This window comes from Enterococcus sp. DIV1094, assembly GCF_017316305.2.
Lineage (GTDB): Bacteria > Bacillota > Bacilli > Lactobacillales > Enterococcaceae > Enterococcus_B > Enterococcus_B mangumiae.
This window is the reverse complement of sequence record NZ_CP147250.1, coordinates 115,344-173,014: the sequence shown is the minus strand read 5'-3', so window position 1 is coordinate 173,014 and position 57,671 is coordinate 115,344. Positions and strand designations below refer to the sequence as shown.

Below are 57,671 nucleotides of genomic sequence, written 5' to 3'. Positions count from 1 at the left end.
TGCGAAAATGCAAACCCAGTCAGACAAAGGAACCTTGTCTTTACTATCATTTAGGTCAGTGTTTATGTCCTTATTATTTTGATGTAGATCCAGCGGAATATACCAGCATCGTGAATGAAGTCAAACGCTTTTTGAATGGCGGTTATGAAACAATCGAAGCTGAGATCCATGAGAAAATGAATAAAGCGGCAGAAAATATGGAATTTGAAAAAGCAGCAGAATACCGAGATCAAATCAGAGCGATCGAAACGATCATGACAAGACAAAAAATGACGAATACCGATTTGATTGATCGCGATGTCTTTGGCTATGCGATTGACAAAGGGTGGATGTGTGTCCAAGTATTCTTTGTACGTCAAGGAAAGTTGATTGAACGAGATGTATCGATCATTCCTTTTTATAATGAAGCTGAAGAAGATTTCTTAACGTACATCGGTCAATTTTATCAAGAAAATGAACACTTCATTCCAAAAGAAGTCGTGATTCCTGATACGATCGATCAGCCAAGTGTGGAAGCATTGTTAGCGACTAAGGTCATCCAACCAAAACGTGGTGAAAAGAAAAAATTAGTGGAGCTAGCCAATAAAAATGCAAGAGTCGCATTGAACGAACGCTTTGATTTAATTGCTAGAAAACAAGAACGAACGATTGGTGCCATCGAACGTCTAGGTAATGCTATGAACATTCCAGCACCTATCCGCATCGAATCGTTTGATAACTCCAATATTATGGGGACTGATCCAGTTGCCGCCATGGTCGTATTTATCGACGGAAAACCAGCAAAAAAAGAGTATCGAAAATATAAAATAAAAACGGTTGTCGGACCAGACGACTATGCCTCCATGCGAGAAGTGATCTACCGTCGTTACGCTCGGGTGATACGAGAAGAACTTCCTTTACCTGATCTTATTTTGATCGATGGTGGGAAAGGTCAAGTGGATGTAGCAAAAGATGTTCTCGAAAATCAATTAGGAATCGACATTCCAGTAGCTGGGATGGCTAAAAACGACAAACATAAAACAAATGAATTATTGTTTGGAAATGAATTGGAAGTCGTACCCCTTGAAAGAAATTCGCCGGAGTTCTTTTTATTGCAACGTATCCAAGATGAAGTCCATCGGTTTGCAATCACATTTCACCGCCAACTGCGTAGTAAGAATAGTTTTGCTTCGCGCTTGGATGAAATTGAAGGATTAGGTCCAAAACGGAAAAAAATGTTGTTAAAAGAGTTCAAATCGTTAAAAAACATCACCGCAGCATCGATCGAAGAATTACAAGAGATTGGTCTACCGAAAAACGTGGCACAAAATGTATTCAATAAACTGCATGAAAGTTGAAAAAAATTTGAATTGAGGGCGCTTTACAAAAACTGTAAAGTGTCCTATCATTTTCATATGTACAATAAAAAACAATAACAATAGTTTTTGTTTCGCAATTATTTTTTTGTTGTCACGTAATGGATATAGAAGTTTAGGATAAAGGAGTGGAAAAATGTTAGAAGTAAAGGATTTAGTAAAGACGTTTGGCAGTTATACAGCTGTTGATCACGTTTCTTTTCAAATACCTGACGGGAAAATCATGGGATTGATTGGGCAAAATGGTGCAGGGAAGACAACGACTTTTCGGTTGATTTTAGATTTTTTGACGCAAGATCAAGGAGAAGTGTTATGGAATGGTCATCACTTGAGTGAAAAAGATTACGATATCATTGGGTATTTACCTGAAGAAAGAGGGCTTTATCCCAAAGTCTCAATTCAAGAACAGTTGATCTATTTTGCTGAATTGCGTGGGAAAACCAAAAAAGAGATTGAACCGAAGATCGACTTTTGGATGGAGAAATTCCAAGTAAAAGGAAAGAAAACAGATAAAGTAAAGTCCTTATCAAAAGGGAATCAGCAAAAAGTCCAACTGATTGCAACACTGATCCACGAACCTAAGCTGATCATTTTAGATGAACCCTTCAGTGGCTTAGACCCAGTCAATGCAGAGTTACTGAAAGATGGGATCATTGAGTTGAAGAAGAATGGCTCATGTGTCATTTTCTCCAGTCATAACATGGACAATGTTGAGAAGATTTGTGACCATTTGATCATGTTGCGTAATGGCGAGATGGTGTTAGATGGAAAAGTCCACGAGATTCGTGAAGCGTTTGGACGGACAAAGCTGTTTTTGGAATCTGGCTTGTCGCAACAAGAAATTGAAGAAATCGAAGGCGTTCAAAAAGTGGTTCTTCGTGAAGATCAATCGTTGGAGATCACGCTAGATCATCCAGATGTCGGAAAAGAGATCTTTACTCGGGCAACACAGTTTGGTTATATCCCGATGTTCAACCAACAACCACCTACTTTAGAGGAAATCTTCAAGATGAAAGCAGGTGAGCTACATGCGTAAGTTTTGGATCATCACCAAAGATGTGTATTTGAAAAATGTGAAATCGATTTCGTTTATTATTATGATCCTTGTACCATTTGTCTTGATGGGTGTTATCTATTTGGCAGGGAATTTTGCGCAACAAAATAGCGAAACCGATAAAATCGGTGTGATTGCTGAAGATCAACAAATCACTGATTATTTGAGTCAATCAGACATGGGGGATTTCCACTTTGAAGCTTTCTCATCAGAAGATGAAGCAAAAAGTGAGTTATCTGATGAAAAAATCGATGCTTATATGGTCGTCACAACAGATAATGGCGAAGTAACTGGAGAATTATTCAGTGAAAACTCATTAGGCCAAGCTACGCAGCTGTTGATCCAACAGCAGTTGACGGGCTTACAATCGATGATGCGGGCAAGTAGTTTAGGGATCTCTCCAGAAGAAGTGGCGGCTTTAAGTCAACCGGCGTCATTCTCAAGACAAAAAGTCAGCTTCGATGCAAATGGCGAAATGACAATTGGAGAAGATAACTCAGCGGTTCAATATGCAATTAGTTATGTGGCTACGATCATTTTATTTATTATCATTTTGACGTATGCACAAATCATCGCACAAGAGATTGCTTCAGAAAAAGGCACAAGAATCATGGAAGTGATTTTATCTAGTACCACGGCTCAAAAACATTTTTATGGTAAACTGACCGGTGTACTATTAGTAGCCGTCACTCAAATGGCTTTATACGGCATCATCTTTGCTGTAGGGTTCAACCAGTTCAAAGATATGGAGATCGTCAAAAATGTACTAGATGGGATTTCTCTCGATAGTATTTTCGGTCCATTCTTATGGTATTCTCTACTATTCATGTTCTTTGGAATCTTGATCTATGCTGTCTTAGCGGCATTATGTGGCTCATTAGTCAACAAAGCCGAAGATACAGCAAAAGCGATCCTACCAGTGACTTATCTTTCTTTAGGTGGATATATGCTCGGCTTGATCCTTGGCGCATCTGATCCTAATAACATCGTGATTCGCATCACGTCATATATTCCATTTTTATCTTCTTATATCATGCCGATCCGTTTAGCAAATGAAACGGTTGAAATAAGTGGCGCATTGATTTCTCTAGTCGTGTTAGTGATCATCACGTTTGTATTGATGTTCCTATCTGCAAATATGTATAAGTCAAACGTTCTTGTATACAGTGAAGGTGGTATTTGGACTTCATTGAAACAATCGATTTCGATCATGAAGAATGAACGGAAAAAGAAATAAAGCGTAAAGCTGTGACAAGTAGTGTTCAGCTAAAATAAGACGAGGCATCTGAAAATTTTAATAATTTTCGGATGCCTCTTTTTTTATGAAGAAGTTAACTTTGCCATACCGATCATCTAAAGTTAAGGAGAATGCTGGGGCTAGTATCTCGGACGCTTCTTTTAAGTATCTTTGACGGTATCTCATATACCTATTTATGGTTTTGTTTACTGTATTTGTTGAAATAAGTTGATATGTATCCTATAATTTTAGGTATACCAATTTTGGAGGCGTTTGGATGGATCAATATTTAGAGTTATTGTCAGAAAAATTCCCAACAAAAGAAGAAGTCATTACGGAGATCATCAATTTAGAAGCGATCTTGCAACTACCCAAAGGAACTGAATTATTTTTAAGTGATATTCATGGTGAGTTTCCCGCGTTTGATCACATTTTAAGAAATGGTTCAGGGAATCTGCGCGAGAAAATCAAAGATTTGTTTCAAGATTGTTTGAGTGAAGAGGAAATGAAACGATTAACGATTTTTGTTGCTTATCCAGAGTACGCACTAGCGACTGACTGGTATGAAAATGAAGACAAAGCGACATTGATCCATCAGTTGATCGAGTTATTGCGATTCACTTCTATCAAGTATACAAGGTCAAAAGTAAGAAAAGGATTGCCTAAAGAATATAGTTATATTATTGAAGAATTACTGTACATCGATGATCGTGTGCAAGGAAAAAAATCTTATGTGCGTAAAATCGTTGATCAGCTGATCGAGATGAATGAAGAAGAACGCTTTTTAAAAAAATTAGCCCGTACGATTCAGCGAATGGTGATCGATCATGTCCATGTAGTCGGAGATATCTTTGATCGGGGGACACAAGCTGCTAAAGTGATGGATCGCCTGATGGAACTTCCTTCGACTGATATCCAATGGGGAAATCATGATATTTTGTGGTTGGGTGCTTATTGTGGCTCTGAAACTTGTTTATTGACCTTGTTGCGTATCGCTGCGCGGTATAATTATTTGTTTGAATTAGAAAAAGAATATGCGCTAAATCTTCGTCCTTTATGTTCGTTTGCGACAGACACGTACCAGACGAATCCGTTGTTTACGCCTAAAAATATGCAAGACTCGACGGAACGTGAAAGAGAAGAAATGGAGAAGATCCATCAAGCGCTTGCGATCATGCAATTCAAGTTAGAATCGCAACTGTTAGAACGACGTCCAGAATTTGAGATGGCCGATCGAGATTTACTCATGAGCATCGATTACGAAAAGAATCATTTACGATTAGATGATAAAGAATACACGATCCATCATCCTTGTTTCCAGACGATCGCTGTGGAGCAGCCAAATCGCTTGACGGAAGAAGAGCGACAAGTGATTGATACCCTGATGTATTCTTTTCAGCATTCGCTTCGTATGCAAAAGCATATGGCTTTCCTTTTAGAAAAGGGAAGAATGTACCTAGTCACGAATCAGAGTGTGCTATTCCATGGATGTATGCCAGTAGATGAGAATGGGGAGTTTCTAACTTTTAAATTAGGAAAGGAGACTTATCAGGGGAAACGTTTGATGGCTTTCTTCGAGGAACAGATTCGTGAAAGTGCCCGATCACCGAGAGAAAAAGAAGATTTGGCGACTGATTTGATCTGGTATGCTTGGAGCGGTCCGTATTCTCCGCTGTTTGGTAAAAGCAAGATGGCGACGTTTGAGCGTTATTATTTAGCAGAAAAAGAAACACATGTAGAAGTCAGTAATCCCTATTATCGGTTACGAGATACTGAGTGGTTGAGTCAAAAAGTCCGGCGTGAATTTGGCGTTTCTCTTGTTGGTTCAGTGATCATCAATGGACACACCCCTGTCAAAGTAAAAAAAGGAGAGTCGCCGATCAAAGCCGATGGGACGGTCTTCGTGATCGATGGCGGATTATCCAAAGCATATCAACAAACGACAGGAATTGCTGGCTACTCATTGCTATGTAACTCTTATGGGTTTCAAATCGTGACGCATTATCCTTTTTTAGGGATCGAAGAACAATTTGAAACGGCGAATGGTTTAGCAGAAGTCAAAAAAGTCATTGATCAACAACTGCCACGAAAATTAAATCGAGACACCACAAAAGGAAATGACTTACAACGTCAGATCCAACAACTAAAAAAATTACTTGAATATCGCAAGAGTTAATGAATGATTGAGATTTGTTGCAGGAATTAAATGAAACGCCCAACTAGTCGAAACAACATGTTTCTTCTAGTTGGGCGTTTTATCTATTTTGTGTCGATCACAACGATTGAACAAAATAATCGAATAATTTTTGATCCAATGGATTTTTTTGGTGAATCAGTTCAGGGTGCCATTGTACACCAAGTATTCGTTGCTCTGCTTCATTGCTTTCAACAGCCTCGACTAATCCATCAGGCGAATACGCCGTTGCTTTCAGTGTGGGCGCGAGATCTCTTATTGCTTGGTGATGATAAGAATTCACAAAGTAAGAAGTAGGAAGTAACTCATGAAGCAAACTATCTGGTTCCACTGTGATCTCATGGGTCGCAAATTGTGGAGGAGTGGGTTGCTGTTCATGTTTTACTGACCAATTCGGATACAACGTCAAATCTTGATAAAGATTGCCGCCTAAAGCGACATTCAATAATTGCATCCCGCGACATACGGCTAAGATTGGTTTGTTCTGCTTCAAGGCTTCGTTGATCAACGCCTGCTCGAACAAATCCCGATCCAGATTCGTTTCTGTCAGTTTAGGGTGAGGCGCTTCATTATAAAGTGAAGGACTAACATCCTGTCCACCGGCAAGAAGTATTTTGTCGACCATCTGGATATAATCGCTAGCAGTCTCTGGGGAAGAAATAGGTATAAGTACCGGTAAGCCCCCTGCTTGCTTCACTGCATTAACAAAGCCTTGGGGAGTGTAAGTGACTTGATTCCCTTGGAAAGTTTCTGTTGCTCGTAATAACTGATTAGCCACGATACCGATTTTTTGTTGCATACATTTTCCTCCATTCATTCACTAGTATTATTTTAGCAATACTTTAGAAAAAATAAAAACATTTGTTTTATAAAACGTACGTGATTATATAATAGGAAAGAAGATTATCTAAACTTGCACATTTACTATCGGTAATAGCCTTTTTGAGGAAGAAACCTTATCAGATAGTTGAAATTTCCCCTCGTTTTGTTATAATTGTAGGTAAGAAATAAATAAAAAAGGTTGGGCGCAAGCTTCAAGGATCTGGTTCTTCAAGGGGTGAGAAGAACATGTTTTTGAAAGTGCCTAGCTTATCTAAAGTTATCTTTTAGAGGTACATACTTTCAATGAAAAAAGAAAGAATGTACCTCTTTTTTTTAGAGGAAGGATGTGGGAAATGTGCTAGAAGCCTTAGAAAAAATCAAACAAGCTGAAAAAGCAAATGAACAAACCATGCAAAAGCTTCAGCAAGAGCTAAAAGATTACCAACAAATCAAAGAAGCAGAATTGAATCAACTTCGTGCGGATCAAAAACAACGATTAGAACAGTTGCTTGAAGAAAAAAAACAAGCAGAACAGCAACAAGCGGCTGCTGAAAAAAATAAATTGAACGAAGATGCCAGACGGTTGCAATCCATTGTGCAAGAACAATATGAGAAGCAACGAAAGCAAGCGGTTGATGCGATCATTGAAAGGGTGAAAGAAACTTATGGCCGTCACTAAGATGGAAAAAGTCACTCTTATTTCCGATAAACGTAACCAAGAGGCATTGCTGAAAACGATCCAAGGGATCCAAAACGTCGAGATCCGCGATCTTTTTCAAGAAAAGACAAATAATGAATGGGTCGATACTTATTTTCCTAAGGCCACGATTTTTGAAAAAGAACCGGTCCTCAATGCACTCTCTAGCCGTATCATGCAAACCAGAGAAGCTGTTCAATTCATTGATCACCATGGAGACAAGCAACAAAAAAAGCAACATCTCAAACGAAGAGAATTGTCTTTGGAAGAGCTAGAAGCGGATTATTCGGAAGAAGATTTTACGAAGAGATTAACTGAAGTACTGGATTTGAAAAAACAATGGGAAACACTGTCAGAAAAACGAGAACAACTGTCAGAGCAAGAAGAATGGTTGACGCACTGGTCAAACTTAGACTTCACACCTCAAAATTTTAGTAGTCGGCAAACAACCGTCGTGATGGGAACGATCAGCGTTGCGAATGCAACAGAGTTTAGAGAAGAATTAGCAAAAGTCCCAGAAGTCTATGTGGAAGAAATCAGCGAAACCGATCATTTCGTCTACTTGACGTATGTTGTACTAAAAACAGTAGCAGTTGCTGTGGAAGAGATCGCTACTCGTTATGGCTTTGTGAAAGAAACTTATCCTTATGAACGCTCGCCTAAAGAACAATTACAGCAAGTCAAACAAGAGTTGCAAGCGTGCGATGAAGCACAAAAAAAATTAGCGATCAAAATCGGTCGTTGCAGTAGCTACATCCAAGAGTTGGAATGGGCGGAGGAGATTTTACTAGCAATGGTAGAACGCGAAGCGGTGAAAGATCGATTTGTCATGGCGCCTTACTTGATCGTCGTCCAAGGCTGGGTCGGAGAAGAAGAAAAACAAGAACTGATCCAATTGGTAGAAGCGACATTATCAGCGGATGAAGTCTATCTTAGCTTTGAAGAGCCGACAGAAGAAGAGATCGATCAAGAAGTCCCAACGAAATTAAAAAATCATCCAATCGTGGCACCATTTGAGCTGCTGACGGAAATGTACAGTTTGCCCAAATACCATGAAATCGATCCTACCCCATGGATGACGCCTTTTTACCTCGTCTTTTTTGGGATGATGGTGGCTGACATCGGTTATGGACTACTTATGTTATTGGGTGCGATCATTGCTCAAAAATTACTGGTATTGCCACGAGGCATGCAACGGTTTGTTAAGTTTTTCGAGATCCTAGCGATTCCGTCGATCATTTGGGGATTTATTTACAGTTCGTTTTTCGGACAAGCACTACCAACCGAAATCGCTGGCATTCATTTGCCATTTCCACTGCTGTCGACGACTGAAGATGTGAATACGATCTTGATCTTATCTGTCATCTTTGGATTTATTCAAATCCTAGTCGGGTTGTTTCTGGCAGCAAAAGAACATATCAAGCGCAAAGATTATCTAGATGCGGTCAATGACGGGTTCGCATGGCAAGGAATCTTAGTCGGGCTTGTTCTAGTACTGATCGGCAGTATGCTTGTCAAAAATACCGCATTTGTGTATCTAGGTGCAGGACTGGCGATTTTTTCAGCGCTGTGTATTTTGTTTATTCCGATTTTTCAATCTTCTTCAAAAGTCAAAGGCGCCGCAAAAGGTGCGTACAATTTGTATGGGTTGACTGGTTATATCGGTGATCTAGTGAGTTATACACGTTTGATGGCACTCGGGATCTCTGGAGGGAGCATCGGCGCAGCTTTCAACATGTTGGTTGCTTTTATGCCGCCAGCAGCTCGTTTCAGTGTAGGGATCTTATTGATCATTGCCTTACATGCGTTGAATATGTTCTTAACCTTGCTGAGTGCTTACGTGCATGGGGCAAGATTGCAGTATGTCGAATTTTTCGGCAAGTTTTATACCGGAGGCGGACGAGCCTTCGATCCACTGAAAACAGCGGAAAAATATGTCAATATCAATCATAAGAAAAAATAGAAAAAAGTTGGAGGAAATTTAAAAAATGATGGATTACTTAATTGCTCAAAATGGTGGAATGGTATTTGCGGTATTAGCAATGGCAACAGCAACGATTTTTTCTGGTATCGGTTCAGCTAAAGGTGTAGGGATGACTGGTGAGGCTGCTGCAGCATTGACGACGAGTCAACCGGAAAAATTCGGTCAAGCGTTGATTTTACAATTACTACCTGGTACGCAAGGTCTTTATGGATTCGTTATCGCCTTCTTGATCTTCATCAATCTAAACGGAGATATGTCCGTTGTCCAAGGATTGAATTTCTTAGGCGCTTCACTACCGATCGCCTTTACTGGTTTGTTTTCTGGTATCGCCCAAGGGAAAGTGGCTGCTGCGGGTATCCAAATCTTAGCGAAGAAACCAGAACATGCAACAAAAGGGATCATCTATGCTGCGATGGTTGAAACATACGCAATCTTAGGATTCGTTATTTCTTTCTTATTAGTGTTGAATGCTTAAACGAGGAGGAAAATAAATGAACGCCATTGATAACATCATTCAGCAAATGAATGAAACAGCAGAAGCAGAACGAGCGGCGTTTGAAAAAGCAGAGCGTGAAAAAATCGATCAGCAAGTAACAAGCGAACGTGCGCGTTTAGAAGCAGAATACGAAAAATCAAAAGCGAGAGAACTTGAAGAAATCGAAAAAAATTATCGTCAATTAAGAAATCGCCAACAGGTCGAAGTACGTCAAGCGACACTTAATGAAAAACAAGAGTTTTTACATCGCTTGTTTACTGAAGCTCGGCAAGAATTAGAAAACTGGTCAGTAGAAGACCAACTTTCTTTCATGTTCGAGATGGTGCAGACATTATCTTTGTCTGGCGATGTTTCCTTATTTGCTGGAGAAAAGTCTGCTGCCATTCTAACAAATGAAGTGTTGGAAACGTGGAATCAAATCTTGCCCTTCACCTTGCACTTGGGTGAACGAACGATTGCAAAAGAAGCGGGATTTTTGATCGATGATCAAGGTGTCCAATACAATTTTATCTACAGTGATCTGGTTCAAGAAGTGCAAGAACAAATGCGCTTTGAGATTGCGAAACAACTATTCGAGTAAGGAGGGATCGTTGAATGGAATATCATGAATTAAATCCCTTGATTCGTGGAAGAGAGTTAGAACTCTTATCAAAAGAAGACTTCGAACGCATGATTCAAGCAAAGTCATTGGAAGCACTAGGGGAGATTTTAAAAACAACGATTTACCATCCTTACATCTATGAAGGCTTTGAACGCGATTTTGAGGCAAATCTGTTAGCAGAATCAGCTAAATTATTTACTTGGTTGAAAGAATCAGCACCAGAACCCGAAGTCGTATGGGTCTATACGATGCGCTATACGTTCCATAATTTAAAAGTCTTGACCAAAGCGGAGATGACTGGCAAAAATTTGGATCATCTCTATCGTAATGATGGGTTTTATTCTTGCGAAACATTGAAGCAGGCGATCCATACACAAACTTCTACAGAATTGCCACCGCAGTTGTTGGACAGTATTCGTGAAGTCCATGAATATTGTGAAGAATCATCGGTACTACAAGGGATCGATGTCATCTATGACCGCTATTTCTTGACGGAACAACGCCGTCTTGGAGAGAAACTCGGCTATCCGGAATTGCTGGAAGAAATCATCGCATTTATCGATTTGACCAATATCACAACGATGGCACGAGGCATCTTACAGCAACGTTCGAGCGGGTTTATGACGGCAGTACTATCAAGTTCAGGAAGCATTCCGAAAGAAGCGTTTTTAACTTTTGTCAAAAGTGATCTCGAGGCGTACCTATCCTTTTTACAAACAACGGATTATCGTGAATTGATTGAGCCAGCTGTCCGTGAAGGTGAATTAGATTTTGTGCAACTTGAACAAATCAAAGACAACTACTTGTCCTCACTTTATCAAGCAGCACAGACGCAAGCTTTTGGTCCGTTGCCTTTACTTGCTTTCTTGAATGCAAAAGAAATCGAGAGCAAAAATCTTCGGCTATTAGTGATCGGCAAAAAAAATCAGTTCGATAATGAAACGATCAGAGAAAGGGTGAGACAAGTCTATGACGCATAAAATCGGTGTCGTTGGCGACAAAGATTCTGTTTTACCATTTAAATTATTTGGATTTGATGTGCAATATGCGACAGAACCACAAGATGTGAGGAGCGCCATCGAACGAATGGCAAAAAACTCGTATGGTGTCATTTATGTGACCGAACAAGCGGCAACATTGACACCTGAAACGATTGAACGTTACAAAGAATCGATGACACCCGCAATCGTCCTTATCCCTAGCCATCAAGGAACAATGGGGATCGGTGTGGCAGAGATCCAAAAGAGTGTGGAAAAAGCAGTTGGACAAAATATCTTATAGAATGTAAAGGAGATAGTGCATTGCAAATTGGAAAAATCATAAAAGTCTCCGGCCCTCTCGTGATGGCAAAAAATATGTCAGATGCCAGTATCCAAGATATGTGCTTAGTGGGAGAGTTAGGAGTAATCGGTGAGATCATCGAGATGCGTGGAGATGTCGCATCAATACAAGTATACGAAGAAACTTCAGGGATCGGCCCTGGCGAACCAGTACGTTCAACAGGGGAAGCTTTATCAGTTGAACTAGCACCGGGGATCATTTCACAAATGTTTGACGGGATTCAACGTCCTTTAGATACATTTATGGAGTTGACACAAAGCAACTTTTTAAGCCGTGGGGTGCAATTACCTGCATTAGACCACGAAAAAAAATGGTGGTTCGAAGCAACTGCTGAAATTGGACAAGAAGTTCGCACAGGAGATGTCATTGGTGTTGTGGATGAAACGAAGATCATCAAACACAAAATCATGGTACCTCATGGTGTCAAAGGAAAAATCACTAAAATCGAAGCAGGCTCATTTACGATTGATGAAGTAGTCTGCGTGATCGAGACGGAAGACGGCTTACGTGAATTGACGATGCTACAAAAATGGCCGGTCAGACGTAGTCGCCCTATCAAAGAAAAACTGAATCCAGACGCACCGATGATCACTGGACAACGGGTCATCGATACCTTTTTCCCAGTGACAAAAGGCGGAGCTGCCGCTGTTCCTGGTCCTTTTGGTGCCGGTAAAACAGTCGTTCAGCACCAAATCGCCAAATGGGCGGATGTGGACATGGTCGTGTATGTCGGTTGCGGCGAACGTGGCAACGAAATGACGGATGTATTGAATGAGTTTCCAGAATTGATCGATCCTAATACAGGGGAATCATTGATGGAACGTACCGTATTGATCGCCAACACGTCGAATATGCCGGTAGCAGCTCGTGAGGCGTCGATCTATACAGGGATCACGATTGCGGAATATTTCCGTGATATGGGGTATGATGTGGCGATCATGGCAGACTCAACGTCTCGCTGGGCAGAGGCGTTACGAGAGATGAGTGGACGTTTAGAAGAAATGCCTGGCGATGAAGGGTATCCTGCTTATTTAGGTTCTCGCTTAGCAGAATATTATGAACGTTCAGGACGTGTCATTGCTTTAGGTTCTGAAGAACGTGAAGGAAGCATTACAGCAATCAGTGCAGTTTCGCCATCTGGTGGAGATGTCTCAGAACCAGTGACACAGAATACGTTACGTGTGGTGAAAGTATTCTGGGGACTAGATTCTAGTTTAGCGCAAAAGCGTCATTTCCCATCGATCAACTGGATTCAAAGCTATTCTCTTTACTCATCAGAAGTCGGACGTTATATGGATCAGATCCTACAAGAGAATTGGTCAGAGATGGTAGCAGAAGGAATGCGTATCTTACAACAAGAAGAACAGCTGAATGAAATCGTCCGCCTTGTCGGTGTCGATTCACTTTCTGACAACGATCGTTTGACTCTTGAAGTAGCCAAATCCATTCGTGAAGATTATTTACAGCAAAATGCCTTTGATGATGTGGATACATTTACTTCCAGAGAAAAACAATTCAAAATGTTGAAATTAGTTCTTTCCTTTGGCGAAGAAGCACGTCAGGCGATCTCATTAGGTGCTTATTTGAGTGAGATCATGAAAGGAACTGTCGCATTGAGAGAACGGATCGGCCGTAGCAAATTCGTGCCGGAAACAGAATTAGCCAAATTAGATGAGATCCAAGCAAGTATCAAACCAACGATCCAAGCAATCGTTTCAGAAGGAGGAATGACCGATGATTAAAGAATATCGAACGATTGGCGAAGTAGTCGGTCCTTTGATGGCGGTAGAAAAAGTCGCTGGTGTAAAATATGAAGAATTGATCGAAGTACGTATGCAAAATGGCGAGATTCGTCGTGGACAAGTACTCGAAGTACAAGAAGACAAAGCGATGGTCCAGATCTTTGAAGGAACGAGTGGAATCAACCTCAGAGATTCATCCGTCCGCTTTTTAGGACATCCATTGGAATTAGGGGTTTCTGAAGATATGATCGGTCGTGTATTTGACGGGTTAGGTCGACCAAAAGACAATGGGCCAGAAATCTTGCCAGAAAAATACTTGGACATCAATGGCGAAGTAATCAATCCAGTGGCGCGTGATTACCCCGATGAGTTTATCCAAACGGGAATCTCGGCGATCGATCATTTGAACACGTTGGTCAGAGGACAAAAATTACCAGTGTTTTCTGGCTCTGGATTGCCACACAAAGAATTAGCAGCCCAAATAGCAAGACAAGCAACAGTGCTGGATTCTTCCGATGATTTTGCCGTTGTTTTTGCAGCAATCGGGATCACCTTTGAAGAGGCAGAATTCTTCATGGAAGATTTCCGCCAAACAGGGGCGATCGATCGCTCTGTGATGTTCATGAACTTAGCAAATGATCCAGCCATCGAACGGATCGCAACACCTCGCATGGCTTTGACTGCGGCTGAATATTTAGCCTATGAAAAAGGAATGCATGTCTTAGTCATCATGACGGATATGACCAACTACGCCGAAGCGTTGCGAGAAATCTCAGCGGCACGTCGGGAAGTACCAGGTCGACGTGGATATCCAGGGTATCTTTATACCAACTTGGCAACTTTATATGAACGTGCTGGGCGCATTCGTGGCTTAAAAGGTTCTGTGACACAGATCCCAATTTTGACCATGCCAGAAGATGATAAGACACATCCCATCCCTGACTTGACTGGCTATATCACTGAAGGACAGATCATTTTGACGAGGGAATTGTATAAGAGTGGGATCCAACCGCCAATCGATGTGTTGCCTTCCCTTTCTCGGTTAAAAGATAAAGGGACAGGTGAAGGAAAGACGAGAAAAGATCATGCAGCAACCATGAACCAATTGTTTGCGGCATATGCTCAAGGAAAACAAGCGAAGGAACTAGCTGTTGTTTTAGGTGAATCTGCGTTGTCAGATGTGGACAAGATCTATGCAAAATTTGCGGAACGTTTTGAAAAAGAATATGTCAATCAAGGTTTTTATACGAATCGCTCGATCACTGAGACGTTAGACCTTGGCTGGGAGCTTTTAGCGATGCTTCCACGAACAGAATTAAAACGGATCAAAGACGATTTGCTTGACCAGTACCTGCCAGAAGGAGAGTGAGTGTCAGATGGTTCGATTAAATGTTAATCCGACACGGATGGAATTGACACGACTCAAAAAACAATTGACGACCGCGACGAGAGGGCACAAACTGTTAAAAGATAAGCAAGATGAATTGATGCGTCAATTCATCTTGCTGATTCGCAAAAACAATGAATTGCGCCAAACAGTAGAAAAAGAAATGACCGCAGCTATGAGCGATTTTGTCCTTGCGAAAGCTTCATTGCCTGAAGCATTCATTGATGAATTGTTTGTCTTGCCAGCAGAAAATGTCGAGTTATCTGTGATCGAAAAAAACATCATGAGCGTCAAAGTCCCAATCATGAATTTTGAATACGACGAACAGTTAGGCGAAGCACCTGTAGAATATGGCTATTTGAATTCAAATGCGGAATTAGATCGTTCGATCGATCGTTTCACCTCATTTCTTCCTAAGCTGCTTGAGTTGACGGAAATCGAGAAGACCTGTCAATTGATGGCTGGTGAAATCGAAAAAACACGTCGAAGAGTCAATGCATTAGAGTACATGACGATCCCGCAACTGGAAGAAACGATCTATTATATCAAAATGAAGTTAGAAGAAAATGAACGAGCGGAAGTGACTCGTTTGATCAAAGTAAAAAATATGGGGAACGATGATTAAATAGTCCCAATCATTTTATCGTTCGATCGTACGAAACTCCGAAGAATAAGTTGTAGACGCTAAAATATTTTTTCTGTTTTGACGTTTATGGCTTACTTCAATAGGAGTTTTTTCTTATTTTGTATTTTTGTTTTTCCCTCGTTGGTTGAAAATTACTGAAAGCAAACGAAGCGATAGAAGGGATGTAAAAGTCTCAAATTCTTTGCCAGAATAACAAAAACAGGGTAAGATAAAGAATAAAAATAGGGAGTTATCAATAGATTTCTTTTTATATCTGTGGGAATATAGCTGCTTTTCTATGTTCTTTACGAAGAGGGTTAGTACCCTTAGAGGAGTGATTCGAATTAAACAGAAGTTCACAAAACAACTGTCACCAGTCCAATTGATCGCTGTTGGCTTTTTTCTTTTGATTTTGGTTGGTGGCAGCTTACTTTCTTTGCCTTTTTTCAGTAAGAGCGGTGAAGCGACCAATTACATCGACGCATTGTTTACCGCAACTTCAGCTGTTTGTGTCACTGGGTTGACCACTTTGAACACGGCGGCACATTGGAACGAAGCAGGGCAGTTTTTGATCATGATCTTGATTGAGATCGGTGGTTTAGGCTTTATGATGATCCCTATTATTTTCTTTGCAGTAGCTAAGAAAAAAGTCAGTTTTAGTATGCGGATCTTATTAAAAGAAGCTCTGAACCTTGAAATCATGTCTGGCGTGATGAGTTTGATGCTTTATATCTTGAAATTTGCGCTGGTGATCCAAGCGCTGGGTGCTTTTGCCTTGAGTTTCACGTTTGTACCGTCCTACGGCTGGGCGAAGGGGATTTGGTTCAGTATCTTTCATGCGGTGTCGAGTTTTTGTAATGCAGGTTTTGACTTATTAGGTAATAGCTTGGCTGATGATCAGCCAAACGTCTATTTACTAATGGTGGTTTCTGCGTTGATCATTGCTGGCGGGTTAGGCTTTATTGTCTGGCGTGATTTACTCAGCTATCATAAGGTGAAAAAAATCACCTTGCACTCAAAAATCGCATTGATCGTGACTGGCGTGTTATTAGTGGGCGGTTTTGTTGTCTTTTTCTTTACAGAACGAAATGGCATCCATCTAGTTGAAGGTACTTATCTGGAACGTTTAGCGAATACGTTCTTCATGAGTGTCACACCAAGAACAGCCGGTTACTATTCGATCGACTATTTACAAATGAGTCATGCAGGATTGATGCTGACGATGATCTTGATGTATATCGGTGGAACATCAGGTTCAACAGCGGGCGGACTAAAAACCACCACGTTAGGTATCTTAGTGATTCAAATGCACGCGACGTTTAAAGGAAAAACAAGAGCAGAAGCTTTTGGACGAACGATTCGTCCAGCAGCAGTGCTTCGGGCATTAACGTTATTCTTCATCACATTATCTTTATGTATGTTAGCGATAATGGTTTTGTCTGTGACGGAGACGATCCCAGAGACTTCAGGCATCGAATACATCGCTTTTGAAGTGTTCTCAGCATTTGGAACAGTCGGTTTGACGATGGGACTGACACCCGACCTGACAGAAATCGGAAAACTGATCATCATGTCATTGATGTATATTGGACGTGTAGGCATTTTGACTGTCTTTTTCTCTTTACTTGTCAAAGGAAATCGAACAGAAGCAAAATATAAATATCCAGAAGAAAGTGTACTGATCGGGTAACTGTGACTGATCAAAAATAAAAGCAGAAGAAGCAAACACAACGTGTAAGCTTCCTCTGCTTTTTTGCAACGTTTTATTTTGTACGGATTACTTCGATCTTATAGCCATCAGGATCGACAACGAAGTAATAAGAAGGAGCAGTTCCAGGAAGTCCTTTCAAGTCAGTCACGTTAAAGCCTTCTGCTTGATGTTTTTCATGAAGTGCTTCCAAGTCATCCGCTGAAATAGCGATATGACCATAGCCGTTTCCTAAGTCGTATCCTTCATGGTCATAGTTGTAAGTCAACTCTAATTCGTAATCATCTCCTGGTAAAGTCAAGTAAACCAGTGTGAATTTGTTTTCTGGAAAATCACGACGGCGACTTTCTTCAAAACCAAATGCTTTTTGATAAAATTCTAAAGAAGCATCAAGATCTTTTACACGTACGCAAGTATGAGCCATTTTCATAAATAAATCTTCCTTTCTGTTTCTACCTTTTCCTATTTATCATATCAAAAAATACATGTACAATATGGGTTTGTGCTTGTTTATGAGAAAACTCTCATGTAGAATAGAAAGAAAAAGATGAGAGGATATAACCTATGGAAAAACCAATGTTTGGCGAAAAAGACGAGTCTGCAAACTACCAAGACCGTTATGCAGCGTATATCATTGTCGAATCACATGAGAAAATCGCAATGATCGAAGCGCCAAATGGTGCCTTTTTTCTACCTGGAGGTGAAAAAGAGGGAGAAGAAACCAACGAAGAAGCGATTGCTCGTGAATTGTTAGAAGAGATGGGGATAAGGGCGGAGATTGCTTGTTATTTAGGCGAAGCCGCAGAGTATTTTTACTCAAAGCATCGAAAAACATATTATCATAATCCTGGCTATTTTTACGTGGCAAAAAGCTGGCAGGAGGTGGGGGAACCAATTGAAACAGATCAATCGATCTGGTGGGTCACTCCTGAAACTGCTTTGGAGAAATTGAAGCGAGGGAGCCACCGTTGGGCAGTCGAGCAATGGCTAGCGCTGAACAATTGAACAGCAAAAAACAGCTCATCAGAGAGTCAGCATTTCGACCCTCTCAATGAGCTGTTTCTTATTCATTGGTCTTATAAGACATATTTTTTGATTGCTTCGGCAACACCGTGTTCATCGTTCGTTGCAGTGATCACGTTGGCAGCTTCTTTTATCAATGGCACAGCATTTCCCATTGCCACACCTAATCCAGCGTATTCGATCATCGACAGATCATTCTCGTTATCGCCGATCGCCATGATCTCATCTTGATTGATTCCTAGATGTTGCGCTAAGTTAGCAACAGCCGCTCCTTTACTTGCCTCTTTGTTCAAGATCTCAAAATAGAAAGGGGAACTCTTGACAGTCGTATATTTTTCGCGGAATGTTTGCGGTAAACGAGCGATTGCCGCATCTAAAATCTCTGGCTCGTCGATCATCATCATTTTCACGATACTCATGTCAGGGGTCATTTCATCCGCTGTCCGATATTTCAACGGCATATTGACTAAAAATGCTTCATGGACAGTGTAAGGGCTGATGTCACGATTTGTAGTATAGATCGTTTGATCATCGATGGAATGTAAATGACTGCCTACACGTCTTGCCATCACTTCGATCTCTAAGAAATCTTCGTAAGTTAAGCCATGACGAGCGATGATCTTACCTGATTTTGTTTGTTGGACCAAAGCTCCATTATAAGTGATCACATAATCATTATCTTGGTATAATCCTAATTCATTCAATTGATTTTTGACACCTGGAAGAGGTCGACCTGTACATAGGACGATCGCCACGTTTTTTTCCACAGCGCTTGCAATTGCTTCTTTGACTTCTTGTGTGATTTCTCTTTTTTCATTTAAAAGGGTGCCATCGATATCGATAGCGACTAATTTGATAGACATAATGTTCTCCTTAGTTAGTTTATTTCTTCAATCAATGCGCCATTATGGATATGACGCGCAAATTCTTGATAGGTTTCGTCAAAAAGATCATAGTGATTACGCAAGGAAGGATCAACCATTTCTTTTGGAAAGAAGAAACGTTCATCTCCTTGTTCTTGCCCTGCTAATGCAGCAACTAATTGACTGACCTCTGATAATTCTACCAAAGTTCCGTCATTTCGCAAGATTTCGATTTGTGTTCGATGTCTGCCTTCTTCAGGACGATAAAAGTCATAAGGAAGATCATAACTGGAATTGATCGCCGTATAATAGTTAGGATTGTAGCCCACTTTTTCAACTAAAGAAGTCAGTTCAGCAATCAATGGCGACTGACGATCACCAGAAAACATCGCGGATTTCAATGGTTTACGATTCAAAAAACGTTTGGCTAAATCACTGAGGATCGGATCAGACGAGTCCGTCCATTGCGTGAAACAAGTATTCAACACCCCATCATCTAGCTTGAGATATTCCTCTAAACTAAAGGTACCATCTAAAAATGGTAGAAGGAGCTGTGAATGTCGTGCAAAGCTATCATCTTCTTGATGATAAAGTTCATGGGCGCGATGCAATAGATGCTCTAACACAACTTCCATGCCACGTGAAACGGGATGGAAATACACTTGGACGTACATTTGATAACGACTGACGATATAATCTTCTACCGCATGCATCCCATTCATAGAAAAGGCGATGCCTCCTTGATAGGGGCGAATCACACGCAAGATCCTCGTTAAATCGAATGTCCCATATTCCGTACCGGTAAAGTAGGCATCACGTAAAAGGTAATCCATGCGATCAGCGTCGATCTGACTAGAGATCATTTGGACGACTTGTGGATTTGGATAGGTTTTTTGGATCACGCTAGCCACTTTTTCAGGGAAGCCTTCTTCGACACGATTCAAAATCTGGTAGACTTCGGTTTCTGGCGAAGTGATGATCTCAACAGTGATTGCTTCATGATTGGTTTGGAAAATATGTTCAAATGTATGTGAATAAGGTCCGTGACCAATATCGTGGAGTAAGGCGGCACATAATGTGACTAAACGTTCCCGATCATCCCAACCAGAAGGACCGATTTTTTCAATGGAGAAATTTCTTGAAAAAATATCACAGATGCGACGAGAGATTTCGTATACACCCAACGAATGAGTAAAACGACTATGTTCTGCGCCATGAAAAGTAAATGACGAAGTACCGAGTTGTTTGATCCGCCGTAATCGTTGGACTTCTTTAGAATTGATCAAATCTAAAATTACTTGATGCTGCACATGGATATAGTTATGCACAGGATCTCTAAACACTTTTTCCATCGGTAACATTTTATATTTATAAGGTGTTGTCATAAGCCACCTCCTTTAGTGCATTTCGTTGGTTCATACGTTCGATTTGTACTTGCCACTCATCGGGTGAGACATTGGCTTTTTGCCAAGCGTCAGAGTCCATCGAAATACTTGTTGGATACATTGTATCAAATGCCTTGATAAATGACTCTTTTACTTGCACGATCGTCAATGACGTAGCGAATAACTCTTCTAATGTCGCCATACTGGTTGGTCTCACGGCAGGGTAGCCATCCGTACCAAATTGTTCTTTCAACGCTTGTTGATAAAATTGCCGCATCAATTCGCCACGTCTTTCTTGGTCACCATTCACGCTAAGGTACATCATGACTGAAATCCCGTTTTTAATGCGACGTTGGGCAATCCCGGCAAATTTTTTACCATCGATACTAAGGTCATACGTACCTGGACAGTAGGACTCTTTGATTTCATAGGCTTCTATTTTGTCGGCGTAAACAGGAAAAGCTTGGCGAGTCAGAGCGAGCATCTTTTCGTAGCCTTCATCGATCGAGATCTTATTCTCATCCTCTTGCGGGAAAATCAATGAGATATTCAAGATTCCTTGATCCGAAATGATGCCAAGTCCACCGGCATTGCGGATCACTGGAGTAAATCCCGCATGTTGGATAGCCTTTATCCCATCAGCTAAAAAGGGTGTCCGAGTATCTTTCATACCAAGAATAACTGTCTGTTGATATTGCCAAAAATGTAGAAAAGTTTGTTGCTTTTTTTTTGAATTCTCTGTTAAAATATCCGTTAAAGCAAACGGAGAAAAATCATTTGTGTGGTAGACTTCTTGATCCAAAATGATGGATGTCATGTACTCAGCTCCTAGTTAAATCTGTTTGAGAACGGGTGCTTTACCTATCTTTTATTTGAACTTAGGTGTGACGAGAGGCTCATGTCACAGCCACCAAATCGTTATAATACAATAGGAGTATCACGCCCACTTCCTTCATTATACTCCAAATTATTAAAGAAGAGAGGAAAAAAGTTATCCGCTCTTTAGACCTGTCGGTTGACAAATCAATGGAAAGTGGGAACAATGTAGCTATGAGAAAAGGAGAATGTCTAATGGAACGATCTGGATTACCGATTTCGATACAATTACGTACGAAGGTGAAACAACAAGGAGAACAACAAGATTTTTATTTTGATCTGAAAGGACAGATGGTCAAAATTGGCGATACCTTATACATACGCTATAAAGAGATCCAAGAAGGACAGGAAGAGATTCCTGTCACAATCAAGATCATGCCAGATGGGCACGTTCAATTGATCCGTGCTGGTGAAATGCGTATGCGTTTGAAATTTGCCTATCGTGAACGCCTGGAGACTCATTATCGGACCCCTTACGGAATGATTCAAGTCGACACATTCACGAAGGAATTACACGTCAGTCTAAAAGATCGACCAACCGCTGGCAAAGTCATGATCGAGTACGATTTATTCATGGGAATAGAAAAAATAGGTGAATATGAGATGGTCTTAGATTTTACTGCATAAAATAGCAAAGAAACGTTTGATTTTTTACCTGTGATTTTGTATGATAAGGAGTAGACTGTGAAAGGACGTGTCCTGATTGGAAATTAGTGTATTTGAAGGTGCAAACAAAAACGAATTATCAATGATCGAAGTCGCACACGCGATCTTAGAGCAGCGTGGTGATGTGATGGACTTTTCTGATTTAGCAAATGAGATCCAAACTTATCTTGGCAAATCAGATAGTGACATTCGTGATTCACTCGCACAATTTTATACTGACTTAAATATTGACGGTAGCTTTATTTCATTAGGCGACAATCGTTGGGGCTTGCGTTCATGGTATGCCATTGATTCAATCGATGAAGAAGTCAACCATGGAATCGACGAAGAAGACGAGGATACACCACGTCGTCGTAAACGCAAAAAAGTCAATGCCTTTATCAATGATGACGAAGATGCCATCGATTATAATGATGACGACCCAGAAGATACTGATTTGTCTGATGAAGACGATGATGATCTATTTGAAGACGAAGACGACGATGATGAAGAAATCGCTGCATACAACTCTGACTTACAAGAAATCGGTGCTGATACTGGTGATGATGAAGAAGAAATCCCAGGAAACATCGAAGAAGATCTAAGCATTATCGAAGACGATGATGATGAAGAAGATGAAGAGTTCGAAGACGAAGATTTCCCAGAAGAATAAAAAGGGAAACTACTCGAAGCTGCAAGTTGCTTATAACTAAGCATACTTGCAGTTTTTTTGTGTTTGACTAAGTAGTGCTTCTACCAATACTCGGTGTTCTTGATCATAAGAACTAGTTCATCTCAGCGAATCTTTTTTCATTTCCTGTAAAAAGGAGTATGATGAAAATGAAACTGAGACACGATAATCAAAATAGAAGGAGACGATCGATATGTTAGATGATCAACTAAAATGTCCCAATTGTCAGACGAAATTCTATTATAATGAAGTAAGTAACGTCGTGGAGCACCAGGAAAAGGAAATGCCGATCCGCTGTCCTGAATGTAATGAAGTGGTCAAAAAGAAACTTTCTCATGGCTACTTTGTCACTTACAAAGAAACTGATTTTTCAAAATTGGACGATGAAGTTGAGGAAACGCCGAAACAGTATAAAAATCTGAAAACTGGAGCAGTGATCAGTGCAGAGGAATATCAACAAATGATCCAGCGACATGACTTATCTGTGAATGGTCCGATGAGTTCGGAATTGATGGGCGGCATGAATATGTTGATTGAAAATGAAGAGTTGAACGAAGAAGAACGTATGGAAAATTATGTCCCATATGACTAAAAAGCGAAAAGCTGTTGAAGAGCCGAAGAAACGGCTCTTTTTTCTTGTGAAAAATCTGTTGAAAGGAGAAGTCAAGAAATAAAAACAATTGTTTTATAAAAGTTTTCTTTGCGTCAGTGGCTATTTCCGATTATGATAATAGACAGAAGAATAACAAATAAATAGGAGTAATCGATGAAAAAATCAATACGAATAAAAGTAATCAGTTGTCTTGGTGTTTTATTTGCGTTGTTCCTGTTGGTCAATCTGTCACCAAAAGAGCAAACGTCTTTAAATCTTTCAATACAAAGTGAAGCAAATACATATCGAACGATGTCCAGTAAGTTGGACTTTGATCAACTGCTTCGTGTCATTTCAAGAGAGTTTCAACTGACGGAAGAACAAGCAAGAAAACATATAGGCTATACTGAGCAAATGGCGCAAAGCGCAATACATAATGGCACAACCTATCGTGTCTTTTCTCAAAACATAACTGTTAACAGAGTATACCAACCAAGTTTGTTGTTGTACTGTGAAACGAGTGAAAGTGGAAATTTTCGGGCAATCAAGTCGATTTTGTCTGTCCAGTTGAAAACAACCAACCCAGGATTGGAGAAACATTTTTCGGGGGATGTATTTGCCTATTTAGAAGATCCTAACCGGATATTCTATACGATAAATGGTGATTTCTATGATCAAAAAACAGCAACTTTAAGAAACGGCTTAACACTTCGTCGAGGCGATGGTGTGACAGAGCGCTATGATCCTGGACCTTTATCAAATCATTTCTACTATAGTTACATAGAAGATTGGTTTACTTTTTAAAATCCCATGATGAGTAAGTTGATTAAAAGAAAAAACGAGTGATTAGTAACTCGACATACTGACGTATTATGTTACGGTATTTTGGTATCATGATTTTGTCCCCAAAAATACTAGTTAACGATTTTAGAAAATTAGTTTGATAATTTGAACACAAATGACTCTAACAGCCCTTTTTATGATAAGTATTAAATTAGGTCCTTCTTTTGATAAAATTCTAAATGTAACACTATATTTAATCATAAAAAGGAAGAAGGCGTTATCATGAAAAAAGTTTTCAGTTTAAAAGTATCGTTTTTTTTGTTATTGTTGATGTTAGGAAGTATAGTACCATCAGGAGTTAGTGTTTACGCTTCAGATAATTACACTGAAGAGGTGTATGTAGATTTGAAGTCTGAAGAGTCATTTGATGAAGAACAAGTAGAACAATTAGTTGTTGAAATATCTAAAAATTATCCAGAATTATCTAAGGAATATCTCCGAGATGGTGTTTATAAACAATTGCGAGGAGATTATACTATAGATCCAATTAGTACGGATCAAGGTGTATACATAACAGACCCATCATTAGCGCTGAGATCACCTTGGCAAGGAATTACTGTCAATCAAATGGGAGCATTTATTGATACTGCGATTGGGATAGCTATTGGTGGCGCTATTGGAGGACTTGCTGCGGCTATGAAAAAAGTTGGAAAACATGCTGCTATATCTGCAGTAAAAGCAGCGTTAATAAAATATGGAATGGTTGGTGGATTTATCACACAAAATGTAATTGATTTTGTGTTTAATTTGAATTCTCCAGGTGCTTATTTAGCCAAATATTGGGATCAACGTGATAAAGTCCCCAATAATGGACGTATTAATTTTTAATGTTATAAAGGTGGGGTAATTATGAAGGACCTTAAAATTATTTTGGGTGCTTTTCTACTAGTATTACTTTTTAACTGGGGTCTATCTCATCTATTAAATAGACAATTTAAGTGGTGGATAACACTAGGTATGTATGTAGGATTTTCACTCGTCTATTTTGCTAATTCAAGCAAAAAGAACAAGTAGGGATTTTTAATGAAACTGAAAAGTATCTAGGACAAAGGTAAAATTGACTTTTTACTTTATCATAAAATCGAATAAACGACGGCCTATAGAAGCAACATCCTTGAAAATAAGACGCCATCCACAAAATTTGAAGAACAATTTTTGTGGATAAGCGTCTGTTTCTCTGGGTAAAACACTGTTGTCTCGATCTCTTTATTAAGTATGCCAAGTGTGAAAATAAGTTAAATAGCAAAGAAACGATGATGGAATCTGATTTGTTGAAAAAGAGGTTAGTTCTATTATTCATATTTTTCATTGAAGGTCATATAAAAGAATAATATTTGGCAAATATAGAATGATGTATGGAAAGAAAGTCAGTCAGTCATCAAAAATAAATCAATCCCATAAAGAAATCAAAAAAAGCAGTTTTCCTAGATAGGAAAACCGCTTTTTTCTTAGAATTTTGAAAGCAAAATCCTTGCAAATATGCTAAGATAACATTAGACGCGTCCTGAGGGAATCGAACCCCCGTCTCAAGAACCGGAATCTTACGTGATATCCACTACACTAAGGACGCAAGCACTGCAACAATTGTATCGAAATCAAAAATAAATTACAAGGGGAATGGGCAAAAAAATGAAATTTGAACAAAATTTTTCACAAAAACAACAACAAACACAAAAACTTGCCATGACACAGCAACTACAACAGTCCATCCAAGTCTTGCAGTACAACAGCGAAGAGCTTTTAGCTTTTGTTGAAAACCAGGCATTGGAAAACCCCTTAGTAGAAGTAGTCGAACCGGATTGGCAACCCGATTATCAAAAACGAAGCACTAGTTATGATGGGGAAGAAACGAGTTATCTGAACCAAATTCCTGATACGACAGGTTCACTTTTTGAATCGTTGATCGATCAAGTCCATTTGAACTACCGAGATACTTTTTTACGAAAGTTGATTTTATATCTGATTGAATACATTGACCTGAATGGCTTTTTGACGATTCCTTTAGAAGAAGCGATTCATCAGACCAATGCGACACCAATCCAAATGCTTGATGCGTTGACATTGATACAACAATTAGAACCCGCGGGTGTTGGTGCCCGAAGTTTACAAGAATGCTTGATGTTACAAACAGAAAGAGATGATTATGCCCCCGAATTGGCTTACATCGTCTTGGAAGAATGGTTCGATCAGTTAGTGGATCGCAAATGGAAAGAGATCGCGCAACATTTTTCGATTCCATTAAGCGACGTGCAACGGATCTTCGACTATATCCAAACCCTTAGTCCAAGCCCTGGCAGAGTATTTGACCATAGTAGTGGCTTGTATATCATTCCAGATGTCAAAGTCATTGTGCAAGGTGAAGAAGTCCAAGTCGTCTCGAATCGTGGCAATCAACCGAATGTTCGCTTTCAAGAAGCTTATTTTCAACAAATGCAAAAAAAAGCAGACAAAGAAACGCAAGCCTATCTAAAAGAACGTAAACAAGAATTTGAGTGGCTACAAAAAACGATTTTACAGCGGGGCGATACGATCATGCGTGTAGCACAGATCATCGTTTCACGCCAAAAAGAGTTTTTTACGAACGTAGCACGTCCGATTCGACCATTGACCTTAAAAGAGGTAGCAGAAGAGATCGATGTCCATGAATCGACTGTCAGTCGAGCAGTGAATGGCAAATATCTTGAAACCGAGTTCGGGGTCTTTGAATTGAGAAAGTTTTTTACAACAAGACTGCAACCGACAAACACAGAAAGTTCCGAAGACCTATCCGCTGATACAGCTAAGAAAAAAGTCAAAGAATTGGTGGATGCTGAAGATAAAAGCAAGCCGTTATCAGATCAAAAATTAGTTGAACTGCTTAAAAACGAGAAAATTTCGATTTCTCGCCGGACAGTTGCTAAATATCGTGACTTGTTAGGAATCCCTAGTTCATCGAAAAGAAAACGGTATGATAAGTAAAGGAAAGCAAGACTAGAAGAATCTTAAACATTTTTCTAGTCTTTTTTTGTTGATAAAAAAGGATAAAACTGGTAGACTAAGTCATGTGAGGTTGAGATTTTCCTATATGAGAACGTGCAAGTTGGAAAGTCCGATTTATTTTTTTAGATCACATGGGTCGTTTTGAGTCTACATTGGACAAAAAGTGTCCAACTAAGGAGATCGCTATGTTAGATGAATTGAAACTGATTGAAGCTGTTGCACCAGACATCATGGATGTTTTGCAAGAACGTTATAAGATTTTGCGCAATATTTACTGGATGCAGCCAATTGGTCGTCGTAGTTTATCGGAAAGCATGGGCATGACCGAACGTGTTTTACGAACAGAAACGGATTTGCTCAAACAACTTGAACTGATCAACGCCTCTAAAAGTGGTATGACGCTGACAAAAAAGGGAGAAGAAGTCTATCAAAGCCTCGAAAGCTTTATGGACCAACTTCTAGGAATGCATCAGATCGAAATGAAACTATCTGAGTATTTTGGGAATCAGCGCTGTATCGTTGTTTCTGGAAACAGTGAACAACAACCAAAAGTAGCAGATGCTTTTGGCGAAGCCTTAGACGAATCTTTGAATCTATTACTTCCAGAAGGTGATAATATCATCGCAGTCATGGGAGGAACAACGATGGCGATCGTCGCAGAGCAACTGACCAGCTTAGAAAATAGCAAACGCCATAACTTGTTTGTACCCGCAAGAGGTGGGATCGGCGAGGCGATTACTGTACAAGCGAACTCAGTCAGTGCTAGAATGGCTACAAAGGCAAATGGAAAACACCGAGCATTGTATGTGCCGGAACAATTAAGCTTGGCTACTTACAATTCACTACTCAATGAGCCGTCTATACAAGAAGTGTTAAACTTGATAAGTGAGGCAAATTGTGTTATTCATAGTATTGGACGGGCGTTGCATATGGCAGCGCGACGAAAGATGAATGAAGAAGAATTGCTGATGTTGAAACAGGCCAATGCCGTTGCGGAATCTTTTGGCTATTTCTTCAATGAAAAAGGAGAAGTGGTGTATAAAGTCCCTCGAATCGGCATCGAATTAAAAGACTTAGCAAAGGTTCCCATCATTCTTGCAGTTGCAGGAGGGAAAGCCAAAGCCAAAGCGATTCGAGCGTATATGAATAATGCACCAAAACAAACGTGGCTCATTACCGATGAAGCCGCTGCAAATGAGATTTTAAAAGGGGTATCCCTTTAAAATAAATATTTTTTTGATTTTCATAAGGAGGAAATCTTAAATGACAGTTAAAGTAGGTATTAATGGTTTTGGACGTATTGGACGTCTAGCATTCCGTCGTATCCAAGATGTAGATGGAATCGAAGTAGTAGCAATCAACGATTTGACAGATGCTAAAATGTTGGCACACTTGTTAAAATACGATACAACTCAAGGACGTTTCAACGGAACAGTTGAAGTTCACGAAGGTTCATTCAACGTAAACGGAAAAGAAGTTAAAGTTTTAGCTAACCGTAACCCTGAAGAATTACCTTGGGGCGAACTAGGCGTAGACATCGTTCTAGAATGTACTGGTTTCTTCACTTCAAAATCAGCTGCTGAAAAACATTTAACAGCTGGTGCTAAACGTGTTGTTATCTCAGCTCCTGGTGGCGATGATGTACCAACAATCGTTTACAACACAAACCATGAAACATTAACTGGTAAAGAAACAGTTATCTCTGGTGCTTCATGTACAACTAACTGTTTAGCTCCTATGGCTAAAACATTGAACGACAAATTTGGTGTTGTTGAAGGATTAATGACAACTATCCACGCTTACACAGGTGACCAAATGACTCTTGACGGACCTCATCCTAAAGGTGACTTCCGCCGTGCACGCGCTGCTGCTGCAAACATCGTTCCTAACTCAACAGGTGCTGCTAAAGCTATCGGCTTAGTAATCCCTGAATTGAACGGTAAATTAGACGGAGCTGCTCAACGTGTACCAATCGCTACAGGTTCATTAACAGAATTAGTTACAGTTCTTGATAAAAACGTAACTGTTGATGAAGTTAATGCAGCAATGGAAGAAGCAGCAAACGAATCTTACGGTTACAACACAGACGAAATCGTTTCTTCAGATATCGTTGGTATGACTTTCGGTTCATTATTTGATGCTACTCAAACAAAAGTAATGACTGTTGGCGACAAACAATTAGTTAAAACTGTTGCTTGGTACGACAACGAAATGTCATACACTGCACAATTAGTACGTACTTTAGAATACTTCGCTAACTTATAAGATAAATCGTACAAGTGTAACCTATATCCATGTACACTTAAAAGCGGGGAAGCAATCGCGCTTCTCCGCTTTTTTTGATAAGATGTTTATTTAGGAGGAAATCAAATGGCTAAGAAAACAGTCAAAGATATTGATTTAAAAGATAAAAAAGTCCTTGTCCGTGTTGACTTCAATGTTCCTTTGAAAGACGGCGTCATCACTGATGATACACGTATCAAAGCAGCGTTACCAACAATCAATTATGTGTTGGAGCAAGGCGGAAAAGCGATTCTTTTCTCTCACCTTGGACGTGTGAAAACAGAAGAAGATAAAGAAGGAAAATCTTTAGCACCAGTTGCAAAACGTTTAGGCGAATTGCTAGGTAAAGAAGTGACTTTCGTTCCTGAAACTCGTGGTTCAGAATTGGAAACAGCGATTGCTGACATGAAAGATGGCGACGTAGTTGTTTTTGAAAACACTCGTTTTGAAGACATCGACGGCAAAAAAGAAAGCAAAAATGACGCTGACTTAGGTAAATACTGGGCTTCTTTAGGCGATGTATTCGTCAATGACGCTTTTGGTACAGCTCACCGCGCGCATGCTTCTAACGTAGGGATCGCTTCAACAGGTATCCCAACAGTTGCTGGATTCTTGATGGACAAAGAAATCAAATTCATCGGCGAAGCAGTCGAAGAACCAAAACGTCCGATGATCGCGATCTTAGGTGGAGCGAAAGTTTCAGATAAAATCGGTGTCATCGAAAACTTGATTCCTAAAGCAGACAAAATTTTGATCGGCGGTGGAATGACTTACACATTCTACGAAGCAAAAGGCATCAAAATCGGTAACTCTTTAGTTGAAGCGGATAAAGTAGCTTTAGCAAAAGAATTGATCGAAAAAGCTGGCGACAAACTAGTTTTACCGATCGACAACGTGTGTGCGCCTGAATTCTCAAATGATGTGGAAACACAAGTCATCGAAGGCGACATTCCTGAAGGCTTGATGGCATTAGACATCGGACCTGCTTCTGTTAAACTATTTGCTGATACATTGCAAGGAGCAAAAACAGTTGTATGGAACGGACCAATGGGCGTATTCGAAATGAGTAACTTTGCCAAAGGTACAATCGGTGTTTGTGAAGCAATCGCTAACCTTGAAGATGCAACAACGATCATCGGTGGCGGTGACTCAGCAGCTGCTGCTGAACAATTAGGTTTCGCAGATAAATTTACTCACATCTCAACAGGTGGCGGTGCAAGTTTAGAATTGCTTGAAGGTAAAGAATTACCTGGTCTAGCTGCGATCAACGACAAATAAGCATTAAATCAATGAACAAATAAAATGGTGAGAGGATAACCAACAGATTGCTCAAATCTGTGATCCTCTTTCATTCTGAATAGGAGTGCATATCATGCGTAAACCAATTATCGCTGGTAACTGGAAAATGAACAAAACTGCATCTGAAGCAAAAGATTTCGCAGAAGCAGTAAAAAACAACATCCCTTCAAATGATAAAGTAGATTCAGTTATTGGATCTCCAGCATTATTCTTACAAGAATTAATGGCTTCAGCTGAAGGTACAGAATTAAAAATCGCTGCACAAAACTCTTTCTGGGAAAACTCAGGTGCATTCACTGGTGAAACATCTCCAGCAGCTTTAGCTGACTTAGGTGTTCAATATGTGATCATCGGACACTCAGAGCGTCGTGAATATTTCCACGAAACTGACGAAGATATCAACAAAAAAGCAAAAGCGATCTTCGCAAACGGCATGATCCCAATTCTTTGCTGTGGTGAGTCATTAGAAACTTACGAAGCAAACAAAACTGCTGAGTGGATCGAAGGACAAATCACTGCTGGACTTGAAGGCTTAACAGAAGGTCAAGTAAGTAATCTAGTTATTGCTTACGAACCAATCTGGGCAATCGGTACAGGTAAATCAGCAGATGCTCAAATCGCTGACGAAATCTGTGGCGTGGTACGTCAAACAGTTGAAAAACTTTACGGCAAAGAAGTATCAGAAGCAGTACGCATCCAATACGGTGGTTCTGTAAAACCTGAGAACATTGCTGAATACATGGCGAAAGAAAATGTGGATGGCGCATTAGTTGGCGGAGCTAGCTTAGAAGCGGATTCATTCTTAGCATTACTTGACGCTGTAAAATAATTCTTGAAAATTTGTGAAAAATGCAAGAAATGTTTGCACTAAGACACAAAATTAACTAAAATCGTATATGAGGGAAATCCCTTAGGAAAAAACCAAACTCAAAGGAGAGACAAAACATGTCAATTATTACTGATGTTTACGCTCGCGAGATTCTAGACTCACGCGGTAACCCAACAATCGAAGTAGAAGTATACACAGAAAGCGGTGCTTTCGGCCGTGGAATGGTTCCTTCAGGTGCTTCAACTGGTGAATACGAAGCAGTTGAATTACGTGACGGAGACAAAGCTCGTTACGGCGGTAAAGGTGTAATTAAAGCTGTTGACAACGTAAACAACATCATTGCTGAAGCAATCATTGGCTACGATGTACGTGACCAAATGGCTATCGACAAAGCAATGATCGCTTTAGACGGAACTCCTAACAAAGGTAAATTAGGCGCGAACGCTATCTTAGGCGTATCAATCGCTGTTGCTCGTGCAGCTGCTGATTACCTAGAAGTGCCTTTATACCACTACCTAGGCGGATTTAACACAAAAGTATTGCCAACTCCAATGATGAACATCATCAACGGTGGATCACATGCGGATAACTCAATCGACTTCCAAGAATTCATGATCATGCCTGTTGGCGCGCCAACATTCAAAGAAGCTTTACGTATGGGTGCGGAAGTATTCCATGCATTAGCTGCAATCTTGAAATCTCGTGGATTAGCAACTTCAGTTGGTGACGAAGGTGGATTCGCTCCTAACCTTGGTTCAAACGAAGAAGGTTTCGAAGTAATCATCGAAGCAATCGAAAAAGCTGGCTATGTTCCTGGTAAAGACGTTGTTCTTGCAATGGACGCTGCTTCTTCAGAATTCTACGACAAAGAAAAAGGTGTTTACGTATTAGCTGACTCAGGCGAAGGCGAAAAAACAACTGACGAAATGATCAAATTCTACGAAGAATTAGTATCTAAATACCCAATCATCTCAATCGAAGATGGATTAGACGAAAACGACTGGGACGGATTCAAGAAATTGACAGAAGTTCTAGGCGACAAAGTTCAATTAGTGGGTGACGACTTGTTCGTAACAAACACTGAAAAACTTGCTGAAGGTATCGAAAAAGGAATTGCTAACTCAATCCTTATCAAAGTTAACCAAATCGGTACTTTGACAGAAACTTTCGAAGCAATCGAAATGGCTAAAGAAGCTGGTTACACTGCAGTAGTTTCTCACCGTTCTGGTGAAACAGAAGATTCAACAATCTCTGATATCGCAGTTGCAACAAACGCTGGCCAAATCAAAACAGGTTCTCTTTCACGTACTGACCGTGTTGCAAAATACAACCAATTATTACGTATCGAAGACCAACTTGGTGAAGTTGCAGAGTACAAAGGTTTGAAATCTTTCTACAACTTAAAAAACAAATAATCAAATGATTGTAAAAATGCCCTTCTTGTGTCGTATGACATGAGAGGGGTATTTTTTTGGTTTTCTTAGAGATAAAAGCGACCAATCAACTATAAGTAAGGTAGTTCGTAGTCAATAGGTTTGATCATGGACGGTGAAAACAATCGCACTGTGAAAACGATTCGACTTTTTACGATATGAAAACCGAAAAATATATAACCTTTCTTTTTGGTTTCTACTATGTTATAGTCTATTGATACTCAACACGACGAACAATTCCTCATTATTTCATCCTCATCATCTGTTTTTCATCCTCAATCAATGCGCCAGCTATTATTGACGTCACTAGCACATGTGTTTAAATAAGCAAAAACATGTGAAATATCCTGTTCTAACAAAAATGAGTGTAAGGACTAAGATCAGCAGTCATCTACTGAAGCACCAGCAGTCATTTGAATTATTTTTGGCAACCATGACTGACAGAACAATTGAAATGAAAACTTCTTGAGTCAAAGACCTAGAGATGTGTCTTACAAGTAAACAAAAATAGTAAATCTAGTTCATAGGAAATGTTAAGTTTCGATCGTGTAACAAAGAATTATGGGAAGGATTATCCTTTTTTTAAAAAAGAGTTGAATGTTCGGATAAACCGTCCACGGGAATTTAATGTAAACTGATTTTGTGAAAAAAATATTAAATTCTGGGGGCTATCCAACAATGAAAAAAAAGGTATCAATGACAATTCTATTATCAACTTTGTTGTTAGTAGGTAGTAAACCACTCTTGGTAAATGCATCCGAGGTAAATAGTGAAAAACAAATTCCGATTGAAGTGCAAGAAGGAAAATTAGCGATCACTTTCGACGAAGGCACAACGAATAAAGTGGATTTCAAACTATCAGATTTTGACTTGAATTCAGATGTACGAAAACAAACGAAGACCTTGAAAGCAACCGCCACAGTAAATAATACAAAATCTGAAGATGTTTTTGTGAACATTTTTGCAAAACTTGACCAATATGGGAATGGACTAGATGTACAGCCTTCTAATCCGTATCTTCAAGCACAACAGGTAATGAGAATGAGCTCAACGAAAATTGAAAAAGATTTCGATGTCATTTTAGATGCAAATGATTATGTCTGGCGATCAAACAGAGATGATAGCGTCAAAATCATTTTAACAGCACAAGAAGTGAATAATCCTTGGGGGAGTAATCCTGAGTAAAAGTAATTATTGCCAGTTGTTAATGGAGTGATAGATAAAAAGAGCGGAAGGTACGAAGTAGACAAAATAGTATGGGGTGCTATATGGAATACTTACATCCTTTCATCTGTCCTATAGAATAATCAAAGAAGAAATGCTGATACGATCAATAAAAAATGTTCTTGTTGATTGGCGAATCAGTGTTCCTTCTTTTATTCTTTCATGCAGCAAGCTGTTTCCATTATAGTTGATTGATCTGACAGTAAGAAACTTAGTAGATATAAGTGGCTATTGTTAAAAACATCATCTAGTTAAAAGTTAGGGATACATGCTCAAAAATTCACGGTTTCAGCAACAAAAACAGTCTGTATATGGCAGGAAAAAACGCTAGCAATTCAAGTAGAACATGGAAACAGCGGCATCGTTCACGGAAAATAAAATGAAATATTCTGACTAAGTAAATTTCTCTTAGTCTAGAATCCTCTAACATGAAGGTTGGTAGAACACATGGAATATATAATGGATACATTTAGTAGCCATTACTTAACAAAAAAGCAAAGCGAAATGTTGAAGTTATTTACAGTTCTAGTAACAGAAAAATATTTATCATTAAATAAATTGAGCGTGGAATTAAACTTGACGATGTATCAAACGAAAATATTACTAGTTGAACTCGAAGAAAACTTTGAACAATTGGATTTCACATTTTCCTCTTTCTTTTTGCTAGAAAAAGGTACGATCGGTTTAATCGAAGGATTTAATCAGGAGGTATTGCTTCAAGTATTTGTCAATTTGAAGAAAAAATTTTTTAATGAATCACCTTATTTTCAATTGTTGCTGTATCTTTTGAAACATCGAAAAACTCGGGTAGTGGATATTTCTGATAAGTTGATGTTTAGTAAGTCTTATTGCTATAAATTGATCAGTCGGCTGAAAGACATTTTTCAGAAACAAAAAATCCCAATCACTATTCATAGCAACTTCGAATCAATTTCTTTGGAAGGAAACGAGAAGTCCATCAGAACGTATCATTATTTAGTACAAGTTATGGCATATAATGTTTTTGCGGATAGCCAGACAAGAGTAAACATTGATTTAGTGGGAGATGGCTATGGAAGTTTAAAAACAACTAAAGTGAAGCATGATATTCTTTTCTCGATACTTGAAAATGCAGTTTCTCGTGGGTATCTCGTGCAAGATTTAGAGAAAGAAGCGCTAGAGATATTCGATAATATGAAAGAGTTGTACGAAGATGATTCATTGACCAAACTAATACCAACTAGAAATATCGAAGATAGGGAAAAAGAAATTGCTTTCTTCTATTTTTGCAGACAACTTCTAATACCTGAAACGACAAGTAAGCGAGATAAAATATTTTTAGGTGAAAAATTCAAACGAATCAGTAGTAATGAGATCGTTGATTTTTCGATTGATGTCGTAGAAACGTTGTCAAATAAATATAATATAAAGCCTGAAGTTGAAAATGTGATTTTATATGAAAGTGTCATTAATAGTTGGGCATATAAAAATATTTATTTTGAAAATTTGAAAGGAATGGCCAATCAACATAGTCCTGACAGTAGAATCCATGAAGTGAAGAATCTAGTATTGAAAATAGTTGAAAATAGGGATTTAAAAGTTGGCGATCGACAGATATTTGCGAATAAGTTAGCGTACATCTTATCTTATTATTTGCCTATCCAAAATAGCGAGACAGTGATCATCGCTATTTCAATGTTACACCATCCTGAATATGTACCAGTGATCCAAAATAAATTACTGACTATATTTAATAGGAAAATCATTAACTTTACTTCTACTATTGAGGGAGCTGACGTTCTAGTCTCTGATGGCATTTTGTTTCATGAAGAATCACAGGATTTTGCTTTCTTTAGGGATATCCATAATAAAAATCACTGGGACAATTTAAATACAGTTGTTCAAGCAAGGATCATTGCAAAACTAGGTTAACAGGTTCTGCTAGTTCTTGCGCTACTAGGAAAATAAATACTTGAATACAGGAATACTGGATAGAAGCTGAGAAATGTTAGCAAAATCCAGAATACTGTTCTTGATAGATTGGATAGGAGCCATGATGATAAAAAACAGTTTAATAAAAAAATATGAGTTATTTCGCGTTTCTTCTATTATTCTCGTATTATTCATAGGATGTTTATTTTACATACAACCGGTTGATGCTTCCGAGGAAAATCCAGCATCGATTCTAGTAGATGTACAACCTAAAGAATACGAGATCAGCGATAGCTATATACAATTTAGTCCAGAACTTAATAAGAACTATGAATTTACAGCAACAATTACAAATATAGGCGACAAAGACTTAGACATTGCCGTCTTTCCATCGGTTGCATTATCTACGATGGGAAGTGTCACTTATGTGGAAAACAAAGAAAATCTTTTAGATAAAAATTATGACTTAGCCAAATATGTGAAGATAGCTACTGAGAATGGTGAACTTGAAGATGGAAAAATAAAAGTTGAAGCGAATCAAAGCGAAACGATCATAATTTCGCTCAATATCACTGAAGAACTTGATGGGGAAGTTTTAGGTGGGGTGAATTTCTCTCAAACTCTAAGTGAGCAAAGTAATGAAGATTCCGTAGATATCGTTCATGTTTATGAGAAAGTACTCCTGTTTCACCTTAAAATGAATGAACTAAATACTGAAAAGGAACAAACATATGATGAGTTTGAATTTGTAAACTCACAGGATGCTATAAAACTTGATTACTATGTACTTAATAATAATCCTACGGTGACTTTTGCGGAAAATGGACCATATAAAGTAATCAATCCAAACGGGGAGATCATTTCTGAAGGGGAAATTGAGACGCGCGCGATTGCATTAACTCCAATGACTAAAACAAAGCTGAATCTGCCCTTAGTTAGTGATGCAGAATTGGTATCTGGGGAGTATCAATTCATCATAACTGTTGATGGCAAGGAGAAAATAACTAGATTTAGCTATACAAAAGAGGCACTTGAACAATTGATTGAACAAACAAACGGCTCGAATCATGTTGTGGTCAATCAAAGCAGCAATATATGGGTGATTGGTTTATTAATCATTTTTTCTACTCTATTGATTGTCATAAGTGTAATACTTTATCTTAAATATAAGAAAACGAGAATCAACAGCTAAGGCTGCGATTCTCGTTTTTCGCTATTAGGCGAAAGGCCAAATTTATAAATGATCAATAATGTGAGAAAAGAAATTCCGGTTCCAGCAAAGCCAAAATACATATCAATGATATCCGGCGTGTTTATAAACCCAAGTACAGTTTCACATAGCGCATTTGCTACAAGTAAAAGTAAAGAAAAAATGATGATATAATTGAACTTTGCGCCCATCAATAACCAAAAATAAGGAATCAAACCTAAAATCAAACTAATTGAAAAGTTTGAAATATGAAGATAAAAATCCGAATAAATGGAGGTGAAAATCGTTATATCCCAATGTTTTGATAAATACATAAAAGATCCAGCAGCAATCACCACAAGATACAAAATAGAAGTCCATAACTTGGGTAAAAATTTAAAAGCAAGTTGGTTCTTCATGACGAGTCACCTCCGAATGATGTTTGGGTAATGAATATAGTGAGCTTTCCTATGTATTGTTAAAAAGAGGTGGTCAAGTTCATTATAGCCTATTTACTTTATTATGTAATACATCAAACAGTAAAGGTCACATCCATATCAAAAAAGACAATACCAAGACATGTCTGGTATCGTCTACAAAACGAACAATCATTTATTTTTTTTATTTTCCGAAATAAACAGAGGCTCTTCTAACTGATCATAATACTTTGGATTTAATTTTGTATCCCCGTTGACGTCGTTTTTTCGAACGACTGATAATAGCATCGGGCTAAAACCTAAAATTCCTAGAACAATAGAACCAACTACTAAACTTGTTTTTCTTAACATAATTGCCTCCCTCTGTAAAATGGTTCGACGAAATAAGCATTTCTTTATGATCGTATAAGACTAAAACCATCCGTATACGACCTATATGCTTCTTATCCAATAAATTTTAATTTTAATAGACAAAAATTACGTATAGTAATAATGAACGAAGCAGATAAGTAAATAGTAGTACAAGTAGCAAATACTATCAAGTATTGCTGTGCTGTCAGAACATACACAAGAAGTATCCGAAAATTTGAAGAGTAAGGAATGAGGGAATATTCAATTGGAAAAGAAGAAAAAATGGTTGACTCCAGTAAGTGTAGGTATACTATTAGTTCTTTTGACAACGATAGGAATTATTAGAATAAGCGAACCTACAGAAAAAGAAAAACAGATAACCTTTTTAAAAGCACATGAAAAGGAGATGACGGAGTATATAAAAAATTATAGTTCGCAAGATGGGCAAATTACGTTTGATTGGGAGACAACAGCAGTAAATACAGGTATTGCATTTTCCAAACCTGTATTGATTGTCAAATTTGATATTAGCGACAGTTCAAAATTAGAGTATAACAATCGAGGTTATGTACTTAGGGTAAAAACTGATGTAAAAAAATTAAATAAAATAAGTGAATTGATGGTCTTAAATGACCCTATCTATTCTAATATTCAGGAGGATAGAGATGACTGATTTTGAAGAGAACTTTAATCCATATGTCGATATAGCGAAAGACGCGTATGTAGGACATCTAAAAAGATTTACATATGGATCAAAAAAATATACTCAAAAGATATTCTAATTTGAAAGAACTATGAATGAGGGGATAATCAATTGGGAAAGATAAAATGGTTGATTCCAATAAGTTTAGGTATATTATTCATGCTTGTCGCAACGATAGAAGTGAAGAAGATGAGCGAACCAACAGAAAGAGAAAAACAAGTAGCTTTTTTAAGGGCACATGAAGAAGAAATGACAAAGTATGTAAAATCTCAAAATGCAAAGATTCAAAGTGTTAAGTATGAATGGGATAGTGTAAAAGTTGATGATATAGGAAATGGGACACCTATGGGCGCTGGAAAATTATTGACCATTAATGGAGGATTCAATGATATCGAAGAGTCAAACTTCATACTAAGTTTTGGAGTGGATGATAAAAAAATGCCTGAACTTGATACTATCGGGCTATTAAGCTCTTTATATGTAGGTGGGAGAATTTATGAGTAATTTAGAGAATTCCGACAAGATTTAAGCTAACTTAGCAGAAAGTTCTTATAGTAATTGTCCTAATTCTTTTAAAAGATATCAATAATAGTAAAGTCTACTTTACCCTAAAAACAGTCAAAACTTATAAAACAATATGAGTATCGAAAGTAAAGAAAGACATGAAATAAAAAGTTACGTGAAAGTACATACCAAAAATAGCCCCAAATAAAAATATTGCTGAATCAAAAAAGTCATTTCGAAAAAAAGTGAGATACGAAAAAATATCAATAGATAGTCAGAACATACACAAAAGATATTCATAATTGAAAGGATAGGGAGTGAGGTGATAAGCAATTGGAAAAGAAAAAATGGTTGATTCCAATAAGTATAGGTATGTTAGTCATGGTTTTGACAGTGATAGCAGTAAAAGAAATAAGTGAACCTACAGAAAAAGAAAAACAGATAAACTTTTTAAAAGCACATGAAAAGGAAATGACGGAGTATATTAATCAATCCGAAGGGGAAAAAGTAACAGCGATTAATTATGATTGGAATAATGTTAACCAAGTAGTTATCGGAAATGGTCTTCCTAGTGGAGCTGGCAAAAAAATTCAAATTTTTGGATTTGTAAATAATAAGCCATATATGGATTTCAGATTGGATATAGAATTGAATCAAAATAATATGCCTGATATGTCAACTTTACATTATGGACAACAAATAAATATTGAGGAACTTAATAGCTGATTTAGAGAATCAAGCTATATGCTGATTTTGCACAAGTACATACCAAAAAGAATCTCGGAAAAATATTGCTAAAATCAAAAACGCAGTTTTGTTAAAAAAATCCCTGATACAGATGAGAGTATTGATAGATTGACTGAACATATACGAAAACATATCCAAAACTTGGAAGATCGAGGAATGGGGAATAATCAATTGGGAAAGAAAAAATGGTTGATTCTAGTAAGTATAAGTATAGTAGCAATCCTTTTAGCAACGATAGGATTAAAGAAGATAAGCGAGCCAACAAAAAGAGAAAGACAAATAGTCTTTTTAAAATCCCAGGAAAAAGAAATGACAGAATTTGTAAAGCAGCAAAATGAAATCGTTAATAAAGTTGTGTTTGATTGGGATTCACTAGAGCAAGAGATAGTGGGGAATGGACTTCCGCAAGGTGCCGGTGAGGTTTTTATTATTCGAATACAAATTATTGATCAGAATAACAAGGAAATAAATTCATTTGGTTTCGCTATAAATCCAGATGATGTTAATAGGCCTAAGAAGATAGAAAAAATGTATACGATCAATGCTAACTATGATTACTATAGTTGCAGTTAGAGAAGGGAGAAAGCCTTGTGAGGAAAAAGAAGATAATTATTGTAGTTAGTTTGACTATTACCTTAGTTCTATTAGGCACGCTAGGAATGAAAAAAATAATGGAACCGACGGAAAAAGAAAAACAAATTGCTTTTTTAAAAGATGAAGAGAAATTGTCTAAGTATATAAAACAAGAAAGTCATTCAGAAATCGAAATCAAATATGATTGGAAATCTGTAGAACACAGTCAAAGTATGGCATTCTCAAGGCCAACCCTGGCAATCAAATTTGATGTTATTGATAAGAAAAAAAGTAGTGCAGAAAACTACTATAATAAAGGAAATACTTTAGTCATTGATGTAAATAATGAGTATTCTGCTATAAATGATATGTGGACTACGAATGATATTTTAGAATAAAGATCTTGAATGATGTAGATAAATGACTAATCTCAAAATCAATTTAAATGTTTATGTAATTTGATTTCAAAGACCGCACAAAGTAAAACTAAATAGTTTTGCTTATGAATCTTTGAAAAAAATGAGGGATAATCCATTGGGGAAAAAGAAAAATTGGCTGATTCTAGTAATCGTAAGTTTACTATTAGCCCTTTTTACAACAATAGATGTGAATAAAATGAATGAGCCAACAGAAAAAGAAAAACAGCTTGCTTTTTTGAAAGAACATGAAGAAGAATTAACCAAGTACATTATAGAGAAAAATTCACAAATCAATATAGCTATTATTAAATATGATTGGGAATCATTTAGGATAGCGGAGCTTTTACCCAAAAAATGTACATAGTTGATATTGAGTTATATGACATTGATAAAAATGAAATAGATGGTGGAGCAATTCAAGTTTCACCAAATAACTTAATAAAACCTACTAAGATAGAAGAGATAGCGACCAATAATTTTGAAGAAGCAATGGAGGAGTTAACTAGTGGTGAATTTAGCTGATTCATAAAAATCTGTAAGCACAGTCTATCTATAACCCAATACTTATATGTATGAAAGCAGTTAAAAAATTGGAAGACCAAGGAATGAGGGGTAATCAATTGGGAAAGAAGCATTGGTTGATTTCAGTAAGTATAGGTATAGTATTAGTCATTTTGACAACGATAGTGGTGAATAAAATGAGCGAACCAACAGAAAAAGAAAGACAAATAACTTTTTTGAAAGAGCACGAGAAAAAAATGACAGCATATGTTATAGAAAGAAACGATTACGTAATTTTAAAAAATTATCAAATTAAAAATATTGAGTATGATTGGGAAACAGTTCGAGTTGTACAGGGCATGGCGTTTAGTCCTAAGTCCATAGCTGTCAATATCAGTCTTTTTGATGAAACAGATAAAAAGATTGATGGGTTTGAAATATATATTTATACTGATAATATTTCAAATCCTACTAAAATTAAAAGCTTTCAATAAGGTGAAATACAAATGAATATTAAATTTGGTATAGTCAGGGCATTTAATCGAACATCAAGAAGAAATGAGATCAAAAATATAACGTATGCTTGTAACTATTGATTACATAAAGATAAAAGTATAAAGGAGAAAAATATGTGGGGAAAAAGAAGAAAATTATTGTAGTAAGTTTAACTATCATCTTAATCCTTTTAGGCACGCTAGGAATGAAAAAAATAATAGAACCGACGGAAAAAGAAAAACAAATCGCTTTTTTGAAAGAACATGAAAAAGAAATGACCATATATGTAAAGTCACAAAATGATAAAATCATAAGCGTTCAATATATCTGGGAAAGTGTAGAAGTTATTATGATTGGAAATGGACTTCCTTTTGGGGCAGGAGAAGCACTCACAATTGAAGGAAAATTCAATCATATTCCTGACTCCAGTTTTTATTTACAATTCAGTCTTGAAAAAACAAATAGAATGCCAGTGATAGGAAGTATGACTGCTTTTAATTCTTTTAGAATTGGGGGGATGCTTTTGTGAGAAATTTAGAGAATTCAAATAATATTTATGTCAATTTAGCCAGAAGTAGCTACAATAGTCCACCTAATACTATTTAAAAAGATTGAAATAGTATGAATCAAGTGGAATTTGATTATTCTATTGAAGAGATTGATATAGGGATGTAACCGATGAGGAAGCAAAGTGACCATATAACGGTAAAATTTATCCTCCAACTGATGCTACCGTAAAAATAGTCAAAGAGTTAGGAGAAATACGTGTTTCAAAAGTAAACAGAGGAAATAAAGTACGTACTAATTAATGTTCTCGAATAATAGACAATGCTAAAATCGACAAAGTTGTTATGTTTTAAGGGCCTAATTAGGTGAAATATCGAAAGACTGTCAGAACATACACAAAAATTAGAAGATCAAGGAATGAGTGATAATCAAATGGTAAAGAAAAAATGGTTGATTTCAGTAAGTATAGGTGTATTATTAGTCCTTTTGACAACGATAGGAGTGAATAAAATGGGCGAACCAACAAAAAAAGAAAGACAAGTAGCTTTTTTAAAAGCACACGAGGAAGAAATGGTGGAATTTGTAAAAAAGCAAGATGAAAAAGTTAATAACGTTGTGTTTGATTGGAATTCACTAAAGCAAGAGATAGTGGGGAATGGACTTCCGCAAGGTGCTGGTGAGGTTATTATTATTCGAATACAAATTATTGATAAGGATAACAAAGAAATAAATTCATTTGGATTCGCTATAAATCCAGATAATATTAATAGGCCTAAGAAGATAGAAACAATGTATACAATTAACGCTAACTATAATTACTATGAAGGAGAATAGGTATGGTCAATTTAGAAAATTATAGTAACTTATATGCTAATTTAGCGCAAGCATCTTACGATGGTAGAAAAATACGATTTTCTTTTAGTTTAACAGAATGGGACAGAGAACAAATAAATAATTATAGACAGAATAATTTCGTTCCATTCAACTTCCCAAATGCAAAAGATGTTCATGGAAATGATTTAAGCACTGTCTACCTCCAACTCGATAACAGTGTAAAAACAGTCAAAGAGTTAGGAAACATACGAGTGCCGAAAGTAAATGGGGGCTATGAAGTGCAAAGCTATGTGAAAAACTCATATAAGCAAGGACTTTTGACGGATGAGAAAGCTGGCTTCAATGCTTATTATGTAACGGACACGCCTAAGCTATCTATAGAGACCAAACACACTTACTTTGTCACCAGAGGGAGTGATGGCATTTCTTCAAGTAACTTGAATCTCAATGACTGGTGGCATAATAATCAGGCGTTTACCACAAAAAATGCCTATATTCCGCAGGCAAAATTAGCAAATCAAGCCATGCACCAGAAGATAACGGAAATGGCTACAGAAGCACCCAATGCTACAATGGCTGTCACAGGTCATTCTTTGGGAACGATGGTATCGATTCAAGCTGTAGCGAATCTCCCTGAAAAAGATATTGCCAAAATCGACAAGGTTGTTTTGTTTCAAGGACCTGATGCACGTGAAAGTATTAATAAAATGTCTGAACAGGCACAAAAAAATATCCAAATGTTGGAAGAGCAAGGAAAAATCGACTATTATGTCAACGCTTTTGATATTGTTTCGATGTTAAATAGAAATAAGCCTGGGGTAGATGAGATTGGTAATGTCCGCTATTTGTTACCTAAATCGTTTAACACCACGTTTGATATGGAAGATAAAGACGGCTCGAGTCATGATTTTGGACAGTTTCAAATAAATCCTGATGGGACACTTAAAGAGGCGAATTTAAACGAACATGGCTACATTTTTGCTGCAGGGATAAAGGTTTCTCAATTGATCGATAAATATTTGAATCGTTTAGTAAAAGAAACACCAGAAGGCGGGTTATCTTTTACAGAAGTCATAAAACTGTTGCTATCTGGAGAATATAAAGATTTCGAAAAAGAATATGCCAAGATTATTGCAGAAGCAAAAGTTGCTAGTGAGTGGAATGAGACAGTCAACGAATTACATAAAAAAATTTCTAAATCTTCAGGTTCTAAAAAAATCACTTTACAGTCCGAACTAGTTCAGACTATCATCCAAAAGGCAAAAAATATAGGGGAAGAGTACGAGATGATCTTCAAAAATGCACAAAAAGAATTTGAAGATGAAATCAATGCAATAGCGAAAGAAATATTGGATGGTGCAGGAATGATTAGAAATTATTTGACTTATTGGGAAGTGCAAGACATGATTTCACCTTATGGAAAAAATAATTTATGGGACAGTGGACAAGCCTCATTAAATACGGATCAAGTGAAGCAATACAAAGAGAAGTTGGGAGAGTTTAGTAACAAAATGTCAGTAGTAGCAAATAATCTCTCAGAATACGACAGACATGCAGGGAATAATTTATTTAAAATCAAGTGAAAGGAGTTTACCGATGGAAGATAGAGAATTACAAGAATTTCTAGAGAGACTTGGACAAGAACAAAAAGAACGGGAACGAGTAGCTATAAAAGCACTTATTCTTGCAAAAGAAAGTCGAATCAGCCAGACAAAGTTAACCTCGATCGAATCCTTAAAAGAAATATCAGAAGGAATGTATCAACAAACAAATAGTGTTTTACCGACTAATTTGAAAGGCGCGTTAGAAGGGGAAAGTGCGGTTGCAGCAGAACAGTATGTGAAGCAAATGAAACAGCCAACATTGATCACACCTGTGAAAAGGGGATAAAAAATGGAGACAGTTGAGAAACAACGGAAACTACAACATTTAGAAGAACAGTTCTACCAAAATAAACGTCAGATACACCGTCAGCAAGAAGAAATAGATAATCAGCTAGTAAATTTTAGGAAAGAAACTGATCAATTGGTACAAAAAATCATGTATTTAACGAAGAATCATCATTGGGATAGTCGACAGTTCTATCATCAAATGGAGACGATAGATCATCATCTCATACGTACAGCTCAAAATTATGCGCAACAATTAGATGAAAAAGAGCAGGAGTTAACAAGGTCATATCTAAAAGAAAGAGAAAGAATCCAAGAAATAAATATCTAGAAAAAAACTTCCATGTTTTTTCACAAATCGCACTTCCTTATAGAAAGACGACTTTCTGGTACAATACGTGTAAGCACTTAAGTTCTAGGAGGAAAAAGATGAGCGAAGACGATGTGAAAGGACTAACCAATACAGGGTTACCATATGATGATATGGACTCAAAAGTTGTACAAGCAAGAAATCATGCGTTGAGACAATGTAGAAGATATAATTTTCTCGTGAATTCTGAGAATCATTACAAGTATATGATTTTGCGGGATCTGTTTGCTTCAATGGGTGAAAATGTCTATATTGAGTCGAATTTCCAATGTGAGTTTGGGTTCAATATTTCTATAGGAAACAATGTTTATCTCAACCATGACATGATCATTCTGGATTGCCATGAAGTGACGATTGGGAATGATGTTTATGTAGGGCCTAGAGTTGGTTTGTATGCAGCCAATCATGCAGAAGATCCGTTCGAACGCGCTGATCATGTCGTTTATGCGAAACCGATTCATATTGGAGATCGAGTTTGGTTGGGTGCGGGAGTGCATGTGTTGCAAGGTGTGTCGATCGGTGCAAATAGTATTATTGGCGCGGGAAGTGTCGTGACAAAAGACATACCAGAAAACGTGGTCGCTGCGGGGAATCCTTGTAAAGTTATTCGACCAATCAAGTACAAAGACCGAGAGAAGATGATCAAAGACGAAGATAAAGCTTTATTGGTGGAATGATATCATAAGGCGTTTACGTTTTTCTATTCCAGTCAAACAGTATAGAAAGTTTTTGGATAAAAATAATACCCGAACGATAGCGAAGAGATTTCTGCTAGAATGCAGAGAAACTGTTCGATCGTTCGGGTATTTTATTTAACTGCCTGTGAGAAGCGTCATCTTGTAACTCATTGAATAAACGGTATTTAATAAGCAGTGTTTCTTGTTACTTAGCGTTAATCGTTTTTTTTTAGCACTTCATCAACGAGTTCTTGATTTTGCCACTGCTTGATTAGGTAGTTTCAAGACGACAAGTGAAACGACAAGGACGGATAGCAAACGATCTAAATAATCTGTAGCGGCTTGAACGATGGTGACACTGGCTGCTTGGTTTAGCCCCAATCCGTAAAGAAGTTGAACGATGGTGCTTGAACCAGATGAAGTGATACCACCAAATAATTGGATCGTGATAAGTGAAGCTAGAATGGTTCCAGGCGCTGAAATCACGAATGTCCATACGAATAATGAAAGTCGGCTTTTCAGTCCATGCTCATGTAACTTCTTAGGTAAAATCAAACCTGCGAGCAATCCTGTGATGATTTGGATCGGTGAGTAATACAAAGAGAACATGTCCATTGTCACGCCACTAAGTAAACTACTACTCAATCCTGTCAAAACGCCAGGAATTGGTCCAAGTAAGGCACCGGCAAAAATCGTGCCGATTGAATCAAGATAAATGGGTAATCGGAGCCATAAAGCGATCGTTCCGCCGAGAAAGTTGATTCCGATACTTAATGCCATGATTGTGATCATTCTTGTTGTGATTTTCTTTTGTGTCATCTTCATTTCATCCCATCTTTAATCTTTCCAGATCTTTTTTTATCAATTCTTCTTGTGCATTTAAAAGAACGGCTAAAAACTTCCGGAAAAAAAGAGAGGTGTCAACATCTGTCATGATCAGACTATTTGGTTTTTTCTGCCAAAAATCGTGACGATCAACTAAGGTTTGACCACGACTGATGCCTTGTGTTTCCACAGCGGTATAACTAGTAAAACCTTGGCATAGTTGTTCATCAATGAAATAAGCAACTGCTAAAGGGTCATTGATAACACAGCCGAGGATGCGTTCTTGCTGCCAATGAAAGTCGTAATAAAAACGTGTGATTGCTTTTAAATAGTTTCCTTCTTGTGGCGCAAGTTGGCAACAGTATTCTAGGATCGTCGGCGTAAAGACGATTTCTCGTGTGACATCTAAGCCAACCATTTCGATGATTTGCCCTAGATGTTCAAAGACATAGGAAGCTGCATCAGGGTCACACCAGTAATTGTATTCTGCTACAGGTGAACAATTGCCGTGGCTTTTGTATGTCCCGCCCATCGAAACAAACCGATCCATCTGGTTTCCTATTCGTGGGTTCTTCTGTAAAGCAGAGGCGACATTTGTGAGTGGCCCTAACGCAATCAACGAAGTATCTTGTTTCTCAGCAAAATAATCCGCTAAAAAATCAACGGCATGGATCGTTTCAGCTTGTTTATCTGATACTAACGGGAAATTTGTTTCCCCAAGACCATCCATGCCGTGTGTATCTTGTGCGCTGATAAATGGTGTGTTTAGAGGGGTTGCTGAACCTTGGTAGACAGGGATGTCTAGTCGGTCGCAGCGTTCTAAACAACGGATCACATTTTCTGTTCCCAAATGAACGGGAACATTTCCACAAACGGTGGTGATTGCGACAACTTCGATTTCTGGTGATTTTAATGCAAATAAGAGCGCTAATGTATCATCGATACCAGGATCGCAATCAATAATAACCTTTCGCATTATTTCCAATCTCCTTTCTATAGAGACACTTAGTTTTTTATCCTGGGAAGTTTCCGAACCAGTCCAAGGGGTCCACCCTTGATTCCAATGCACGGCATTAGTATACTTATTTTTAAGACAAATGTAAATGTTATGCAAATAATTAATCTTTTTTTCAGAAGATCTGTATGTGAGAAGAATGAAGAGAATCTTCTCCAAATGGATCGACATATAAAAAAACAGAACATATCAATAGTTCGTTGTCTGCCTCTTTTATAGAAAATGGTACAATGGAAATGAACCGTGAATTGGATATGGTACAAACCTTAGAGTGCCATGTATTAGATAAACTTGAACTAAGCGAAAAAAATGAAGTAAGCAATTTGAGAATAAGGGGAAGGCTATAAAATTCAAATGCCAGGATTCCTGCGATTGCTTCTTTTTTATAGACTTGTTTTTTTGTTTGGCTTATCAAGTAGAAAGTGTGGGATGCAAGTGGTTGTTTTTTATATTTTACTAATTATGTTATTAATGATCGTTAGTTATCATTTTGTTGCTTATCTATATGCTAAAAAATTGATCAAAATAGGATTGCAACGAGGCTATCCTTGGTATGAAGAAACAGGGCATCAATTGATGGACCCAGCTTCTTTGACGACGGTCGATGAACAACGGCAAAAGTTAGAAGACTTAGCGGAAGACTTTTGGCAAAAGGGCGAAAGTGTGACGACTAAAAGCCATGAAGGATTGAAACTAAAAGGCAGAATGTTCTTTTCTTATGCAAACAAAGGAAAATGGGTGATCTGTGTTCACGATTATCGTAGTACAGGCAAAAAAGACATGTCTTACATTGGAAAGAAATACGCAGAGAAAGGTTTCAATGTTTTGATTCCAGATTTACGTGCGCATGGGGAAAGTGAAGGAGAAATCATTGGGATGGGCTGGTTGGATCGCTTGGATTTGATTCTCTGGATCAATGAAATCTTAAAAAAAGAACCAGAAGCTACAATTCTACTCCATGGAGGCTCCATGGGTGCTTCAACAATCATGATGGCTAGCGGAGAAAAGCTGCCGAGTGCGGTGAAAGGCTTGATCCTTGATAGTGGGTTTGTATCGGTCTATTCAGAATTTCGTTATATGTTAAGTAAGTTAACGGCGTTTCCGAAAAAAATCATCATGAGATATGCCAATCGATATGCTCAAAAGTATGCTGGCTACTCTTTGAAACAAGCTTCTGCTACGAGACAATTAGGAAGCAACCATTTACCAGTGCTGATCATCCATGGTGAACATGATCATTTTGTGCCAATGGAAGCAGCGTACACGATCCAAAATGCGACGGCAGGAGATAAAGCCTTATTGCTAGTGCCGGGAGCAGAGCATTTAGAAGCGGTCAGCAAAGATCCAGATACTTACTGGACAGTGATTTTCTCATTCATTGAACAAAGAGTGCAATTATAAGTACAAATGATTGTCTGAAAAAAATAGGACTGGTAAAATCAGAGAGTGTAAAAATAGTGTTCGTTATTTAAGAATAAGGAGCGTGAAAAAATGGAAATCAAAGAAGAAAAGAATCGTTTAGTACTGTTCGATGATGAACAAACAGAAATTGGTGAAATGACGTGGTCTGATGCCGGTCCGGATATTATGATCATTGACCACACATTTGTTGATCCAGCTTTTAGAGGACAGAAATTAGCAGAAAAACTGGTTGCGACCGGAGTGGACGTAGCTAGACGTACGGGTAAAAAAGTGATCCCACTATGTCCGTATGCGAAAGCAGAGTTTGAAAGAAAAGCTGAATATCAGGATGTTTGGCGTAAATAAATACCAAAGAATGCGGAAAACTGAAGACTATCGCAGTTCCTTAGAGAATCAACTAGCGAGCCCTCCAATCGTGTTCTTTAAAACATCGACCATCTGATGAAACACTGTTGTCACAAGGCGTGTTATGTGATAAAGTTAGAAGGACGATATTTTGAGAAAGGAGGCTGTTTGATGTATAATATTATTTTAGGGATCGTTATCGTTATATCAATTATGATGGTCATCGCGATCATGATGCAACCAAGCAAACAAAATAGTGCAGCAAGTGCATTTACAGGTGGAGCAGATCAATTATTCGGAAAGCAAAAAGCACGTGGATTTGAAGCAGTAATGCAACGCTCGACAGCTGTTATGGGCGCTGTATGGATGATTTTGTTATTCGTACTTGCATTTTTATCTTCTAAGTAAATCGTTTAAAACCAAAGAGCAGAAGTGGTTCTTTGCTTAGAGCAGATTTAGAGGATAGATTGAAGGTTCATCGATTTTTCAAATAAATAGAGGGTCTGGGAAACGAAATTATCCCAGACCTTTTTTGTTGAATAGAAAAGGGACCGTTATATAAGAAGGTATTTGTTAACTATGGTAAAATAAGGCTAATGAGGTGAATTAAATGAAAAGTCTACCACAACCTATTTATGAAAAACATGGGAAGCGCGCAGTTCTCTTATTACATGCGTATTCGGGTAGTCCGAATGATGTACGAATGTTAGCTCGTTTTTTAGAAAAATCAAACTATACGATTTATGCGCCCACTTTTACTGGGCATGGGACGCTTGCACCAAACGAGATTTTAGATCAAGATGCTGAAACTTGGTGGCAAGATACGAAACAAGCACTTCAATTTCTGCATGAGGAAGGATTTTCTGACATCGCCGTTTTAGGATTATCGATGGGAGGCATTTTTGCAGTTCGAGCATTATCAGAGATTTCTCTGGTAGGCGGCGGCTTTTTCTGTTCGCCGATTTCTCCAGTAGAAAACCATGTGCCAGAAAACTTTGAGAACTATGTACGTCATGTCTTGAAAATTGCTGGGGAGTCGGAAGCATCGATCGAACAAAAAGTCGTCGCTTTCCGCCCACGTGTAGAGCAACAGTTAAGAGACATTCAAGAACAAGCAGCAATTACAGAAAGTAAGTTGTCAGATATCCAAACGCCTGTCTTCATGGCTCAAGCGGGTCAAGATGAAATGATTGATCCTTATGGTGTCTATGATACAGCCAAAAAACTTGCACATACGGGTATTTCCCTACATTGGTATCCTGAAAGCAAACATGTGATCACAGTAGGAGTAGCAAGAAAAGCCTTTGAAAAAGATGTGTTGGATTTTCTAGAGAACTTACCTTGGAATGAGGAGTAAAAATGACAAAAGAAACATTAAAAGAAAAAATCCTCTTCTTTATTGAAAGTAGTCGAAAGAAAAGTTTTTCGATGGAAGAGATTGCCGAAGGGCTAGGCTTTCAAAAAAGTGAAGATTTTAAATTATTAGTACAAACCATCGCACAGATGGAACGAGAACAAAGTATCGTCTTTACGAAAAAAGGTAAAGTCAAACTGCCGCTTCAGCCGATTTTGATCGAAGGGATCTTTCGCGCAAACGAGCGAGGATTCGGTTTTGTGACGATCGACCCTGAAGAAGATGATGTATATATCCCTAAGGAAGCAACAGGATATGCGATGGATGGAGACACTGTTGCGATCGATATCGTCAAAACGGCGGATGCTTTTACAGATCGTGGAGCGGAAGGGAAAGTTGTTGAAATTCGTCAACGAGCAACTACGCAAATCGCGGGAGAGTTCATTGCTTATACGGATGACGAAATGGCAGAAACAGATCTTTATGGGGTAGTCATCCCTAAAGATAAAAAAATGAATCAATTCAAAGTGTATGCCGCAGCAGAAGGTGTCCGCCCAGTAGATGGAAGCATCGTGTTGATCGAATTGACACATTATCCAGAAAAAAGCTATGCGACAAGTTTAGAAGGCATCATCAAACAAGTCATCGGACATAAAAATGATCCTGGAATGGATATTTTATCGATCGTCGTGGCTAACGGAATCCCGACTAAATTTCCTGATGACGTATTGAGTGAAGCCGATGCCGTACCAGATAGTATCAGTGAAGAAGATTTGATTGGCCGCAGAGATTTACGTGACCAATTGATCGTGACGATCGATGGGGAAGATGCCAAAGATTTAGATGATGCGGTCACTGTTAGAAAATTAGCGAATGGGAATTATTTTTTAGGCGTTCACATTGCAGATGTTTCGTATTATGTAACGGAAGGCAGTCAATTAGACCGTGAAGCGTATGAACGTGGAACGAGTGTCTATTTAACAGATCGCGTGATCCCAATGATTCCACAGCGGTTATCAAACGGTATTTGTTCGTTGAATCCTAAGGTACCTCGGTTAGCGATGAGTTGCGAAATGGAGATCGATCCTACTGGGAACATTATTTCTCATGAAATTTTCCCAAGTGTGATCCAAACGACTGAGCGGATGACGTATACCGCAGTGAATCAAATCTTAGAGGAACAAGATGAAGAAACGATGACCCGGTATGAGTCTTTGGTCCCTATGTTCCAAGCGATGGGTGAGTTGCATGAGATTTTAGAAACGATGCGTATCCGACGTGGCGCAATCTCATTCGAGGATCGTGAAGCTAAGATTTTAGTTGATCCAGAAGGTCACCCTCAAGATATCCAATTGCGGAGTCGTGGCGTAGGTGAACGGTTGATCGAATCCTTTATGTTGGCGGCCAATGAAACGGTGGCAGAACATTATTCTCGTGGGAAGTTCCCTTTTATTTACCGTATCCATGAGCAACCAAAAGAAGAGAAAATGCAACGTTTCTTTGATTTTGCCTCTGCTTTAGGGATTTTGGTCAAAGGAACAAAGGGAACGATCACACCTAAGGACTTACAAAAAGTGATCGAAGACGTCGAGGAAAAACCTGAATCAGCTGTGATCAATACCATGTTGTTGAGAAGTATGCAACAAGCACGCTATTCTGAGGACAATTTTGGACATTACGGGTTAGCAGCAGAATATTATACGCATTTCACGTCACCGATCCGTCGTTATCCAGATTTGATCGTCCACCGTTTGATTCGTTCCTATGGTCAAGATCCAAGTGAAAGCAATCAAGAGTATTGGGAACAAACACTGCCTGACATTGCGGATCATAGTTCGAAAATGGAACGTCGTGCAGTTGAAACAGAACGTGAAGTCGATTCAATGAAGAAAGCTGAATTCATGATGGATAAGGTTGGCGAAGAATTTGATGGTATCATCAGTTCTGTGGTGAAATTTGGGCTGTTTATCGAGCTGCCTAATACCGTGGAAGGATTGATCCACATCAATGAATTGCGTCAAGATTATTTCCACTATATTGAAAACCATCTAGCCTTAGTTGGTGAGCGGACAGGATTGACATTCAAGATCGGTCAAAAAGTACGTGTCAAAGTAGTCAAAGCAGATCCTACCGAGCGTGCAGTTGATTTTGAATTAGTCGCTGCGGAGGAATTGGCGCCGCTGGAAGCACCGAAGGCAAGAAGAAAAGAACAAGGCAGACCTTCAAGAAAAACAAGTGACCGGCAAATGGATAAGAAAAAACGTCCAAAAAAGGCCGATAGTAAATATGGTCCAAAAAAAGAAAAGGGTAAAAAAGGGAAAAAACCTTTTTACAAAGGCATCAACAAGAAAAAGAAGAAAAAATAATCAAAAAATGAATTGGGGGAATGTAGAATGCCAAAAGGCGAGGGAAAATTGATTGCACAAAATAAAAAAGCTCGCCATGATTATTCGATCATCGACACAATGGAAGCAGGAATGGTTTTACAAGGTACAGAGATCAAATCTATTCGTAATAGTCGTATCAATCTAAAAGATGGATTTGTTCGTGTTAGAAATGGCGAAGCTTTTTTGCATAATGTCCATGTCAGCCCTTATGAACAAGGGAATATCTTTAATCATGATCCACTGAGAACTAGAAAGTTGTTACTGCATAAAAAGCAAATCGCACGTTTATCAAGTGAAACTAAGAACACTGGTATAACGATCGTTCCTTTAAAAGTTTATATTCGAGATGGCTATGCGAAAGTCTTGATCGGTTTAGCTAAAGGGAAAAAATCGTATGATAAGCGAGAAGATTTGAAGCGAAAAGATGTCGATCGTCAAATTGATCGAACATTAAAAAATTTCTCTAGATAATTTCATTATCCTTTTTCGCATATTCGGTGCTTTTAGATTTACTTAGTGATAAAATTTGTTAGCATTTAATCTGATGAAACATGATTATCAAAGGTTTTTCCTCGGTTTCATGGCATTGTATCATCCGTGTTTTTTATGATTTTTTGACTGAAATAAAAAAATGTCTAGTTTTCATGAAAATGCTTTGAAATTTCTGTTTCATGGTGGTATGATACCGTTTGGTTAGAAACCGATAAAGAAAAACCAGATACACACATGAAATTGATTTTATGTGAAATTTGGGGAAAAGAGGTGAAATGGATTGGATGAACGCTCGCTAACGTTCCATATTGGACCCGTTTGGTTTGATGGGACTGTTTGTTTGATGGTGTTGTTAACTTGTTTGATCGTTTTCTTTTTAGTTTACTTCTTTACTAGAAATCTAAAAATGAAGCCAACTGGAAAGCAAAATGCACTTGAATGGGTCATTGATTTTACACGAGGAATCGTTACAGATAATGTGCCTAGAAAAGAATTGAATAATTTTCACTTATTGGCATTTACATTATTCCTCTTTGTTTTTGTGGCAAACAATATCGGTTTAGTTACAAAAATCGTCTTACCTGGTAGCGAAACGACACTTTGGAAAAGTCCGACAGCAGACCCGTTTGTAACTTTAACATTGGCATTTATTATGATCACACTTACTCATCTATTCGGGGTGAAGAAGCTCGGTTTCAAAGGTTATTTTGTCAACTCATTCCTAAAACCCTATAGTTTTATGTTTCCAATGAAGGTGATCGAAGAGTTCACAAACTTGTTAACACTTGCTTTACGTCTTTATGGGAATATTTATGCGGGAGAAGTATTGCTAACTTTGATCGCAAAAATGATGACAAGCTTAGGCTGGTTCTCATTGCCATTAGCAATTCCGTTAGAGATGGTCTGGATCGCGTTCTCATTATTTATCGGAAGCATCCAAGCATTTGTCTTTGTCACTTTATCAATGGTATATATGAGTCACAAAATCGAAGTAGAAGAGTAAAAAATATTTAATGACTATTTAAACTATTTTAGGAGGAAGTAAATTATGAATTATATCGCAGCAGCAATCGCAATCTTAGGAGCAGCTATCGGAGCTGGTTACGGTAATGGTCAAGTAATTTCTAAAACAATCGAATCAATGGCACGTCAACCTGAAATGTCAGGTCAATTACGTACAACAATGTTCATCGGGGTAGCCTTAGTCGAAGCCGTTCCTATTCTAGGTGTTGTTATCGCCTTGATCCTAGTTTTTGGTGTGTAATAAAAATGCTGAGGTTGCGTGATCGACAAAAAACGATCGAATCTTTATCAGTAGTTACGCAACCTAAGAAAACTGGATTCTCAGAGAAAGGAAGGCTAACCTATGCTGAATCAATTGGCAATTGCAGAAGTTGGCAATCCGATGTTAGGTAATATCATCGTTGTCAGCGGCTCATTTTTGATATTAATGGTCCTATTAAAACACTTTGCGTGGGGACCGATCAGCGATATTTTGAAAAAACGTGAAGATAAGATCGCCAATGATTTAGATTCTGCAGAACAATCTCGCATCAAATCAGCAAAATTAGAACAAGAACGTGAACAACAATTGTTGGCTTCTCGCTCTGATGCTGCGGATATCATCAAAAATGCGAAAGAAAGTGGAGAATTAAGCCGCCAAAATATTTTGAAGGAAACACAAGAAGAAGTTGCACGTCTGAAAAATAAAGCGCAAGCGGATATCACGATGGAACGTGATACTGCCTTGAACTCAGTCAAAGACGATGTAGCCGATCTTTCTCTTCAAATCGCGGAAAAAATCTTGAATAAAGAATTATCTCCAGAAATGCATGAATCTTTAATCAATCAATATATCGAAGGTCTAGGTTCGTCAAATGAAACTAGATAAATATACAGTAGGTAGACGTTACGGAAAAGCATTATTTGAACTGGCGATCGATTCAAATAATACGGAAGAAGTGTATCAAGAACTTCTTAGTCTACGTAAAATCTATTCCGATGTCCCTGAGTTAGGGAGTATCCTTAGTGATGTTCGTTTAGAACCTCATGAAAAGCGATTGGTCATGGATAAATTAGTCAGTGGCTATCAAGGAATGGTTAAAAACTTTTTAGAAGTCGTGTTCATGTACAATCGTATGAACGATCTACCTTTGATGATCGACGAGTATGAACATCGTTACAATGAAAACAATGGCTTGTTACTAGGAAGTGTGACTACCGCAGTCCCACTTTCAGAGGAACAATTGAGCAGACTTGAAGCAAATGTCGCTAAAACAATGAACTACCAAACGGTTGAGTTGAAGCAACTAGTCGACTCTACGATCATTGGTGGGGCAATTGTAGAAGCAGATCATCAAGTGATCGACGGAAGCATTCGGACGCAGTTGGAAAAATTGCGTAATCAATTAAATAGATAGTACAAAGAGGTAGGTGAATCGAATGGCTATCAAAGCAGAAGAAATTAGTGCCTTGATTAAAGAACAAATCGAACATTATGAAAACGTGCTTTCAGTCGAAGAAATCGGTACAGTCACTTATGTTGGTGACGGGATCGCACGTGCACATGGACTTGAAAATGCCATGAGTGGTGAACTACTTGAATTTTCAAACGGTTCATATGGTATGGCACAAAACTTAGAATCAAATGATGTCGGAATCATTATCTTAGGAGATTTTGAATCCATTCGTGAAGGGGACAAAGTAAAACGTACAGGAAAGATCATGGAAGTACCAGTTGGTGACGCTATGATCGGCCGTGTCGTCAATCCTTTAGGACAGCCCATCGATGGTCTAGGAGAAATCGTGACTGACAAAACTCGTCCAGTCGAAGCGATGGCTCCTGGTGTTATGCAACGTAAATCAGTTAATGAACCGATGCAAACAGGTTTGAAAGCTATCGATGCATTAGTACCGATCGGACGTGGACAACGTGAATTAGTTATCGGTGACCGTAAAACAGGGAAAACATCGATTGCAATCGATACGATCATCAACCAAAAAGGTCAAGACATGATCTGTATCTATGTAGCGATTGGACAAAAAGATTCAACGGTACGTACTCAAGTAGAAACACTGAAAAAATATGGCGCAATGGATTATACGATCGTAGTCAATGCGGGGGCTTCACAACCTGCACCATTGCTATACATCGCACCTTACGCTGGTACAGCTATGGGTGAAGAATTCATGTATAACGGCAAACATGTATTGATCATTTTTGATGATCTATCAAAACAAGCGGTTGCCTATCGTGAGCTTTCTTTATTACTTCGCCGCCCACCAGGTCGCGAAGCCTATCCAGGGGATGTTTTCTACTTGCATTCTCGTTTGTTAGAACGTGCAGCGAAATTAAGTGATGAACTAGGCGGAGGATCAATGACTGCCTTGCCATTTGTTGAAACACAAGCCGGCGATATCTCTGCTTATATCCCAACAAATGTGATCTCGATCACCGATGGACAAATCTTCTTAGAAAGTGACTTATTCTATGCAGGAACACGACCAGCCGTTGAT

Annotated in this window: 63 protein-coding genes, 1 tRNA gene, 1 riboswitch and 1 other annotated feature (2 of these 66 cut by a window edge); of the genes, 54 read left to right on the top strand and 10 right to left on the bottom strand. The window is 38.3% G+C overall.

Going from position 1 to position 57,671, the window contains the following annotated elements; translation table 11 throughout:
• The 4 genes from uvrC to DOK79_RS00830 all read left to right on the top strand — a co-directional run.
• Positions 1–1,337, top strand: partial view of an excinuclease ABC subunit UvrC gene (gene uvrC / locus DOK79_RS00845; RefSeq protein ID WP_206853484.1) — the 3' portion only. Its footprint begins 442 nt before the window's first position; only the last 1,337 of its 1,779 coding nucleotides appear in the window; its start codon lies beyond the left edge, outside the window; its stop codon occupies positions 1,335–1,337.
• Positions 1,338–1,491: 154 nt separating this feature from the next.
• Positions 1,492–2,391, top strand: a complete 900-nt coding sequence (locus DOK79_RS00840; protein ID WP_206853486.1) for an ABC transporter ATP-binding protein — start codon at positions 1,492–1,494, stop codon at positions 2,389–2,391.
• Entirely contained in the window at positions 2,384–3,646 is a 1,263-nt protein-coding gene (locus tag DOK79_RS00835) for an ABC transporter permease (protein WP_206853488.1), read from the top strand. Before DOK79_RS00840 ends, DOK79_RS00835 begins: the two co-directional genes overlap by 8 nt.
• Before the next feature lie 277 nt (positions 3,647–3,923).
• Positions 3,924–5,822, top strand: coding sequence for a fructose-1,6-bisphosphatase (locus DOK79_RS00830; protein ID WP_206853490.1), 1,899 nt, complete (start codon positions 3,924–3,926; stop codon positions 5,820–5,822).
• A 97-nt stretch (positions 5,823–5,919) separates the two neighbouring features.
• On the opposite strand, the gene DOK79_RS00825 is transcribed toward DOK79_RS00830, so the two are convergent.
• Complete coding sequence (locus DOK79_RS00825) at positions 5,920–6,639, bottom strand: gamma-glutamyl-gamma-aminobutyrate hydrolase family protein (RefSeq protein WP_206853492.1); 720 nt, start codon at positions 6,637–6,639, stop codon at positions 5,920–5,922.
• A 220-nt stretch (positions 6,640–6,859) separates the two neighbouring features.
• Positions 6,860–6,907: a sequence feature (sodium ion sensor (DUF1646 type); this cis-regulatory element may regulate processes involved in with the transportation of sodium ions), on the top strand.
• A gap of 101 nt (positions 6,908–7,008) precedes the next feature.
• Here DOK79_RS00825 and DOK79_RS00820 point away from each other — a divergent pair.
• From DOK79_RS00820 to DOK79_RS00775, 10 genes are all read left to right on the top strand, one after another.
• Positions 7,009–7,341 carry a hypothetical protein gene (locus DOK79_RS00820; RefSeq protein WP_339092624.1) on the top strand — a complete coding sequence of 111 codons (333 nt, stop codon included), beginning with the start codon at positions 7,009–7,011 and terminating at the stop codon, positions 7,339–7,341.
• Positions 7,328–9,322, top strand: a complete 1,995-nt coding sequence (locus DOK79_RS00815; RefSeq protein WP_242542364.1) for a V-type ATP synthase subunit I — start codon at positions 7,328–7,330, stop codon at positions 9,320–9,322. The genes DOK79_RS00820 and DOK79_RS00815 overlap by 14 nt, the downstream gene beginning before the upstream one ends.
• Before the next feature lie 25 nt (positions 9,323–9,347).
• Complete coding sequence (locus DOK79_RS00810) at positions 9,348–9,818, top strand: V-type ATP synthase subunit K (RefSeq protein WP_206853497.1); 471 nt, start codon at positions 9,348–9,350, stop codon at positions 9,816–9,818.
• Between the two features lie 16 nt (positions 9,819–9,834).
• On the top strand, positions 9,835–10,419 hold the full coding sequence (locus tag DOK79_RS00805; RefSeq protein WP_206853500.1) for a V-type ATP synthase subunit E: 585 nt from the start codon (positions 9,835–9,837) through the stop codon (positions 10,417–10,419).
• A gap of 14 nt (positions 10,420–10,433) precedes the next feature.
• Entirely contained in the window at positions 10,434–11,420 is a 987-nt protein-coding gene (locus DOK79_RS00800) for a V-type ATPase subunit (RefSeq protein WP_206853502.1), read from the top strand.
• The gene (locus tag DOK79_RS00795) at positions 11,410–11,721 is read left to right on the top strand and encodes a V-type ATP synthase subunit F (protein ID WP_206853505.1); all 312 of its coding nucleotides are present in this window, start codon (positions 11,410–11,412) and stop codon (positions 11,719–11,721) included. The genes DOK79_RS00800 and DOK79_RS00795 overlap by 11 nt, the downstream gene beginning before the upstream one ends.
• Before the next feature lie 20 nt (positions 11,722–11,741).
• On the top strand, positions 11,742–13,523 hold the full coding sequence (locus DOK79_RS00790; RefSeq protein ID WP_206853508.1) for a V-type ATP synthase subunit A: 1,782 nt from the start codon (positions 11,742–11,744) through the stop codon (positions 13,521–13,523).
• The gene (locus DOK79_RS00785) at positions 13,516–14,892 is read left to right on the top strand and encodes a V-type ATP synthase subunit B (RefSeq protein WP_206853510.1); all 1,377 of its coding nucleotides are present in this window, start codon (positions 13,516–13,518) and stop codon (positions 14,890–14,892) included. The genes DOK79_RS00790 and DOK79_RS00785 overlap by 8 nt, the downstream gene beginning before the upstream one ends.
• 7 nt (positions 14,893–14,899) lie before the next feature.
• Positions 14,900–15,535 (top strand): V-type ATP synthase subunit D, encoded by a 636-nt coding sequence (locus tag DOK79_RS00780; protein WP_206853511.1) that lies wholly within the window; start codon positions 14,900–14,902, stop codon positions 15,533–15,535.
• Between the two features lie 343 nt (positions 15,536–15,878).
• A complete protein-coding gene (locus DOK79_RS00775) occupies positions 15,879–17,225 on the top strand; it encodes a TrkH family potassium uptake protein (protein ID WP_422392105.1) in 1,347 nt (448 codons plus the stop codon).
• 73 nt (positions 17,226–17,298) lie between these two features.
• On the opposite strand, the gene DOK79_RS00770 is transcribed toward DOK79_RS00775, so the two are convergent.
• Positions 17,299–17,673 (bottom strand): VOC family protein, encoded by a 375-nt coding sequence (locus tag DOK79_RS00770; RefSeq protein ID WP_206853516.1) that lies wholly within the window; start codon positions 17,671–17,673, stop codon positions 17,299–17,301.
• Between the two features lie 134 nt (positions 17,674–17,807).
• Here DOK79_RS00770 and DOK79_RS00765 point away from each other — a divergent pair, with 134 nt between their 5' ends.
• Positions 17,808–18,248: an NUDIX domain-containing protein gene (locus DOK79_RS00765; protein ID WP_206853519.1), complete on the top strand. Its 441-nt coding sequence runs from the start codon at positions 17,808–17,810 to the stop codon at positions 18,246–18,248.
• Between the two features lie 71 nt (positions 18,249–18,319).
• On the opposite strand, the gene yidA is transcribed toward DOK79_RS00765, so the two are convergent.
• The 3 genes from yidA to DOK79_RS00750 are packed head-to-tail and all read right to left on the bottom strand — an operon-like array spanning position 18,320 to position 21,331.
• Entirely contained in the window at positions 18,320–19,129 is an 810-nt protein-coding gene (yidA, locus tag DOK79_RS00760; RefSeq protein ID WP_206853522.1) for a sugar-phosphatase, read from the bottom strand.
• Positions 19,130–19,143: 14 nt separating this feature from the next.
• On the bottom strand, positions 19,144–20,514 hold the full coding sequence (locus DOK79_RS00755) for an HD domain-containing protein (RefSeq protein WP_206853523.1): 1,371 nt from the start codon (positions 20,512–20,514) through the stop codon (positions 19,144–19,146).
• The gene (locus DOK79_RS00750; protein WP_206853525.1) at positions 20,498–21,331 is read right to left on the bottom strand and encodes a lipoate--protein ligase family protein; all 834 of its coding nucleotides are present in this window, start codon (positions 21,329–21,331) and stop codon (positions 20,498–20,500) included. Before DOK79_RS00750 ends, DOK79_RS00755 begins: the two co-directional genes overlap by 17 nt.
• Positions 21,332–21,585: 254 nt before the next feature.
• On the opposite strand from DOK79_RS00750, the gene DOK79_RS00745 reads away from it, so the two are divergent.
• The 5 genes from DOK79_RS00745 to DOK79_RS00725 all read left to right on the top strand — a co-directional run bounded on the left by DOK79_RS00745 (position 21,586) and on the right by DOK79_RS00725 (position 24,989).
• Positions 21,586–22,017 carry a DUF1934 domain-containing protein gene (locus tag DOK79_RS00745; RefSeq protein WP_066026358.1) on the top strand — a complete coding sequence of 144 codons (432 nt, stop codon included), beginning with the start codon at positions 21,586–21,588 and terminating at the stop codon, positions 22,015–22,017.
• Positions 22,018–22,093: 76 nt separating this feature from the next.
• On the top strand, positions 22,094–22,708 hold the full coding sequence (gene rpoE / locus DOK79_RS00740; protein ID WP_108143628.1) for a DNA-directed RNA polymerase subunit delta: 615 nt from the start codon (positions 22,094–22,096) through the stop codon (positions 22,706–22,708).
• 211 nt (positions 22,709–22,919) lie between these two features.
• Entirely contained in the window at positions 22,920–23,318 is a 399-nt protein-coding gene (locus DOK79_RS00735) for a hypothetical protein (protein WP_206853527.1), read from the top strand.
• 174 nt (positions 23,319–23,492) lie between these two features.
• Entirely contained in the window at positions 23,493–24,122 is a 630-nt protein-coding gene (locus tag DOK79_RS00730; RefSeq protein WP_206853529.1) for a hypothetical protein, read from the top strand.
• Positions 24,123–24,383: 261 nt separating this feature from the next.
• Positions 24,384–24,989 (top strand): hypothetical protein, encoded by a 606-nt coding sequence (locus DOK79_RS00725; protein ID WP_206853531.1) that lies wholly within the window; start codon positions 24,384–24,386, stop codon positions 24,987–24,989.
• Between the two features lie 670 nt (positions 24,990–25,659).
• Here the strand turns inward: DOK79_RS00725 and DOK79_RS00720 are convergent.
• Positions 25,660–25,731, bottom strand: a tRNA-Arg gene (locus tag DOK79_RS00720).
• Between the two features lie 59 nt (positions 25,732–25,790).
• Here DOK79_RS00720 and rpoN point away from each other — a divergent pair.
• The 9 genes from rpoN (at position 25,791) to DOK79_RS00675 (ending at position 37,311) form a co-directional block, all read left to right on the top strand.
• The gene (rpoN, locus tag DOK79_RS00715; RefSeq protein WP_206853532.1) at positions 25,791–27,119 is read left to right on the top strand and encodes an RNA polymerase factor sigma-54; all 1,329 of its coding nucleotides are present in this window, start codon (positions 25,791–25,793) and stop codon (positions 27,117–27,119) included.
• Between the two features lie 152 nt (positions 27,120–27,271).
• Positions 27,272–28,363, top strand: a complete 1,092-nt coding sequence (locus tag DOK79_RS00710; protein ID WP_206853537.1) for a sugar-binding transcriptional regulator — start codon at positions 27,272–27,274, stop codon at positions 28,361–28,363.
• A 40-nt stretch (positions 28,364–28,403) separates the two neighbouring features.
• Positions 28,404–29,405 carry a type I glyceraldehyde-3-phosphate dehydrogenase gene (gene gap / locus DOK79_RS00705; protein WP_206853540.1) on the top strand — a complete coding sequence of 334 codons (1,002 nt, stop codon included), beginning with the start codon at positions 28,404–28,406 and terminating at the stop codon, positions 29,403–29,405.
• Positions 29,406–29,510: 105 nt separating this feature from the next.
• On the top strand, positions 29,511–30,701 hold the full coding sequence (locus DOK79_RS00700) for a phosphoglycerate kinase (protein ID WP_010734863.1): 1,191 nt from the start codon (positions 29,511–29,513) through the stop codon (positions 30,699–30,701).
• A gap of 94 nt (positions 30,702–30,795) precedes the next feature.
• Complete coding sequence (tpiA, locus tag DOK79_RS00695; protein ID WP_206853542.1) at positions 30,796–31,551, top strand: triose-phosphate isomerase; 756 nt, start codon at positions 30,796–30,798, stop codon at positions 31,549–31,551.
• A gap of 116 nt (positions 31,552–31,667) precedes the next feature.
• A complete protein-coding gene (gene eno, locus DOK79_RS00690) occupies positions 31,668–32,966 on the top strand; it encodes a phosphopyruvate hydratase (RefSeq protein ID WP_206853545.1) in 1,299 nt (432 codons plus the stop codon).
• A gap of 696 nt (positions 32,967–33,662) precedes the next feature.
• Complete coding sequence (locus tag DOK79_RS00685) at positions 33,663–34,169, top strand: hypothetical protein (RefSeq protein WP_206853548.1); 507 nt, start codon at positions 33,663–33,665, stop codon at positions 34,167–34,169.
• Between the two features lie 486 nt (positions 34,170–34,655).
• The gene (locus DOK79_RS00680; protein WP_206853551.1) at positions 34,656–36,119 is read left to right on the top strand and encodes a helix-turn-helix domain-containing protein; all 1,464 of its coding nucleotides are present in this window, start codon (positions 34,656–34,658) and stop codon (positions 36,117–36,119) included.
• Positions 36,120–36,192: 73 nt separating this feature from the next.
• The gene (locus DOK79_RS00675; RefSeq protein ID WP_242543205.1) at positions 36,193–37,311 is read left to right on the top strand and encodes a DUF916 domain-containing protein; all 1,119 of its coding nucleotides are present in this window, start codon (positions 36,193–36,195) and stop codon (positions 37,309–37,311) included.
• Here DOK79_RS00675 and DOK79_RS00670 read toward each other — a convergent pair.
• Both DOK79_RS00670 and DOK79_RS00665 read right to left on the bottom strand, forming a co-directional pair.
• Entirely contained in the window at positions 37,308–37,727 is a 420-nt protein-coding gene (locus DOK79_RS00670; RefSeq protein WP_206853554.1) for a hypothetical protein, read from the bottom strand. The two genes, DOK79_RS00675 and DOK79_RS00670, sit on opposite strands and share 4 nt — an antisense overlap.
• 189 nt (positions 37,728–37,916) lie before the next feature.
• A complete protein-coding gene (locus tag DOK79_RS00665) occupies positions 37,917–38,096 on the bottom strand; it encodes a hypothetical protein (protein ID WP_206853557.1) in 180 nt (59 codons plus the stop codon).
• A gap of 265 nt (positions 38,097–38,361) precedes the next feature.
• On the opposite strand from DOK79_RS00665, the gene DOK79_RS00660 reads away from it, so the two are divergent.
• The 14 genes from DOK79_RS00660 (at position 38,362) to DOK79_RS00595 (ending at position 46,315) form a co-directional block, all read left to right on the top strand.
• Complete coding sequence (locus DOK79_RS00660) at positions 38,362–38,769, top strand: hypothetical protein (RefSeq protein WP_206853559.1); 408 nt, start codon at positions 38,362–38,364, stop codon at positions 38,767–38,769.
• A 141-nt stretch (positions 38,770–38,910) separates the two neighbouring features.
• Positions 38,911–39,303, top strand: a complete 393-nt coding sequence (locus tag DOK79_RS00655) for a hypothetical protein (RefSeq protein ID WP_242543206.1) — start codon at positions 38,911–38,913, stop codon at positions 39,301–39,303.
• Between the two features lie 333 nt (positions 39,304–39,636).
• Entirely contained in the window at positions 39,637–40,029 is a 393-nt protein-coding gene (locus DOK79_RS00650; protein WP_242542361.1) for a hypothetical protein, read from the top strand.
• A gap of 177 nt (positions 40,030–40,206) precedes the next feature.
• Positions 40,207–40,623: a hypothetical protein gene (locus DOK79_RS00645; RefSeq protein WP_206853561.1), complete on the top strand. Its 417-nt coding sequence runs from the start codon at positions 40,207–40,209 to the stop codon at positions 40,621–40,623.
• Between the two features lie 17 nt (positions 40,624–40,640).
• Complete coding sequence (locus DOK79_RS00640) at positions 40,641–41,021, top strand: hypothetical protein (RefSeq protein WP_206853563.1); 381 nt, start codon at positions 40,641–40,643, stop codon at positions 41,019–41,021.
• A 136-nt stretch (positions 41,022–41,157) separates the two neighbouring features.
• A complete protein-coding gene (locus DOK79_RS00635) occupies positions 41,158–41,406 on the top strand; it encodes a hypothetical protein (RefSeq protein WP_242543207.1) in 249 nt (82 codons plus the stop codon).
• Positions 41,397–41,564, top strand: a complete 168-nt coding sequence (locus tag DOK79_RS00630) for a hypothetical protein (RefSeq protein WP_242543208.1) — start codon at positions 41,397–41,399, stop codon at positions 41,562–41,564. The genes DOK79_RS00635 and DOK79_RS00630 overlap by 10 nt, the downstream gene beginning before the upstream one ends.
• 68 nt (positions 41,565–41,632) lie before the next feature.
• On the top strand, positions 41,633–42,037 hold the full coding sequence (locus DOK79_RS00625) for a hypothetical protein (RefSeq protein ID WP_339092599.1): 405 nt from the start codon (positions 41,633–41,635) through the stop codon (positions 42,035–42,037).
• 137 nt (positions 42,038–42,174) lie between these two features.
• Positions 42,175–42,567 carry a hypothetical protein gene (locus DOK79_RS00620; protein WP_206853566.1) on the top strand — a complete coding sequence of 131 codons (393 nt, stop codon included), beginning with the start codon at positions 42,175–42,177 and terminating at the stop codon, positions 42,565–42,567.
• A 410-nt stretch (positions 42,568–42,977) separates the two neighbouring features.
• Positions 42,978–43,379 (top strand): hypothetical protein, encoded by a 402-nt coding sequence (locus DOK79_RS00615; protein ID WP_206853746.1) that lies wholly within the window; start codon positions 42,978–42,980, stop codon positions 43,377–43,379.
• Positions 43,380–43,381: 2 nt separating this feature from the next.
• Positions 43,382–44,962, top strand: coding sequence for a cutinase family protein (locus tag DOK79_RS00610; protein ID WP_206853568.1), 1,581 nt, complete (start codon positions 43,382–43,384; stop codon positions 44,960–44,962).
• Between the two features lie 13 nt (positions 44,963–44,975).
• A complete protein-coding gene (locus DOK79_RS00605) occupies positions 44,976–45,269 on the top strand; it encodes a hypothetical protein (protein WP_206853570.1) in 294 nt (97 codons plus the stop codon).
• A 3-nt stretch (positions 45,270–45,272) separates the two neighbouring features.
• Complete coding sequence (locus tag DOK79_RS00600; RefSeq protein ID WP_206853572.1) at positions 45,273–45,599, top strand: hypothetical protein; 327 nt, start codon at positions 45,273–45,275, stop codon at positions 45,597–45,599.
• A 98-nt stretch (positions 45,600–45,697) separates the two neighbouring features.
• On the top strand, positions 45,698–46,315 hold the full coding sequence (locus tag DOK79_RS00595; protein WP_206853574.1) for a sugar O-acetyltransferase: 618 nt from the start codon (positions 45,698–45,700) through the stop codon (positions 46,313–46,315).
• 240 nt (positions 46,316–46,555) lie between these two features.
• On the opposite strand, the gene DOK79_RS00590 is transcribed toward DOK79_RS00595, so the two are convergent.
• A complete protein-coding gene (locus DOK79_RS00590; protein ID WP_206853749.1) occupies positions 46,556–47,134 on the bottom strand; it encodes an ECF transporter S component in 579 nt (192 codons plus the stop codon).
• A gap of 7 nt (positions 47,135–47,141) precedes the next feature.
• On the bottom strand, positions 47,142–48,116 hold the full coding sequence (locus tag DOK79_RS00585; protein ID WP_206853576.1) for a nucleoside hydrolase: 975 nt from the start codon (positions 48,114–48,116) through the stop codon (positions 47,142–47,144).
• 23 nt (positions 48,117–48,139) lie between these two features.
• Positions 48,140–48,184: riboswitch (PreQ1 riboswitch) on the bottom strand.
• A 406-nt stretch (positions 48,185–48,590) separates the two neighbouring features.
• Here DOK79_RS00585 and DOK79_RS00580 point away from each other — a divergent pair.
• From DOK79_RS00580 to atpA, 11 genes are all read left to right on the top strand, one after another.
• The gene (locus tag DOK79_RS00580) at positions 48,591–49,556 is read left to right on the top strand and encodes an alpha/beta fold hydrolase (RefSeq protein ID WP_206853752.1); all 966 of its coding nucleotides are present in this window, start codon (positions 48,591–48,593) and stop codon (positions 49,554–49,556) included.
• Positions 49,557–49,646: 90 nt separating this feature from the next.
• On the top strand, positions 49,647–49,922 hold the full coding sequence (locus DOK79_RS00575; protein WP_206853578.1) for a GNAT family N-acetyltransferase: 276 nt from the start codon (positions 49,647–49,649) through the stop codon (positions 49,920–49,922).
• A gap of 171 nt (positions 49,923–50,093) precedes the next feature.
• Positions 50,094–50,330, top strand: coding sequence for a preprotein translocase subunit SecG (secG, locus tag DOK79_RS00570; protein ID WP_010734881.1), 237 nt, complete (start codon positions 50,094–50,096; stop codon positions 50,328–50,330).
• A gap of 202 nt (positions 50,331–50,532) precedes the next feature.
• Positions 50,533–51,279: an alpha/beta hydrolase gene (locus DOK79_RS00565; protein WP_206853581.1), complete on the top strand. Its 747-nt coding sequence runs from the start codon at positions 50,533–50,535 to the stop codon at positions 51,277–51,279.
• Between the two features lie 2 nt (positions 51,280–51,281).
• A complete protein-coding gene (rnr, locus tag DOK79_RS00560; RefSeq protein WP_206853584.1) occupies positions 51,282–53,642 on the top strand; it encodes a ribonuclease R in 2,361 nt (786 codons plus the stop codon).
• A gap of 27 nt (positions 53,643–53,669) precedes the next feature.
• Positions 53,670–54,134 carry an SsrA-binding protein SmpB gene (gene smpB, locus DOK79_RS00555; RefSeq protein WP_019723750.1) on the top strand — a complete coding sequence of 155 codons (465 nt, stop codon included), beginning with the start codon at positions 53,670–53,672 and terminating at the stop codon, positions 54,132–54,134.
• Between the two features lie 301 nt (positions 54,135–54,435).
• Positions 54,436–55,158: a F0F1 ATP synthase subunit A gene (atpB, locus tag DOK79_RS00550; RefSeq protein WP_206853587.1), complete on the top strand. Its 723-nt coding sequence runs from the start codon at positions 54,436–54,438 to the stop codon at positions 55,156–55,158.
• Between the two features lie 45 nt (positions 55,159–55,203).
• On the top strand, positions 55,204–55,419 hold the full coding sequence (atpE, locus tag DOK79_RS00545) for an ATP synthase F0 subunit C (RefSeq protein WP_010734886.1): 216 nt from the start codon (positions 55,204–55,206) through the stop codon (positions 55,417–55,419).
• Positions 55,420–55,521: 102 nt separating this feature from the next.
• A complete protein-coding gene (atpF, locus tag DOK79_RS00540; RefSeq protein ID WP_206853590.1) occupies positions 55,522–56,046 on the top strand; it encodes a F0F1 ATP synthase subunit B in 525 nt (174 codons plus the stop codon).
• Positions 56,033–56,575, top strand: coding sequence for an ATP synthase F1 subunit delta (atpH, locus tag DOK79_RS00535; RefSeq protein ID WP_206853592.1), 543 nt, complete (start codon positions 56,033–56,035; stop codon positions 56,573–56,575). The genes atpF and atpH overlap by 14 nt, the downstream gene beginning before the upstream one ends.
• Before the next feature lie 22 nt (positions 56,576–56,597).
• Positions 56,598–57,671: the 5' portion of a F0F1 ATP synthase subunit alpha gene (atpA, locus tag DOK79_RS00530; RefSeq protein WP_206853594.1), read on the top strand. 483 nt of this gene lie beyond the right edge of the window; the window shows 1,074 of its 1,557 coding nt (coding positions 1–1,074); the start codon lies at positions 56,598–56,600; the stop codon falls past the right edge of the window.

What these genes read in the sequence shown, in the direction of transcription:
- DOK79_RS00840 (WP_206853486.1), top strand. Translation starts at nt 1,492, where the DNA reads ATGTTAGAAGTAAAGGATTTAGTAAAGACGTTTGGCAGTTATACAGCT.
- DOK79_RS00835 (WP_206853488.1), top strand. Translation starts at nt 2,384, where the DNA reads ATGCGTAAGTTTTGGATCATCACCAAAGATGTGTATTTGAAAAATGTG.
- DOK79_RS00830 (WP_206853490.1), top strand. Translation starts at nt 3,924, where the DNA reads ATGGATCAATATTTAGAGTTATTGTCAGAAAAATTCCCAACAAAAGAA.
- DOK79_RS00825 (WP_206853492.1), bottom strand. Translation starts at nt 6,639, where the DNA reads ATGCAACAAAAAATCGGTATCGTGGCTAATCAGTTATTACGAGCAACA.
- DOK79_RS00815 (WP_242542364.1), top strand. Translation starts at nt 7,328, where the DNA reads ATGGCCGTCACTAAGATGGAAAAAGTCACTCTTATTTCCGATAAACGT.
- DOK79_RS00810 (WP_206853497.1), top strand. Translation starts at nt 9,348, where the DNA reads ATGATGGATTACTTAATTGCTCAAAATGGTGGAATGGTATTTGCGGTA.
- DOK79_RS00805 (WP_206853500.1), top strand. Translation starts at nt 9,835, where the DNA reads ATGAACGCCATTGATAACATCATTCAGCAAATGAATGAAACAGCAGAA.
- DOK79_RS00800 (WP_206853502.1), top strand. Translation starts at nt 10,434, where the DNA reads ATGGAATATCATGAATTAAATCCCTTGATTCGTGGAAGAGAGTTAGAA.
- DOK79_RS00795 (WP_206853505.1), top strand. Translation starts at nt 11,410, where the DNA reads ATGACGCATAAAATCGGTGTCGTTGGCGACAAAGATTCTGTTTTACCA.
- DOK79_RS00785 (WP_206853510.1), top strand. Translation starts at nt 13,516, where the DNA reads ATGATTAAAGAATATCGAACGATTGGCGAAGTAGTCGGTCCTTTGATG.
- DOK79_RS00780 (WP_206853511.1), top strand. Translation starts at nt 14,900, where the DNA reads ATGGTTCGATTAAATGTTAATCCGACACGGATGGAATTGACACGACTC.
- DOK79_RS00770 (WP_206853516.1), bottom strand. Translation starts at nt 17,673, where the DNA reads ATGAAAATGGCTCATACTTGCGTACGTGTAAAAGATCTTGATGCTTCT.
- DOK79_RS00765 (WP_206853519.1), top strand. Translation starts at nt 17,808, where the DNA reads ATGGAAAAACCAATGTTTGGCGAAAAAGACGAGTCTGCAAACTACCAA.
- yidA (WP_206853522.1), bottom strand. Translation starts at nt 19,129, where the DNA reads ATGTCTATCAAATTAGTCGCTATCGATATCGATGGCACCCTTTTAAAT.
- DOK79_RS00755 (WP_206853523.1), bottom strand. Translation starts at nt 20,514, where the DNA reads ATGACAACACCTTATAAATATAAAATGTTACCGATGGAAAAAGTGTTT.
- DOK79_RS00750 (WP_206853525.1), bottom strand. Translation starts at nt 21,331, where the DNA reads ATGACATCCATCATTTTGGATCAAGAAGTCTACCACACAAATGATTTT.
- DOK79_RS00745 (WP_066026358.1), top strand. Translation starts at nt 21,586, where the DNA reads ATGGAACGATCTGGATTACCGATTTCGATACAATTACGTACGAAGGTG.
- DOK79_RS00735 (WP_206853527.1), top strand. Translation starts at nt 22,920, where the DNA reads ATGTTAGATGATCAACTAAAATGTCCCAATTGTCAGACGAAATTCTAT.
- DOK79_RS00730 (WP_206853529.1), top strand. Translation starts at nt 23,493, where the DNA reads ATGAAAAAATCAATACGAATAAAAGTAATCAGTTGTCTTGGTGTTTTA.
- DOK79_RS00725 (WP_206853531.1), top strand. Translation starts at nt 24,384, where the DNA reads ATGAAAAAAGTTTTCAGTTTAAAAGTATCGTTTTTTTTGTTATTGTTG.
- rpoN (WP_206853532.1), top strand. Translation starts at nt 25,791, where the DNA reads ATGAAATTTGAACAAAATTTTTCACAAAAACAACAACAAACACAAAAA.
- DOK79_RS00710 (WP_206853537.1), top strand. Translation starts at nt 27,272, where the DNA reads ATGGGTCGTTTTGAGTCTACATTGGACAAAAAGTGTCCAACTAAGGAG.
- gap (WP_206853540.1), top strand. Translation starts at nt 28,404, where the DNA reads ATGACAGTTAAAGTAGGTATTAATGGTTTTGGACGTATTGGACGTCTA.
- DOK79_RS00700 (WP_010734863.1), top strand. Translation starts at nt 29,511, where the DNA reads ATGGCTAAGAAAACAGTCAAAGATATTGATTTAAAAGATAAAAAAGTC.
- tpiA (WP_206853542.1), top strand. Translation starts at nt 30,796, where the DNA reads ATGCGTAAACCAATTATCGCTGGTAACTGGAAAATGAACAAAACTGCA.
- eno (WP_206853545.1), top strand. Translation starts at nt 31,668, where the DNA reads ATGTCAATTATTACTGATGTTTACGCTCGCGAGATTCTAGACTCACGC.
- DOK79_RS00685 (WP_206853548.1), top strand. Translation starts at nt 33,663, where the DNA reads ATGAAAAAAAAGGTATCAATGACAATTCTATTATCAACTTTGTTGTTA.
- DOK79_RS00680 (WP_206853551.1), top strand. Translation starts at nt 34,656, where the DNA reads ATGGAATATATAATGGATACATTTAGTAGCCATTACTTAACAAAAAAG.
- DOK79_RS00675 (WP_242543205.1), top strand. Translation starts at nt 36,193, where the DNA reads ATGTTAGCAAAATCCAGAATACTGTTCTTGATAGATTGGATAGGAGCC.
- DOK79_RS00670 (WP_206853554.1), bottom strand. Translation starts at nt 37,727, where the DNA reads ATGAAGAACCAACTTGCTTTTAAATTTTTACCCAAGTTATGGACTTCT.
- DOK79_RS00665 (WP_206853557.1), bottom strand. Translation starts at nt 38,096, where the DNA reads ATGTTAAGAAAAACAAGTTTAGTAGTTGGTTCTATTGTTCTAGGAATT.
- DOK79_RS00645 (WP_206853561.1), top strand. Translation starts at nt 40,207, where the DNA reads ATGGGGAATAATCAATTGGGAAAGAAAAAATGGTTGATTCTAGTAAGT.
- DOK79_RS00630 (WP_242543208.1), top strand. Translation starts at nt 41,397, where the DNA reads ATGTACATAGTTGATATTGAGTTATATGACATTGATAAAAATGAAATA.
- DOK79_RS00615 (WP_206853746.1), top strand. Translation starts at nt 42,978, where the DNA reads ATGGTAAAGAAAAAATGGTTGATTTCAGTAAGTATAGGTGTATTATTA.
- DOK79_RS00610 (WP_206853568.1), top strand. Translation starts at nt 43,382, where the DNA reads ATGGTCAATTTAGAAAATTATAGTAACTTATATGCTAATTTAGCGCAA.
- DOK79_RS00605 (WP_206853570.1), top strand. Translation starts at nt 44,976, where the DNA reads ATGGAAGATAGAGAATTACAAGAATTTCTAGAGAGACTTGGACAAGAA.
- DOK79_RS00600 (WP_206853572.1), top strand. Translation starts at nt 45,273, where the DNA reads ATGGAGACAGTTGAGAAACAACGGAAACTACAACATTTAGAAGAACAG.
- DOK79_RS00595 (WP_206853574.1), top strand. Translation starts at nt 45,698, where the DNA reads ATGAGCGAAGACGATGTGAAAGGACTAACCAATACAGGGTTACCATAT.
- DOK79_RS00590 (WP_206853749.1), bottom strand. Translation starts at nt 47,134, where the DNA reads ATGACACAAAAGAAAATCACAACAAGAATGATCACAATCATGGCATTA.
- DOK79_RS00585 (WP_206853576.1), bottom strand. Translation starts at nt 48,116, where the DNA reads ATGCGAAAGGTTATTATTGATTGCGATCCTGGTATCGATGATACATTA.
- DOK79_RS00575 (WP_206853578.1), top strand. Translation starts at nt 49,647, where the DNA reads ATGGAAATCAAAGAAGAAAAGAATCGTTTAGTACTGTTCGATGATGAA.
- secG (WP_010734881.1), top strand. Translation starts at nt 50,094, where the DNA reads ATGTATAATATTATTTTAGGGATCGTTATCGTTATATCAATTATGATG.
- DOK79_RS00565 (WP_206853581.1), top strand. Translation starts at nt 50,533, where the DNA reads ATGAAAAGTCTACCACAACCTATTTATGAAAAACATGGGAAGCGCGCA.
- rnr (WP_206853584.1), top strand. Translation starts at nt 51,282, where the DNA reads ATGACAAAAGAAACATTAAAAGAAAAAATCCTCTTCTTTATTGAAAGT.
- smpB (WP_019723750.1), top strand. Translation starts at nt 53,670, where the DNA reads ATGCCAAAAGGCGAGGGAAAATTGATTGCACAAAATAAAAAAGCTCGC.
- atpE (WP_010734886.1), top strand. Translation starts at nt 55,204, where the DNA reads ATGAATTATATCGCAGCAGCAATCGCAATCTTAGGAGCAGCTATCGGA.
- atpF (WP_206853590.1), top strand. Translation starts at nt 55,522, where the DNA reads ATGCTGAATCAATTGGCAATTGCAGAAGTTGGCAATCCGATGTTAGGT.
- atpH (WP_206853592.1), top strand. Translation starts at nt 56,033, where the DNA reads ATGAAACTAGATAAATATACAGTAGGTAGACGTTACGGAAAAGCATTA.